This is a genomic window from Streptomyces inhibens (genome assembly GCF_003389455.1).
Classification (GTDB): Bacteria; Actinomycetota; Actinomycetes; order Streptomycetales; family Streptomycetaceae; genus Streptomyces; species Streptomyces inhibens.
Genome location: NZ_QUAC01000014.1, coordinates 57,319 through 113,998 on the forward strand (window position 1 = coordinate 57,319; position 56,680 = coordinate 113,998).

At 69.6% G+C, this 56,680-nt stretch carries 57 protein-coding genes and 1 pseudogene (2 of these 58 running past the window's edge); 33 read left to right on the forward strand and 25 right to left on the reverse strand.

What is annotated here, in order from left to right; all coding sequences use genetic code 11:
* A protein-coding gene (locus DY245_RS01980; protein ID WP_128502786.1) for a helix-turn-helix domain-containing protein crosses the window boundary here: on the reverse strand, window positions 1-338 show its beginning. Its footprint begins 517 nt before the window's first position; 338 of the gene's 855 nt are visible here — the first part of the coding sequence; it begins with the start codon at window positions 336-338; its stop codon lies off the left edge, out of view.
* Between the two features lie 146 nt (window positions 339-484).
* Here DY245_RS01980 and DY245_RS01985 point away from each other — a divergent pair, with 146 nt between their 5' ends.
* The gene (locus DY245_RS01985) at window positions 485-1,690 is read left to right on the forward strand and encodes an MFS transporter (protein ID WP_244942764.1); all 1,206 of its coding nucleotides are present in this window, start codon (window positions 485-487) and stop codon (window positions 1,688-1,690) included.
* A 274-nt stretch (window positions 1,691-1,964) separates the two neighbouring features.
* Here DY245_RS01985 and DY245_RS01990 read toward each other — a convergent pair whose 3' ends face one another.
* Window positions 1,965-2,546 carry a TetR/AcrR family transcriptional regulator gene (locus DY245_RS01990; protein WP_128502788.1) on the reverse strand — a complete coding sequence of 194 codons (582 nt, stop codon included), beginning with the start codon at window positions 2,544-2,546 and terminating at the stop codon, window positions 1,965-1,967.
* A 92-nt stretch (window positions 2,547-2,638) separates the two neighbouring features.
* Here DY245_RS01990 and DY245_RS01995 point away from each other — a divergent pair, with 92 nt between their 5' ends.
* The 7 genes from DY245_RS01995 (at window position 2,639) to DY245_RS02025 (ending at window position 10,150) form a co-directional block, all read left to right on the forward strand.
* Window positions 2,639-3,778, forward strand: a complete 1,140-nt coding sequence (locus DY245_RS01995) for an agmatine deiminase family protein (RefSeq protein WP_128502791.1) — start codon at window positions 2,639-2,641, stop codon at window positions 3,776-3,778.
* Between the two features lie 321 nt (window positions 3,779-4,099).
* On the forward strand, window positions 4,100-5,494 hold the full coding sequence (locus DY245_RS02000; protein ID WP_128502793.1) for a tetratricopeptide repeat protein: 1,395 nt from the start codon (window positions 4,100-4,102) through the stop codon (window positions 5,492-5,494).
* A gap of 256 nt (window positions 5,495-5,750) precedes the next feature.
* Window positions 5,751-6,338 carry an RNA polymerase sigma factor gene (locus tag DY245_RS02005; RefSeq protein WP_128502796.1) on the forward strand — a complete coding sequence of 196 codons (588 nt, stop codon included), beginning with the start codon at window positions 5,751-5,753 and terminating at the stop codon, window positions 6,336-6,338.
* The gene (locus DY245_RS02010; RefSeq protein WP_128502799.1) at window positions 6,335-7,363 is read left to right on the forward strand and encodes a zf-HC2 domain-containing protein; all 1,029 of its coding nucleotides are present in this window, start codon (window positions 6,335-6,337) and stop codon (window positions 7,361-7,363) included. The genes DY245_RS02005 and DY245_RS02010 overlap by 4 nt, the downstream gene beginning before the upstream one ends.
* Window positions 7,360-8,145 (forward strand): ABC transporter ATP-binding protein, encoded by a 786-nt coding sequence (locus DY245_RS02015; protein WP_244942766.1) that lies wholly within the window; start codon window positions 7,360-7,362, stop codon window positions 8,143-8,145. The genes DY245_RS02010 and DY245_RS02015 overlap by 4 nt, the downstream gene beginning before the upstream one ends.
* Complete coding sequence (locus tag DY245_RS02020; protein WP_128502803.1) at window positions 8,142-9,512, forward strand: hypothetical protein; 1,371 nt, start codon at window positions 8,142-8,144, stop codon at window positions 9,510-9,512. The genes DY245_RS02015 and DY245_RS02020 overlap by 4 nt, the downstream gene beginning before the upstream one ends.
* Entirely contained in the window at window positions 9,509-10,150 is a 642-nt protein-coding gene (locus DY245_RS02025) for a hypothetical protein (protein WP_128502805.1), read from the forward strand. The genes DY245_RS02020 and DY245_RS02025 overlap by 4 nt, the downstream gene beginning before the upstream one ends.
* A 92-nt stretch (window positions 10,151-10,242) precedes the next feature.
* Here the strand turns inward: DY245_RS02025 and DY245_RS02030 are convergent, their stop codons facing one another.
* Entirely contained in the window at window positions 10,243-10,719 is a 477-nt protein-coding gene (locus DY245_RS02030; protein ID WP_181923477.1) for a GNAT family N-acetyltransferase, read from the reverse strand.
* 220 nt (window positions 10,720-10,939) lie between these two features.
* The gene (gene gntA / locus DY245_RS02035) at window positions 10,940-11,599 is read right to left on the reverse strand and encodes a guanitoxin biosynthesis heme-dependent pre-guanitoxin N-hydroxylase GntA (RefSeq protein WP_128502809.1); all 660 of its coding nucleotides are present in this window, start codon (window positions 11,597-11,599) and stop codon (window positions 10,940-10,942) included.
* A gap of 605 nt (window positions 11,600-12,204) precedes the next feature.
* On the opposite strand from gntA, the gene DY245_RS02040 reads away from it, so the two are divergent.
* Window positions 12,205-13,089, forward strand: a complete 885-nt coding sequence (locus tag DY245_RS02040) for a patatin-like phospholipase family protein (protein WP_220377841.1) — start codon at window positions 12,205-12,207, stop codon at window positions 13,087-13,089.
* Window positions 13,090-13,209: 120 nt separating this feature from the next.
* On the opposite strand, the gene DY245_RS02045 is transcribed toward DY245_RS02040, so the two are convergent.
* Together DY245_RS02045 and DY245_RS02050 are read right to left on the reverse strand one after the other, a co-directional pair.
* The gene (locus DY245_RS02045) at window positions 13,210-13,656 is read right to left on the reverse strand and encodes a hypothetical protein (protein WP_128502812.1); all 447 of its coding nucleotides are present in this window, start codon (window positions 13,654-13,656) and stop codon (window positions 13,210-13,212) included.
* A 678-nt stretch (window positions 13,657-14,334) separates the two neighbouring features.
* Entirely contained in the window at window positions 14,335-14,961 is a 627-nt protein-coding gene (locus DY245_RS02050) for a TetR/AcrR family transcriptional regulator (RefSeq protein ID WP_128502814.1), read from the reverse strand.
* Window positions 14,962-15,053: 92 nt separating this feature from the next.
* Between DY245_RS02050 and DY245_RS02055 the strand changes: the two genes are divergently transcribed.
* The 4 genes from DY245_RS02055 to DY245_RS02070 all read left to right on the forward strand — a co-directional run bounded on the left by DY245_RS02055 (window position 15,054) and on the right by DY245_RS02070 (window position 17,711).
* On the forward strand, window positions 15,054-15,470 hold the full coding sequence (locus tag DY245_RS02055; RefSeq protein ID WP_128502817.1) for a DUF4345 domain-containing protein: 417 nt from the start codon (window positions 15,054-15,056) through the stop codon (window positions 15,468-15,470).
* A 40-nt stretch (window positions 15,471-15,510) separates the two neighbouring features.
* Complete coding sequence (locus DY245_RS02060) at window positions 15,511-16,389, forward strand: nucleotidyltransferase domain-containing protein (protein WP_128502819.1); 879 nt, start codon at window positions 15,511-15,513, stop codon at window positions 16,387-16,389.
* Window positions 16,390-16,491: 102 nt separating this feature from the next.
* Window positions 16,492-16,947 carry a DUF6153 family protein gene (locus DY245_RS02065; RefSeq protein ID WP_128502821.1) on the forward strand — a complete coding sequence of 152 codons (456 nt, stop codon included), beginning with the start codon at window positions 16,492-16,494 and terminating at the stop codon, window positions 16,945-16,947.
* Window positions 16,948-17,036: 89 nt separating this feature from the next.
* Window positions 17,037-17,711 (forward strand): DUF305 domain-containing protein, encoded by a 675-nt coding sequence (locus DY245_RS02070; protein WP_128502823.1) that lies wholly within the window; start codon window positions 17,037-17,039, stop codon window positions 17,709-17,711.
* Between the two features lie 68 nt (window positions 17,712-17,779).
* Here the strand turns inward: DY245_RS02070 and DY245_RS02075 are convergent, their stop codons facing one another.
* The 4 genes from DY245_RS02075 to DY245_RS02090 all read right to left on the reverse strand — a co-directional run bounded on the left by DY245_RS02075 (window position 17,780) and on the right by DY245_RS02090 (window position 23,171).
* A complete protein-coding gene (locus tag DY245_RS02075) occupies window positions 17,780-19,207 on the reverse strand; it encodes a SufS family cysteine desulfurase (RefSeq protein WP_128502825.1) in 1,428 nt (475 codons plus the stop codon).
* A complete protein-coding gene (locus DY245_RS02080) occupies window positions 19,194-20,576 on the reverse strand; it encodes a family 2B encapsulin nanocompartment shell protein (protein ID WP_128502828.1) in 1,383 nt (460 codons plus the stop codon). The genes DY245_RS02075 and DY245_RS02080 overlap by 14 nt, the downstream gene beginning before the upstream one ends.
* A gap of 477 nt (window positions 20,577-21,053) precedes the next feature.
* Entirely contained in the window at window positions 21,054-21,287 is a 234-nt protein-coding gene (locus DY245_RS02085; RefSeq protein WP_128502830.1) for a hypothetical protein, read from the reverse strand.
* Between the two features lie 90 nt (window positions 21,288-21,377).
* Window positions 21,378-23,171 carry an LTA synthase family protein gene (locus DY245_RS02090; RefSeq protein ID WP_128502832.1) on the reverse strand — a complete coding sequence of 598 codons (1,794 nt, stop codon included), beginning with the start codon at window positions 23,169-23,171 and terminating at the stop codon, window positions 21,378-21,380.
* A gap of 248 nt (window positions 23,172-23,419) precedes the next feature.
* Here DY245_RS02090 and DY245_RS02095 point away from each other — a divergent pair, with 248 nt between their 5' ends.
* Window positions 23,420-23,695 carry a hypothetical protein gene (locus DY245_RS02095; RefSeq protein ID WP_128502834.1) on the forward strand — a complete coding sequence of 92 codons (276 nt, stop codon included), beginning with the start codon at window positions 23,420-23,422 and terminating at the stop codon, window positions 23,693-23,695.
* Window positions 23,696-23,768: 73 nt separating this feature from the next.
* On the opposite strand, the gene DY245_RS02100 is transcribed toward DY245_RS02095, so the two are convergent.
* The 3 genes from DY245_RS02100 to DY245_RS02110 all read right to left on the reverse strand — a co-directional run bounded on the left by DY245_RS02100 (window position 23,769) and on the right by DY245_RS02110 (window position 26,438).
* Window positions 23,769-24,437, reverse strand: coding sequence for a histidine phosphatase family protein (locus DY245_RS02100; protein ID WP_128502836.1), 669 nt, complete (start codon window positions 24,435-24,437; stop codon window positions 23,769-23,771).
* A gap of 196 nt (window positions 24,438-24,633) precedes the next feature.
* Complete coding sequence (locus DY245_RS02105) at window positions 24,634-25,329, reverse strand: alpha/beta fold hydrolase (protein WP_128502838.1); 696 nt, start codon at window positions 25,327-25,329, stop codon at window positions 24,634-24,636.
* A 296-nt stretch (window positions 25,330-25,625) separates the two neighbouring features.
* Window positions 25,626-26,438, reverse strand: coding sequence for a uracil-DNA glycosylase family protein (locus tag DY245_RS02110; RefSeq protein WP_128502840.1), 813 nt, complete (start codon window positions 26,436-26,438; stop codon window positions 25,626-25,628).
* Window positions 26,439-27,038: 600 nt separating this feature from the next.
* Here DY245_RS02110 and DY245_RS48610 point away from each other — a divergent pair.
* Window positions 27,039-27,695 (forward strand): annotated as a pseudogene (locus tag DY245_RS48610) (amidohydrolase family protein); the annotation flags it as partial.
* Window positions 27,696-27,712: 17 nt separating this feature from the next.
* On the opposite strand, the gene DY245_RS48615 reads toward DY245_RS48610, so the two are convergent.
* A complete protein-coding gene (locus DY245_RS48615; protein WP_483409808.1) occupies window positions 27,713-28,162 on the reverse strand; it encodes a pentapeptide repeat-containing protein in 450 nt (149 codons plus the stop codon).
* Window positions 28,163-28,551: 389 nt separating this feature from the next.
* Here DY245_RS48615 and DY245_RS02120 point away from each other — a divergent pair, with 389 nt between their 5' ends.
* The 6 genes from DY245_RS02120 (at window position 28,552) to DY245_RS02145 (ending at window position 35,417) form a co-directional block, all read left to right on the forward strand.
* A complete protein-coding gene (locus tag DY245_RS02120) occupies window positions 28,552-29,433 on the forward strand; it encodes a hypothetical protein (protein WP_128502844.1) in 882 nt (293 codons plus the stop codon).
* A 38-nt stretch (window positions 29,434-29,471) separates the two neighbouring features.
* Window positions 29,472-29,795 carry a hypothetical protein gene (locus DY245_RS02125; protein WP_128502846.1) on the forward strand — a complete coding sequence of 108 codons (324 nt, stop codon included), beginning with the start codon at window positions 29,472-29,474 and terminating at the stop codon, window positions 29,793-29,795.
* A 69-nt stretch (window positions 29,796-29,864) separates the two neighbouring features.
* Window positions 29,865-32,951, forward strand: coding sequence for a hypothetical protein (locus tag DY245_RS02130; protein ID WP_128502848.1), 3,087 nt, complete (start codon window positions 29,865-29,867; stop codon window positions 32,949-32,951).
* A gap of 45 nt (window positions 32,952-32,996) precedes the next feature.
* Window positions 32,997-33,437 carry a GNAT family N-acetyltransferase gene (locus DY245_RS02135; RefSeq protein WP_128502850.1) on the forward strand — a complete coding sequence of 147 codons (441 nt, stop codon included), beginning with the start codon at window positions 32,997-32,999 and terminating at the stop codon, window positions 33,435-33,437.
* 90 nt (window positions 33,438-33,527) lie between these two features.
* Window positions 33,528-34,370 carry a COG4705 family protein gene (locus tag DY245_RS02140; RefSeq protein WP_128502852.1) on the forward strand — a complete coding sequence of 281 codons (843 nt, stop codon included), beginning with the start codon at window positions 33,528-33,530 and terminating at the stop codon, window positions 34,368-34,370.
* Window positions 34,371-34,526: 156 nt separating this feature from the next.
* Entirely contained in the window at window positions 34,527-35,417 is an 891-nt protein-coding gene (locus DY245_RS02145; protein ID WP_128502854.1) for a COG4705 family protein, read from the forward strand.
* A 91-nt stretch (window positions 35,418-35,508) separates the two neighbouring features.
* Here DY245_RS02145 and DY245_RS02150 read toward each other — a convergent pair whose 3' ends face one another.
* The 3 genes from DY245_RS02150 to DY245_RS02160 form a co-directional block, all read right to left on the reverse strand.
* Window positions 35,509-36,900, reverse strand: coding sequence for a sensor histidine kinase (locus tag DY245_RS02150; RefSeq protein WP_128502856.1), 1,392 nt, complete (start codon window positions 36,898-36,900; stop codon window positions 35,509-35,511).
* Complete coding sequence (locus tag DY245_RS02155; RefSeq protein ID WP_128502858.1) at window positions 36,897-37,559, reverse strand: response regulator transcription factor; 663 nt, start codon at window positions 37,557-37,559, stop codon at window positions 36,897-36,899. The genes DY245_RS02150 and DY245_RS02155 overlap by 4 nt, the downstream gene beginning before the upstream one ends.
* A 387-nt stretch (window positions 37,560-37,946) precedes the next feature.
* Window positions 37,947-38,624, reverse strand: a complete 678-nt coding sequence (locus DY245_RS02160) for a type III effector protein (protein WP_128502860.1) — start codon at window positions 38,622-38,624, stop codon at window positions 37,947-37,949.
* Window positions 38,625-38,754: 130 nt separating this feature from the next.
* Between DY245_RS02160 and DY245_RS02165 the strand changes: the two genes are divergently transcribed.
* The 8 genes from DY245_RS02165 to DY245_RS02200 all read left to right on the forward strand — a co-directional run bounded on the left by DY245_RS02165 (window position 38,755) and on the right by DY245_RS02200 (window position 45,202).
* Entirely contained in the window at window positions 38,755-39,189 is a 435-nt protein-coding gene (locus tag DY245_RS02165) for an Hsp20/alpha crystallin family protein (RefSeq protein WP_128502862.1), read from the forward strand.
* A 93-nt stretch (window positions 39,190-39,282) separates the two neighbouring features.
* Window positions 39,283-39,678, forward strand: a complete 396-nt coding sequence (locus DY245_RS02170) for a DUF2267 domain-containing protein (protein ID WP_128502865.1) — start codon at window positions 39,283-39,285, stop codon at window positions 39,676-39,678.
* A gap of 122 nt (window positions 39,679-39,800) precedes the next feature.
* Window positions 39,801-40,235, forward strand: coding sequence for a DUF2267 domain-containing protein (locus DY245_RS02175; protein ID WP_244942767.1), 435 nt, complete (start codon window positions 39,801-39,803; stop codon window positions 40,233-40,235).
* A 755-nt stretch (window positions 40,236-40,990) separates the two neighbouring features.
* Window positions 40,991-41,293, forward strand: coding sequence for a hypothetical protein (locus DY245_RS02180; RefSeq protein ID WP_244942768.1), 303 nt, complete (start codon window positions 40,991-40,993; stop codon window positions 41,291-41,293).
* 207 nt (window positions 41,294-41,500) lie between these two features.
* Window positions 41,501-42,247, forward strand: a complete 747-nt coding sequence (locus DY245_RS02185; protein ID WP_128502869.1) for an IPT/TIG domain-containing protein — start codon at window positions 41,501-41,503, stop codon at window positions 42,245-42,247.
* Window positions 42,248-42,402: 155 nt separating this feature from the next.
* A complete protein-coding gene (locus DY245_RS02190) occupies window positions 42,403-43,977 on the forward strand; it encodes an IPT/TIG domain-containing protein (RefSeq protein WP_244942769.1) in 1,575 nt (524 codons plus the stop codon).
* A 117-nt stretch (window positions 43,978-44,094) separates the two neighbouring features.
* The gene (locus DY245_RS02195) at window positions 44,095-44,382 is read left to right on the forward strand and encodes a hypothetical protein (protein WP_128502873.1); all 288 of its coding nucleotides are present in this window, start codon (window positions 44,095-44,097) and stop codon (window positions 44,380-44,382) included.
* 7 nt (window positions 44,383-44,389) lie between these two features.
* Window positions 44,390-45,202 carry an alpha/beta fold hydrolase gene (locus DY245_RS02200; protein WP_128502875.1) on the forward strand — a complete coding sequence of 271 codons (813 nt, stop codon included), beginning with the start codon at window positions 44,390-44,392 and terminating at the stop codon, window positions 45,200-45,202.
* Between the two features lie 151 nt (window positions 45,203-45,353).
* On the opposite strand, the gene DY245_RS02205 is transcribed toward DY245_RS02200, so the two are convergent.
* Both DY245_RS02205 and DY245_RS02210 read right to left on the reverse strand, forming a co-directional pair.
* Window positions 45,354-46,469: a DUF3995 domain-containing protein gene (locus tag DY245_RS02205; protein WP_181923478.1), complete on the reverse strand. Its 1,116-nt coding sequence runs from the start codon at window positions 46,467-46,469 to the stop codon at window positions 45,354-45,356.
* Window positions 46,470-46,841: 372 nt separating this feature from the next.
* Entirely contained in the window at window positions 46,842-47,420 is a 579-nt protein-coding gene (locus DY245_RS02210; RefSeq protein WP_244942770.1) for a hypothetical protein, read from the reverse strand.
* A gap of 453 nt (window positions 47,421-47,873) precedes the next feature.
* On the opposite strand from DY245_RS02210, the gene DY245_RS02215 reads away from it, so the two are divergent.
* Window positions 47,874-48,428: a hypothetical protein gene (locus tag DY245_RS02215; RefSeq protein WP_128502879.1), complete on the forward strand. Its 555-nt coding sequence runs from the start codon at window positions 47,874-47,876 to the stop codon at window positions 48,426-48,428.
* Between the two features lie 589 nt (window positions 48,429-49,017).
* On the opposite strand, the gene DY245_RS45670 is transcribed toward DY245_RS02215, so the two are convergent.
* Together DY245_RS45670 and DY245_RS47770 are read right to left on the reverse strand one after the other, a co-directional pair.
* Window positions 49,018-49,356: a transposase gene (locus DY245_RS45670; protein WP_342354164.1), complete on the reverse strand. Its 339-nt coding sequence runs from the start codon at window positions 49,354-49,356 to the stop codon at window positions 49,018-49,020.
* Window positions 49,325-49,972 (reverse strand): transposase, encoded by a 648-nt coding sequence (locus DY245_RS47770; RefSeq protein ID WP_342354161.1) that lies wholly within the window; start codon window positions 49,970-49,972, stop codon window positions 49,325-49,327. Before DY245_RS47770 ends, DY245_RS45670 begins: the two co-directional genes overlap by 32 nt.
* Here DY245_RS47770 and DY245_RS02225 point away from each other — a divergent pair.
* Window positions 49,857-50,288: a DUF5959 family protein gene (locus DY245_RS02225; protein ID WP_128502881.1), complete on the forward strand. Its 432-nt coding sequence runs from the start codon at window positions 49,857-49,859 to the stop codon at window positions 50,286-50,288. The genes DY245_RS47770 and DY245_RS02225 overlap by 116 nt on opposite strands.
* A gap of 620 nt (window positions 50,289-50,908) precedes the next feature.
* Here DY245_RS02225 and DY245_RS02230 read toward each other — a convergent pair.
* The 4 genes from DY245_RS02230 to DY245_RS02255 form a co-directional block, all read right to left on the reverse strand.
* The gene (locus DY245_RS02230) at window positions 50,909-51,547 is read right to left on the reverse strand and encodes a GNAT family N-acetyltransferase (RefSeq protein ID WP_244942771.1); all 639 of its coding nucleotides are present in this window, start codon (window positions 51,545-51,547) and stop codon (window positions 50,909-50,911) included.
* Between the two features lie 72 nt (window positions 51,548-51,619).
* The gene (locus DY245_RS02235; RefSeq protein WP_244942788.1) at window positions 51,620-52,531 is read right to left on the reverse strand and encodes a helix-turn-helix domain-containing protein; all 912 of its coding nucleotides are present in this window, start codon (window positions 52,529-52,531) and stop codon (window positions 51,620-51,622) included.
* A 733-nt stretch (window positions 52,532-53,264) separates the two neighbouring features.
* Entirely contained in the window at window positions 53,265-54,104 is an 840-nt protein-coding gene (locus tag DY245_RS02250) for an alpha/beta fold hydrolase (protein ID WP_128502885.1), read from the reverse strand.
* Complete coding sequence (locus DY245_RS02255) at window positions 54,101-54,532, reverse strand: helix-turn-helix domain-containing protein (protein ID WP_128502887.1); 432 nt, start codon at window positions 54,530-54,532, stop codon at window positions 54,101-54,103. The genes DY245_RS02250 and DY245_RS02255 overlap by 4 nt, the downstream gene beginning before the upstream one ends.
* A 561-nt stretch (window positions 54,533-55,093) precedes the next feature.
* Here DY245_RS02255 and DY245_RS44075 point away from each other — a divergent pair.
* Together DY245_RS44075 and DY245_RS02260 are read left to right on the forward strand one after the other, a co-directional pair.
* Entirely contained in the window at window positions 55,094-55,252 is a 159-nt protein-coding gene (locus DY245_RS44075; protein ID WP_181923479.1) for a hypothetical protein, read from the forward strand.
* Between the two features lie 951 nt (window positions 55,253-56,203).
* On the forward strand, window positions 56,204-56,680 hold the start of the coding sequence (locus DY245_RS02260) for a vanadium-dependent haloperoxidase (RefSeq protein ID WP_244942772.1). The gene runs 807 nt beyond the window's last position; the window shows 477 of its 1,284 coding nt (coding positions 1-477); its start codon is at window positions 56,204-56,206; the stop codon falls past the right edge of the window.

Below are 56,680 nucleotides of genomic sequence, written 5' to 3' on the forward strand. Positions count from 1 at the left end.
GGCGGCGTGCCGGCCGGTTGGACGTCCTCGACGAAGGACAGGACATGCGCGGTCTCGGCCCCGTCCAGTCGCAACGCCCGCGCCACCGCACGCAGCACCTGCTCCGACGTACGCACCCGGCCCTGCTCCAACCACGCGTACCAGGAGCTGCTGATGCCGGCCCGTTCGGCCACCTCGTCGCGGCGCAGCCCGGGGGTACGCCGGCGCGGCGCCACCGGCAGGCCCAGTTCGGCGGGGGCCAGCCGCTCCCGTCGGGACCGCAGGAAGGCGCCGAGCTCTTTGCGCAGCGTACTTGCCGTGTTCCCTGCGCCGGACGGCGTTTCCCTGACGACGCCCATTGCGTCTTCGTCTCCTCTGTCCGCGGATGTCCTGCACGACAAAGTGTGAGCGATGGTGATCGCTTGAGGCGAATATCCGGACGACGCGAGTGGTGGGCTGGGGAAGGCCCGGGGAAGCGCCGGGCGACGACAAGGAGCGACCCTTCGTGTTCACCACGTCCACCACTACCTCTACCTCTACCTCTATCCCTGTCCCGACCCCAACTACTGCCGGTTTACCGACGCGTTCGCTGCGGCTGCTGCGGCTGGCCGGGCTGATCAGCAACTTCGACCGCTTCTGTATCGCGCCGATGCTGATGCTCATCGCGGACCAACTCGGCGCCACTATTTCGACGGTGGCGCTCGCAGCCGGCGTCTACTACCTCTGCTACGGCCTGATGCAGCCGGTGTGGGGGATCGCCAGTGACCGGATGGGCCGGATCCGCGTCATGCGGTTCTCCCTTGCGGCAGGCGCCCTCGCCGCGCTGCTCTCCACGCTCGCCCCGAACGCCACCGTCCTGATCGTGGCCCGGGCGCTCTCCGGAGCCTGCTTCGCCGCCTGCATCCCCGCCTCGCTGAGCCACATCGGCGACGTCGTCCCCGCCGAGGGACGCCAGCGCCCGCTCAGTGATCTGATGACCGCGTTCTCCCTGGGTACGGCGCTGGGCACGCTCCTGGCCGGAGCGCTGGCGCACTTCATCAGCTGGCGCCTGGTCTTCTTCCTGCCGGCCCTGCTCGCGGCGTATCTCTTCCGGGCGCTGCGCCGCCTCCCCGAACCGGAACGCGTGCCCGCCGGCTCCCTGTTGGCCCCCTTCCGCATCGTACTCGGGTCGGGGTGGATGTGGTACGTCATGGCCGTCGCCCTGCTCGAAGGCGCCGTGCTGCTGGGCTTCTTGACGTATCTGGCGCCGGCGCTGGAGGCCCGGGGTGTGCCGACCGCGGTGGCCGGTGCGGTGTCGGCGCTGTACGGCGTCGGGGCCATGGTGTGCGCGCAGTGGGTCAAGAGGCTGGTGGGCCGGTGGAGCCCTGCCAGGCTGATCGTGGCCGGCGGGGCGCAAGCCGCCGTGGCCTACACAGTTGCCACCGTGAGTCAGTCGCTCCCGGCACTGGCGGTCACCGCGCTGCTGCTGGGCGCCGGCTGGTCGTTCCTGCACACCACGGTCCAGGCGTGGGCGACCGCGGTGGCCCCGACGGCCCGAGCCACCGGCGTCGCGATGTTCGGCGTCAGCCTCTACGGCGGCAGCGCGGTGGCGAGCGGCCTGACGGCGGCCGCTGCCGGCAGCCATGCGTACGGCCTCATCTTCCTGGTCGCCGCCGTACTGACGATTCCGCTGACCGTCGCGGCCGCCATCGGGCGGGCTCGATGGCGATGACGTGATCTCGTGGGATCGGATCGAGGTCTGCGTCGACGAGCACCAGGCGGGTGACCAACTGGGGCTGTGAGCCGGTCGTTTGATGCCGTGCCCGCCCGAGCAAGTCGATCAGTAGTGAACGCCGGGCGGGCCGTGGTGGGCGAGCTGCCACTCCGGCTAAGGAGGCGGCGAAGTCGAACTCAGACCGGGCACGGATATGCGAGCCGAGCGTCCAGACATCGGCGAGCGGCATCGCACTCGGCCTGCTGCCCCGTCAGCTCGGCCTGCTGCCCCGTCAGAGCTCCGCCTCGATCGCGCCACGGAGCAGCTCATGCGCGCGCTGGAGCGACGTGGTGCCGCTCAGCCAACGTTCGCTGAGGCCCTCGACCAGGGCGGTGAGCCGCTCGGCCGCATCGTACGCGTCGGTCTCGCGGCCGGGTCGGTCGACCGTATCGACCGCCTGTGCCTGCGCCTGCCGTATGAGGTGTGCGAGGTCGTCGATCCACTCACGTGTCGCAGCGGCCAGCAGTTCCCGCAGGTCCGGATCAAAGACGGCGGTGGCGCGCAACTCGCCCCAGGCGGCGCTGTTCTCCCTGACCTGGGGAGTGTCCTGCAACTCCAGCAGCAGCATCTCGGTGAGCTGCGTACGGGGATCGTCGGAGGCTTCCAGGGCGGCGTCGGTGTAGCGGACCGCGCGCCGGCTGATGAACTCCAGCGTGCGTCGCAGCAGGCCGGCGCGATCCTTGAAGTGGTAGTAGATCAGCGCGGTCGAGACACCGGCCTCCGCGGAAACCTCCTCGACCCGCAGCCCACGCACGCCACGCCGGGCGATCAGCCGGGCGGCGGCTTCGAGGATCTGGGTGGGCCTGTCCGGCATCGAATGCTCCCGCTATCCGAAGGATCAAAGTATCTGACGTCCGATCATGCCCTACCATGGGCCTGACCAAAATTTCAGTCAGGTGGTTGATCGTGCGAATATCCAGACGTCGAACACTGCACGCTGCGGTCGCCGCCGCGCTCGGCGGGGGATTGAGCGCCTGCCGTACGCCGGACGGCAGCGAGCCTGCGCCGGGCGGCGGCAGCACCGCCCCGTCAGACGCACCGCCGGCCGGCGGATGGCGGCTGCCCGACGAGGCGCACCCGCACCGGTCGACGTATATGGCATGGCCCACCCGGAAGATCTGGGGGCCGGACATCGCCGGTGTGCGGGACGACATCGCACGCATCGCGCGGACGATCGCGGAGTTCGAGCCGGTGGTCCTTCTGGCAAATGGCCCGGACGTGAAGGTGGCGCGGCAGGCCTGCGGGTCAGGGGTGGAGGTCGTCCCGACTCCGGTGGACGACCTGTGGATGCGCGACAGCGGACCGCTCTTCGTACTCGGGCCCGACGGCATCGCCGGAGTCGACCTCAACTTCAACGGCTGGGGCAACAAGCAGGACCACGGCCGCGACAGCCAGGTCGCCCGCCGGATCCTGGACGACGCGCACCTCACCAGGGTCAAGGCGCCGATCACGGGCGAGGGCGGCGCGCTGGAGGTCGACGGCAGGGGCACCCTGCTGGCGACCGAGAGTTCCCTGGTCAACGACGCCCGCAATCCCGGCAGGTCCCGCGACGACATCGAGCGGGCCCTCAAGAATCTGGTCGGCGCCACCACGGTGATCTGGGTGAAGGGCGTCAAGGGCAAAGACATCACGGACTACCACATCGACGCGCTGGCACGCTTCTCCGAACCGGGTGTCGTGGTCATCAGCGCACCGGACGAGGACGCTCCCCGGGACGTCTGGACCGAGGCCTACGACCAGGCGCGCGAGGTGCTGGACAGGGCTGTCGATGCCAGGGGGAAGCGTCTCGACGTCGTCGAGCTGCCCGAGCCGGTCCACATCGGCCGCCGCGGGGACGGATTCCTGGCCTGCTACGTCAACTATTACGTGGTCAATGGCGCGGTCGTCATGCCTCGCTTCGGCGACAAGAAGGCCGACAGCAACGCCGCGTCCATCGTGCGCGAGTTGTACCCGGGCCGGGATGTTGTGCAACTGCCCGTTGACACTCTTGGGGAGGGTGGCGGCGGGATTCACTGCTCCACGCAGCAACTGCCCAAGGTCGGTTGAACTGCCGCTGAATCGGCCGCCGTAGCGATCCGTGAACACCACGGCATTTCGGTCACTGTGTTCGAGGATGAAGCCTCAGGCATGGGGAGCAGTTTTCAGGCACGGACATACGGACACATACGAAGACATCGAGGAAGGATGGAGACGAGCCATCGGGCGGCCGGATGGCTGGACGGCCGGTTGGTTGGACGACCGGATAGTTGGACGGCCGGTTGGCTTGACGGCCGCCCGTTCGCCCGCCGCCACGATGACCTGTCTCGTCACCGCTCTCGTCACCGCAGTTCAGCCAGTTGTCCCACTCACCCCCCCCAGGAGTCACCCATGACAGCGGACCGGCACGGGCACCTGATGACCGACACCGGCGCCGAGGCCCTCACCCGTTACGAACAGGCCCTGGACGACCTGCTGTTCTTCCGCCCCCAGGTCCTGGAGGCGTCTCGGTCCGTACTCGCCGCCTCGCCGCGGTCCGTGATGGGCCAGACGCTGGCCGCATATCTGGGGGTGCTGGGCACCGAGGAGAAGGACGCGGCCGCGGCGCGCGACAGCTTCCTCCGCTTTCGCTCCGGCCTGGACGCAGACAGGCTGACGTCCCGCGAGCGTATGCATCTCGCCGCCGCAGCGGCATGGCTGGACGGCGATATGCACGGCGCGGGCCGCATCCTCGGCGACCTCACCGTCGCCTTCCCCCGCGATGCGCTGGCCCTCTTCGCAGGCCACCAGCACGATTTCCTCACCGGCGACGCCCAGCGCCTCCGCGACCGCGTCGGCGGAGCACTGGACGCCTGGGACGAGAGCGATCCACACCACGGTCCGCTGCTCGGCATGTACGCGTTCGGTCTGGAGGAGTCGGGCCATTACGAACACGCCGAGGAGGTTGGCCGGGCGGCCCTCGCGCGGCATCCGCACGATGTGTGGGGCATCCACGGCGTGGTGCACACGTATGAGATGCGCGGACGTTTCACGGACGGGATCCGCTTTCTCGACGCCCGTACCGACGACTGGGCGAACGGCACCTTGCTCACCGTCCACAACTGGTGGCACTACGCCCTCTACACGCTGGAGACCGGCGACACCGCCCGCGTACTGGAGATCTACGACTCCGTGCTCCACCACGACCGGTCGGCGGGCGTGGCGATGGAACTGCTCGATGCCGCCGCCCTGTTGTGGCGCCTGTACCTGGCGCAGGACCAGCAGAGCGCACGGTGGGACGTACTCGCTGACGCCTGGGAGAGCCGCGACGACGGCCCCCATTACGCCTTCAACGACGCGCACGCGGTCATGGCCTACGTGGGCGCGGGCCGCATCGCCCAGGCACAGCGCCTGGTCCAGGACCGGGAAAAGTGGGTGGCGGCGGAGCCCGACGTCTCCAACGGCGCCATGACGGCCGAGATCGGCCTGCCGGTCTGCCGCGCGCTGATCGCCTACGGGCGGCAGGACTACGCCCGTGCCGCCGACCTGCTGCTGCCGATCCGCCACCGCCTGAACGACTTCGGTGGCAGCCACGCCCAGCGGGACGCGATCCAGCGGACCCTCGTCGAGGCGGCGCTCCGCGCAGGCCGTACCGACCTGGCGCGGACCCTGCTCAGCGAGCGCATCCAGCTGCGCCCGATCTGCCCGTACAACTGGTCGGCCAAGGCCCGCCTGGAGGCACAGCTCGGCGACCCGCGACGGGCCGCGGCCGCCCGTGAACGCGCCGCCGTACAGGCATCGTCCTGAGCGGTCGCCACCGCCGCGCTGCGCGGCACTCCGCCACCCCCCCGAGGAGCTGATCCCCGGAGCGGACCGCCGGCAGTACGAGCTGCCGGCCGGCCCAAGGAGCACGAGGTGAGGAACCCGGAGGGGGCCAAGAACCCTGACGAGGTGACGAGGCGAGGAACCCGGACAAGGCCGGCAACCCGGATGCCGCAGCTCGTCCGCGCAGGTCGTCGGCCCGTTCGTGAACCGTTTCCGGCCGCCGAGCGATAGAAGAAGCGTGAAGCGATTCCGCCCCTTGAGGGCAGACCGGGGCTACGATGCCGCGCTGCTGCGCGGCATCGCACGTGGGGACCAGGCCGCGTTGGCCGCGTTCTACGACCGGCACGCCGGCTGGCTGCACGCGCGGCTGGCGCGTCGGTGTGCCGATGCCGAGACCGTGCGCGAGGTGCTCCAGGACACCTTCGTCACCGTGTGGCGGTCCGCCGGTTCGTACCGGTCGGGAGAGGCCGGCGGCTGGCTGTGGGTGATCGCGGCGCGGCGGCTGGTGGACGCGCAGCGGGCGCAGGCGCGGGCCGAGCGTGTCGTGCACGAGCCCCCGGCGGCCGTGCCGTCGGCGGAGGACAGTGCCCTCGGGGGACTGGAGTACGGGGATGTGGGCACCGCGCTCGACCGGCTGTCACCAGAGCTGCGTGAGGTGCTGCGGGCCACGGTCATCGACGGGCTGACGACCCGTGAGGCCGCGCAGCTGCTGGGCATACCCGAGGGCACCGTCAAGACCCGTGCCATGCGCGCCCGGCGTGAACTGCGCGCCGTACTCGGTCAGTTGGGGAATGCCGCGACGACGCCATGGGGAGGTCTCGCATGAAGAGGGAACAGGTAGGCCCGGGCGGGCCGGCGTGGCATGTGGACGAGGCGATGAGCCGGCGCTATGCGGACGGGTCCCTGCCGGAGCCGGATGCCTGGTCGCTGGAGAAGCATGTGGAGGCGTGCGGCCGGTGTGCGTCCGCCGTCTCGGCCGCAGTCCGTGCGACGGGGACGGCGGGGCCGCTGCTGGAGGACGTGCGGGGCGCGCTGCTGCGCACCGTCGCGGAGGAGGCCCCGGGGGAGGGCGCGGGCGCGACCGAACGCAAGAGGGGGGCGGGGGCGCGTCGTTCGCCACTACGCCCGAGCGCGGGCCGCCGGGGCGTCGCTGTCCGGCCCGCTTCTGCCTCCCTGCCGGGCCGGCTCGCGCGAACGGTCTGGGCCGCCGGGCCTGCCCTGCGCGGAGCATGGGGCGTGGCCCTGCTGGTGGTGTGCGCGGGAGCCGTGGCACTGGCCTACGGTGCCGGGTTCCTCGCGGCGCGGTCCGTGTTCTTCGCGCTGGCGCCGGTGCTCCCGCTCGCCGGGGTCGCGCTCTCGTACGGGCCGTACGCCGATCCGATGTACGAGATCAGCGCCGCGGCACCGTCCGGCGGGCTGCGGCTGCTGCTGATCAGGACCACCGCCGTGCTCGGCGTCAGTCTGCCGCTGCTCACCGCCGTAGGTGCCCTGCTGCCCGCGCCGCCCGGAGTGCCGGGCGCGGCGGCCTGGCTGCTGCCAGGGCTGGCGCTGACCGTGGGGACGCTCGCGCTCGGCTCGTGCACCGGATGCCGAACCGCCGGCGCGCTCGTCGCCGCCGGCTGGGCGTTCGCCGTACTGCTGCCCGCCGCGGCCCACGCCCCCAACGGGGCTCCCACACCGGCCGTGCTCGCCGAGCAGCTCGGGCGGTGCGTCTCCGGGAGCGCCGCGCAGAGCGGATGGGCCGCGGCCGCCCTGTGCTGCGCCGGGCTGCTCGCGCTGCGCCGTCGCGCCTTCGACTTCGCCCCGGACCACGGCCCGGGCTCGTACCTGAACCGTCTGGAGAATTCGTGAGCACCATCAGCGTCAACGGCCTGACCGTCCGGCACCGCAGGACCGTCGCCCTCGACGGCGTCGACCTCGACTTCGGCCCCGGCGTGCACGGACTGCTCGGCCCGAACGGCGCCGGCAAGACCTCCCTCATCCGGGTGCTGGCCACGGTCGCCCGTCCCACCGGCGGACGGGTCGAGCTGCTCGGTCATGCGCTGTCCGGCCACCGTGAGCTGTCCGCGGCCCGGCGCAGGCTCGGCTATCTGCCCCAGGACTTCGGGTACTACCCGGGCTTCACCGTGCGGGAGTTCGTCGGGTACGTGGCATGGCTCAAGGCCATGCCGGGAGATATCGCCGGCGCGGCGGTCGAGCGGGCCGTGGCGCGGGTCGGGCTCGCGGACCGTATCGACTCCAAGATGCGCACGCTCTCGGGCGGCATGGTGCGGCGGGCCGGCATCGCCCAGGCCATCGTCAACGAGCCCGACGTGCTGCTGCTCGACGAGCCGACCGCCGGCCTCGACCCGGAGCAACGGGTGGAATTCCGGTCGCTGCTCGTGGAGTTGGGACACCGGACCACGGTCATCGTCTCCACGCATCTGGTGGAGGACGTCGCCGTGGCATGCACCGAGGTGACGCTCCTGGCATCCGGTCGTGTGGCGTACCGCGGGACTCCGGCATCGCTCGCGACGCTGGGCGAGAGCGACGCCGGCGCGGACCTCGGCGGCAATCCCGTCGAGCGTGGCTACACCGCCGCCCTGCGCGGTCATCGCGCCGCCGTGGCGACCACGACGGGAGCCCGCCGATGACCACCCAGCTGATCCCGCACACCCCGTCCCGCCCCGACGCCACGGGACCGTCGCGATCCACCCGGCGCGCCCGCCATCCCGTGTTCGCCGAGATACGCGGCGGACTCGCCCCCTGGATCGCGCTCGCGATGTGCCTCACCCTCGTCGGCGCGATGACGGGAAAGGCCAGCTATTGGCAGGGGAGTTGGGGTGAGACACAGGAGCGGCTGCATTCGGTGGCTGTGTTGCTCGGCGGCCCGCTCGCCGCGGGTGCGGGGTGCTGGCAGGGCGGCCGGGAGCGTCGCAGGCGCACGGCGGAGCTGTGGGCCACCGGCGCCCGGAGCGAACTCGCGCAGTTCGCGGTGGCCGCCCTGCCGGTGGCGCTCGCCGTGATCGTCGGTCACGCGGTCGCGGCCGCCGGTTCGTTCCTCGCCACCTGGCCGTACGCCTCCGCCGGGCGGCCGCTGTTCGGCCCCCTGGCCGCCGACACGGTGTTCCTGGCCGCGATGTCCTGCGGCGGGATGGTCGTCGGCCGGCTCGTCCGCTGGCGCCTGGCCGCGCCGCTGCTCACCCTGTGCGGATACGTGGCGCTGGCGCTGCCCACATACCGGCAGTCGTCACTGCGCTTCCTCGGACCGGCCGAGGGCTACAGCCCCGATGCCTGGGTACCGGTCTGGTGGCAGCCGCTCGCGATGGCCGCGTGGACGGGCGGCCTCGCCGCTGCCGCGGTCCTCGGCCACGCCGCCCGGCGGCACCGCTACACCGCGCTGCTTCCGCTGGCCGTCGCGATCGTGGCCGCGGTGCCGATCGGGCGGACCGGAGAGCACATGTGGTACCCCAACCCGCTTGCCGAGAAGCAGATCTGTGACGACTCGTCACCACAGGTGTGCGTCAACGCCGTGCACGGGGACCTGCTCCCGGCGGTATCGAAAGCGCTGTCCGGCCTCACGGGACGGCTGGAGGGAGTGGCACACACCCCCGTCCGCTTCGAAGACCTGCCCCAGGCTCCCCACCGCGACGAGGCCCAGCTGCCCGAGCTCTACCTCGGACAGAGCGTCGTACGCGGTGAACTGGCGGATCCCCAGGCATTCGCATGGGAAGCCGCGGCCGGGATGCTGACCCGCGACTGCGTGACGCCGACCACGCATCCCGTCGACGAGGCGGTGATGGACTGGCTGGTCTCCAACGACCTCAGCACCAGCAGACGTGCGGAGGCGCGCCGGCAGGCCCGGGAACGAGGCGACACCGCGGAGATCACCGCGCTCGACGCACGCGAGCGGGCCCTGCACCACCTGGCCGCCATGCACCCCGACCAGCGACGCGCCTGGCTCGGCCGCTACTTCGCCACCCACGGCAGCTGCGACACGAAGAAGGTCCCCGCACTGTGACGACCCCGAACGCACCCGTCTCGCGCTACCCCGCGACGTACGGATTCGCCCTCTACGCCCGCTCCCGCGCCCTGCCCGCCACCGTGGCCACACTGCTCGCCACCGCGCTGCTGGCTGCCCTCGGCGCCCACGAGCTGCACGCCTATATCGACCCCGACAAACGGGTCCCCGTCGTGGCGCTCGCGCCGATGCTCGCCGCCGCGGCGATCGGCGCGAGCCTGCACCAGCACTCCACGGAACTGGACCGGGCCGCAGTACGCCCCTGGTGGCCCCGGCGTCTCGCCCATCTACTGGCCCTGACCGCCCTGGCCGCGGCGCTGCTCGCCCTCGCGGTGCCCGGACACGCACAGACCTTTGGCGCGTCGGCGATCGTCCGCAACCTTCTCGGCGCGGTGGGCATCTCGGCGCTGGCCGCCGCCCTCATCGGCGCCCGGCTGAGCTGGCTGCCGATGATCGTCTGTCTCAGTACCCAGTACCTGGCCGGCGGCGGCGTCCACGGCCGTACCGTGACGGTATGGGCCTGGGCGATGCAGCCGGGCCCCGAGCCCGCGGCCTGGGCGACAGCGGCCACCCTGTTCCTCGCGGGCACCGCGGCGTACGTCATGCACGGGCCCCGCCCTGACGGAAGCCGCGACTGAGCAACGGGCCGGTGCGGATCCCCCTTGCACCCGATGGCCGGTGCCGGCCGCCGCTCCCGCAGGGCGTCTTCCTCTGGTCCGCACGATGACCCTCAGGGGGTACCGGACCTCGCCGGCAGGTCCTTTGCGAGGACGACGCTGTCGTAGTTGGTGACGTCCCACCGCCACGTCCCGATCGGCGCGTATCCGCGTCGGCGGTACCAGGCCACGAGGTCTGTCGCCGTTGCGGAAGTGTCGATGACGGCATGTGCCGAACCGAGGGCGGCGATCCTGGACTCCGCGAGTGTCAGGAGCCGGTGTCCCCACCCGCTTCCCCGCTGCGACGGATCCACCGCCAGCTGCCAGAACGACCCCGCTCCAACGGGTGCGGGGTAGCCGGTGGGCATGGCGTGGGGAGCGGACACGGTGACGGTCCCGATCAGCCCGTCATCGTTCGTCGCGACCCAGCACTCGCCTTTGCCGAGTCGGTACCGGGTGTCCTCCGGAGACTGGTAGGAGGCGAAGAAGACGCGCCCGGCGGCGGCGTGGTCCGCGTACGCACGGTGAAGGAGGTAGGTCAGCTCCTCCACCGAATCTCCCTCGTGGAATTGCCTCACCTGGACAGATCCCTGGGTACTCGCGCCTGTCGAATCGATGTTCATGCAGGCAGTCAACCGTAGGTCACAACGGCCTCGACGAGCCCACTGTGCCGTCGGCGTTCATGAGGAACTTGATGACCGTCCCTTGGAACCTTGCCGCACCAGGGGTGAAGACGATCTCTTCGGGGTGAGCGTAACGGGCCGGTCGGGCTCAGACACGTGCGGTGAAGGGGCACGTCCAGTCGGCCGGCTTGCGCCGGCCCGAGTAGCGCCGGGCCTCGGAGAGCTGCTCGTACTCCAAGAGGTTGGGGTTGATGTCCCCCTGCAACTCGATGTCCTGCTTGCGGATCTTCTCCTGCAGCCGGTCCCACAGGCCGGCGGCCTTTATCCGGTCGAACTGGGCGTGTGAGTTGAAGGCGAGCATGGGGAAGGGCGGGCGGCGGCCGATGCGGCTGTGCGTCTCGTGCAGCCCGATCACGAAGAACGGGTGCCCGGCGACGCTGTAGGCGAAGGTACGGGACGACGGGTCGGGGGCGTAGCCGTCGGCCCAGGCGTGCGTACGGCTGTCATGATCGTGTACGGCCTGCAGCTGCTGCCACATCAAGTGCTCGAACTCGGTGTCCGACACCTGTAGGGGACCCGAGAAGGTGGCCACGAAGCTCGTGAAGGGCTTGGCGTCCCAGTCCACCGCCTCCACATAGGCCTGAAGATCAGCCGCCATGTGCCGGGCCGCCGTGTCGCCTCCGAACCACGTGTAGTGATGGTGGGTGATGCCGCCCTGCCGCCATGCCGAGCGGCCGGCAAGGCAGGGGAACGAGTCACCGAGCAGGAACTGCCCGACTTCAGTGGCGGCGGTGGCGTCAACCGTCATGTTCGAACCTTTGGTCAGGGGGCAAAGCATTACCCGTGGTGGGGGACGCTGGCAGTCAAGATCGGGCATGGCCGGTTCGTCAAGACAAGGCCGGTCACGCCTGGGAATGCGTTCACCGGCAGGGGCATGATCGCGGCGGCCTCCTCGGCGGTGGCGCCGGCCTCGATGAGTGCGGGGCCAAGGTCATCAGAATCGGCAGATGGTCCCGAATTTAATTAATCACGGAATTTTGTCTGCTATGTCGAGATTGGGATGCATCGTTTCCGGGATGCCTGAGGTGAACGGTCGCTCGCGAGGATCTTGGCATCCCGCGGTGCACGGGGACTGTCCACTCCCTGGCGGTGGACGGGTTCCATGTCGGGCCTGGCGATGGTCCCTTTGTCGATCACCACCCGTCACCCGTCACCCGTCACCCGCCACTCGTCAGTCGGCCAACTGGCCGGTGGCGGAGTGCCGTTCGCGAGGAATCGCGCGACAGCCCGGCGAGGCCGCTCCGTCGGCGCGGATAGCCTCAACGGGAACAACTGATCGGGCGAAGGGGAAGGCGTGCCGATGACGAGGCGAGCGGAGCGTGCTCAGTGACCACGAGGACGGCTGCGTCAAACGTGCCCTCCGGATCGCGCCGGCGGGCGGTCGTACTCGGCGCCGGAGGCGTTGTCGGTACCGCCTGGATGGCCGGGCTCCTCGGCGGGATGCGCGGGGCCGGTGTGGACCTCGCTGAGGCGGATCTGATCGTCGGTACTTCGGCGGGCGCGATCATCGGCGCGGTGCTGGCCACCGGCCAGGACCCCGATCGGCTCGCCACTCCTCCGCGGCCTGCCGACTCCGACATCGCCCCTCCCCGGGTGGACAGGCGTCGGCTGGGGGAGGTGTTCGCCGTGCTCGGCGCCGCCGGCTCCGATCCCACCGAGGCGCGGCGGCGGGTGGGGCAGCTCGCGCTGGCCGCCGAGACCGGCCCCGAGCAGGCGCATCTCGCCCGAATGGGTGCCCTGGTCGGCGCACACCAATGGCCGGACCGCAAGCTGCTCATCACGGCGGTGGACGCCGAGACCGGTGAGCCGGAAGTCTTCGACCGTGCAAGTGGTGTCCCACTGCCATCCGCCGTGGCGGCAAGTACCGCCTTCCCTGGCTTCTATCCACCGCTCACCATCAACGGCCGTACGTACATGGACGGCGGTCTGCGGTCGGGAACCAGCGCCGACTTGGCAACAGGCGCCCGCGTGGTGGTCGTCATCGAGCCGCTGGCGCACCTGTTCCCCCGTGAGCCGCTCGCCCAAGAACTCGCCGAAGTCGGTGCGGACGCCGTGGTGACGATCGGTCCCGACGAGGCGACGGCACGGGTGTTCGGCCAAGACCTGCACGACCGGTCGGCCTGGCAACCGTCCTACCGTGCCGGCGTCCGACAGGCCGCCGAAACCGCCCAGCGGGTCCGTGCCGCGTGGCAGGCCCCGGCGATCGAAGAGCCGCGACGGAATGAGCGCAGCGAATGAAGGACCAACAACTCAAGCCTTTGTGGGGGCTGTTGGCGCCCGGGTGACGTCAGCGGAACCAAGCGCATTCTTTGAGGACGCGGCGCCGCTACGGCTCTACGGCTATTGCTCGCGGCCCCGTCAGCTCCAGAGCTTGGAGGCGACGACCCGGGGCGTGTCGGCCGGCCTGTCCCCGGCGTAGGTGAGGGTCAGCCGGGTGTACTGCCACTGCCCAGGGTGACCGGGGCGGAGCTGTGGGTTGTCGAGCCGTACGTGGACGCGGTAGCTGTGGAAGTGGCCGTCCGCGCAGTCGGGCTGGCAGTCGTTGACCAGGTCGTTTCCCTCGGCCGCAGCGGACTGTGGTTGCCATTGCGACCACCGAAGCGACTGCAGGACGTTGTTGCCGTCGCCGCAGGCGAGCATGAAATCGCCGGGGCGGACCTGTGGCTGCCCGGTGCAGTCGATGGCCGCTACACGGGTCTGCGCTGGCTGTTCCGAAGAGGCGGAGGCGGGCGCCGGTACGGCTGCTGCCGCAAGTGCCACCCCGGCACAGACCAGGAGTGCTGCCTTTGCCTTGTGAGCTCGCATATCCGCTCCTCACCGCTTCGCATGTGTGGACACCGGCTGCGACGCAGGGTGCGGTCTTTGTACGGGCCACGTTCCCCGCGGGGCTGTCGTTGCTCCTCTGCCGACACGCTACGACCACCTGGCGGAACAGTGCCACTCCAACGGGCTGCCGGCGCGCGGCACGGGATGTGGGGGACGCCGGTCTGGGCCTTGCAGGAAACGGCGACCGTGCCGTTCCTTTACCGGCGGATTACGCTCCCCGGGGGTATGAACTCTCCTGCTACCCGTACGTACGTGTTTAGCCGGGAGCTTTGCCCAACTCCCCACTGGCAAGTAGACCGTGCCGGTGCTCCTGCAGCGCGCTGAACACCCGCTCCCGCCTCCCACCGGTTGCGCGGTTCGGCAATCGCGTGTAGGCACCCTTGCGCGAGCCGTACTGCGGCGGGCGGAGCCGGATGAGGAGTGCTGTGCGGCAGTGACGCTGCCGAGGTGGACGCATCCGCTGCCGGTAGCAGTGCTGGATGAGGGATGGGGCAACGTCTCGTCGTCTACCGCTCGTTGGGCATATGAAGGTAGGTGAGGGAGAGCGTCGCCGGGGCGAACGGAGAGGCAGAGGTGCCCACGCTGCGCGAGGTGGGATACGAGGTCGTGCCCACGGCTGAGCCACGGCCGTGTGCTCGATGCCGGCGCCCCGGGTGGTCAGCCCCCGCTGCCGGGGGCGGTGCCGGCGCCTGGGGCGAGGCGTTCGAGATCCATGATGGGCCGGAGCGCCCCCAGCAGCGCGCCGACGCACATGTCACGCAGCTCGGTGCGTGAGAACGACTGGTTCGTCAGCCAGTCCACGCACAGGGTGCGGACGAACACCAGCCAGCTCATCAGCGCGGCCGACACCAACTCCCTGGGGCCGTCGCCGAGTCCGGTGGAATCGAGCAGGCGCCGCCGCAGCTCGGCCAGTTCGTCGGTGATGACGGCCTGGATCACCGGGTCTCCGGCGAGCACCCGGTTCGCCGTGAGCACGGTGTTCCGGTTGGCGACGAAGTAGTCGATGTGTACGTCGAGTCCGGCGGACAGCTGCTCGACGACGGGGGCGGCCGGATCGAGTGCCGTATCGGCCAGCAGCTGGTCCGCGGCCTGCTGGTAGATCGCGGCGAACAGGTCGCGTTTGTTCGGGAAGTAGCGGTACAGCAGGGCGCGGGAGATGCCGGCGCGTTCGGCGATGTCCTCCATGAACACCTCGTCGTACGGCTTCGCCGCGAAGAGCTGTGCTCCGACGCCGAGCAGCTGGCTGCGGCGCTCGGCGGGGTCGAGTCTGCGGCGCGTGGTCACGCCCCACAGGTTACTTGACACCTGTCTACTACCGGTCCTGACTTCCCCGTTAGTAGACAGTCGTCTACTAACGGGGAAGGGGTGGTCGGATCATGGCCAGGCTCCTCAAGTGGCTTGTGCTGGCGATGGGGGTCGCCTGCGTGGCGATCGGTGCCTTCCATCTCGTGCTCGGCATCGGCTCGGTGCCGGGCGAGGGCTCGGCCGGCGCGACCGTCGACAGCCGGGAGCGGTACTTCGGCGCGATCTTCCTCGGGTACGGCCTCGCCTGGATCTGGGCGGCCCGGCAGTCGCCCATCTCGTCCCGGGCGGTGCGGTGGCTCGCCGGCATCTTTCTGCTCGGCGGAGCCGGCCGGATCCTGTCCATGGCCCTCTACGGCCAGCCGCAGTGGTTCCAGGTTGCCCTGGCGGTCATCGAACTCGCCATGCCACCGCTGTACTTCTGGCTGTCGACCGCCGATGAGAAAGCGGCGGCGACCCGGCTGAGTGAGGCCGGCGAGAGGGTCCCGTAATCGGGTGGGGCGTTGACCGGAGTCATGGCACGGTAGCGACGTGGACAACCCGCATGAACCACAGGCACCGAGTAGCGCGGCGTACGGCGCGGCCGGGCGCGGAGTGACGGGCTGCCCGCTTGCCGTGCAGCAGGTCTTGCCCGACCTGCTGGACGAAGTCCGATCGGCGCTCGGCGATCGCCTCGTAGGCATGTACCTGTACGGGTCGGCGGTCAGCGGCGACTACGACGAGGGCGTGAGCGACATCGACCTGATGGCCGCCGTCACCGGTGAACTGAGCCCTGACGTCCTGAGCGCACTGGATTCCGGGCACCACCGTTTCTGGTCCAGCCATCCCGAATTCACCGATCGCATCGACCTCATCTATGCGCCTGCCGCATGGCTCTCCTCGCTCTCCGGTGAGCTGAACGCTTCCGGCTCGCCGCCGATTCTGGCCACGGTGTCACCCGGCTCCCCGCTGCATGCGGAGCCCGTTTCGCAGGAGTGGATCCTCAACCGGCACCTCGCCCACGACACGGGCGTTACGGTCCATGGCCGCCCGCTGGAATGTGCGGTGGCCGCCGTGCCTGCGGAGACGGTGCGCGCAGCCGTGGCCCGCAAGGTGCTGTCACTCCGTGACGGGGCTGCGCAGGTGGTGCACCGGGGAGGTCATGCCTATGTGGTCCTGACGGCCTGCCGGGCGCTGCTGACGCTGACCACGGCACGACACGCAAGCAAGGCCGACGCCGCTCGCTGGGCGCGTGAACGGTGGCCGTGCTTCCGGCCGGTGATCGATGCCGCACTGGAGTGGCGCCTGGGTCAGGCGGTACGCGATGAGACGCCGTTGCCGCGGGAGCTGTCGGCGCAGAGGGACGGTCTTCTCGATGCCGTGTGCCGGGTGGCCGAGGACCGCACGGCCGGCGTCGTCGGTCATGGTTGACGGGAAGCCGATCGATGCGCCGTACGTGGCGACTTCACGGCTCCCGGGGTGCTGCGCCGTGCGGGCGGGCCCTTGGGTAGGGTCGATGCCGGAGGTCATGACGTGAGTGCGCGCCGCGGGATTCGGGCGGCAGGTGCCTGTGGGCAGCTGCTGCTCGTTGTCGTGCTCGCGCTCGGCGTCTTCGTGATGCATACGGTGGGCCATCCCGACAGCTCCTCCGGCTCGGCCATGGGGACCGCGGCGCACGCAGCCGCCTCCAGCACTCACATGGGCGACGGCATGGCCTCGCCGTCACAGGCGGCCGCGGCCTCGTCGCACTCCTCGGGCCATGACATGAGGACGAAGTCGTCCTCGCACGGTCCGGGCATGGCGATGGACATGACCTCCCTGTGTGTGGCCGTGCTCGGCGGCTGGATCCTTGCCGGTCTGCTGTGGGCGGCGCTCAGCCGCCGGCCCGACTGGCTCGTACGGCTGCGCGCCGGCGCCCTCACCGCCCAGCGCCCCAATCCGCCACCGCCCCGACCCGACCTCGCTCAACTGTCGGTCCTGCGGATTTAGGCCGAACGCCGCCGCGGGCGCTTTCCGCTGCCCGCGTCGCCCCGTTCGCCAACAATTCCGCAGAGCAGAACAGACAACACGAGGTTGACATGACCACCATCAAGCATGCCGTGCGCCGCACGCCGGCCCGCCGTATCGCCCTGGTCGGCGCCGTTGCCGCGGCAGGGCTGGTACTCGCCGCATGCAGCAACAGTGACGACAACACGAGCGGCATGGACCACGGGAGCAAGCCGTCGGCGACGGCCACCCAGGGCGCCGGCGCCAACCCCGCACCGGGCGCGTTCGGCGACGCGGATGTGCTGTTCGCGCAGATGATGATCCCCCACCACGAGCAGGCCGTGGCGATGGCCGAGCTCGCCGACGGCCGGGCCGGGGATGCGGAGATCAAGGCCCTCGCCGGTGATATCGAGAAGGCTCAGGGCCCCGAGATCCGGGAGATGAAGTCCTGGCTCAAGGCCTGGGGCAAGCCTGTGTCGGGCGGGTCCATGCCCGGCATGCACCACGGCTCCCACTCCATGGACAGCTCCGGTATGTCGGGGATGATGTCCGACAAGGACATGAAGGAGCTCAAGGCCGTCAAGGGCAAGGACTTCGACCGGAAGTTCGCGCAGATGATGATCGCCCATCACAATGGCGCGATCGACATGGCCCGGAACGAGCAGAAGAACGGCAAGAACGCCACGGCGAAGAAGCTCGCCGAGGATGTGGTCAAGAACCAGTCGACCGAGGTCAAGAAGATGAACAAGATCCTCGACCGGATCTGACCCGGCCGTTCACCGACGCCGACGTCGCCGACCGGACTCCGGTCGGCGACGTCGGACGGTCGGGGGCGTCAGGTGGCTTGCAGCAGTCCGTGCAGGGACGCCACCAGCTTGTCCACCTCCTCGGGTGTGTTGTAGAGGGCGAGCGAGGCACGGGCCGCGCTCTGCAGGCCGTAGTGGGCCAGGGCCGGTTGGGCGCAGTGGTGGCCGGCACGGATGGCGATGCCGTCGCGGTCCAGCCAGGCGGCGATCTCCGTCGGGTCGTGGCCCGCGAGGGTGAAGGTCAGTACGGCGATTCTGTCGGGCGCGGAGCCCAGCAGCTCAAGTCCCGGAACCGTGGACAGGGCTTGCTGTGCGTGTGCCATCAGCGAGGTCTCGTAGGCGGCGATGGCGTCCCGGTCGAAGGAGGTCAGCCAGTTCAGCGCGGACAGCAGACCGACCACGCCGGAGATGTGCCCGGTACCGGCCTCCAGGAGGTGGGGTACGGGGGCATAGGTGGTACGGGTGAAGTCGACCGACTCGATCATGTTGCCGCCGCCCTGCCACGGCGCCATGTTCCGCAGGATCTCCGGCTTCGCGTACAGCGCGCCGATGCCCGTGGGGGCGAACAGCTTATGGCCGGAGAACACATAGAAGTCGGCGTCCAGGTCCTGCACATCGACGGGGAAGTGCGCCACCGCCTGCGCCCCGTCCACCAGCACCTTGGCCCCGTAGCGGTGCGCGAGTGCGGTCATCTCGCGCACCGGCGGGACGGTGCCGAGCACATTCGACGCATGGCTGATCGCGACGAGTTGGGTGCGCATGGAGAGCAGATCGGCGTACGCGTTGAGATCGATCTGGCCGTCCGGTTGCAGAGGTACGGGCACCACCCGGGCCCGGGTCTCCTTGGCGATCAACTGCCAGGGGACGATGTTCGAGTGGTGCTCCAGCACCGGTACCAGGATGTCGTCCCCGGGGCCGAGGTTGGCCCGTCCCCAGCTCTGGGCGACGAGGTTGATCGCCTCGGTGGTGCCGCGGACGAAGACGATGTCGTCCGGTGAGGGGGCGCCCAGGAACCGGGCGACCGCCGCCCGGCCCGCCTCGTATGCCTCGGTGGCCTCCCGGGCCATGGTGTGCGCACCACGGTGGATGTTGGAGTTGGCGGATCCGTAGAAGGCGGCCAGTGTCTCGATCACCTGGCGTGGCTTCTGTGTCGTTGCCCCGTTGTCCAGCCAGACCAGGGGGTGTCCGTTCACGGTCCGGTGCAGGATCGGGAAGTCCCGGCGCGCCAACTCGGGGGAGAAGGCGGCGGGTTGGCCGGGGAGGCCGGCGGGTTGGGCGGGCTGGGTGGCTTGGGTGGCCTGGGCGTCGGAGGCAGTGACCGGTGCCGAGACCGGGTCGGTGACCGGTGTGGTGACCGCCGCCGTGGCCGGATCGGTGGACGGCAGACCGCCGTTAAGCGGGTTCGGAGTCACAGCCGCACTCGGCCACAGACTCCGGGTGACGTCAGGAGTAGTCATGGTAGTTGGCGACCTCGACGTTCTGGAGCACGGCGAGCGCGTCCTCGACCAGCACCGCGGTGTTGAAGTACGCCGTCATCAGGTACGACGTGATGCCCTTCTGGTCGACGCCCATGTTCCGCATCGACAGACCGGGCTCCACCTCGTCCTCGACCTTCGCGGGACGCAGACCCACCACGCCCTGCTCGGCCTCGCCCACGCGCATCAGCAGGATCTCGGTGGTGCCGATGCCCGCACTGCCGGAGAACCGCACCTTGTCGGAGGGGAGCAGCGGAACTCCACGCCAGGTCAGCAGCGGGCTGCCGAACCGGTTGTCGATGATCGGGGGCACACCCCGACGCGTACACTCCCGGCCGAACGCGGCGATGGCCTTGGGGTGCGCGAGGAAGTAGCCGGGCTGCTTCCAGACCCGGGCCAGCAGCTCGTCCAGGTCGTCGGGGGTCGGGGAACCGGTGCGCGCCTGCACCCGCTGCCCAGGGGCCACGTTGTTGAAGAGGCCGAATTCCGGGTGGTTGAGCAGCGCGGACTCCTGCCGCTCGCGCAGTGCGTGCACGGTGAGGTTGGACTGGGCCCGGATCTGGTCGATGGGCCCGTTGTAGAGATCGGAGACCCTGGTGTGCACGCGCAGCACGGTCTGGGCGAGGGTCATGTGGTACTCGCGGGGCGTGTCCTCGTAGTCGACGAACGTCGTGGGAAGGTCGGGTTCGCCGACGTGCCCGGCGCTGAGATCGACCGGCACCTCGGTGCCCTGCATGATGCCGTCCGCCGCGAGGTAGGCGTCCATGGCTCCCCGCACCGTCGCGTCGCGGTCGCACAGCCCGGCGAGCACGCTGCGTTCGACGCACAGCGCCACGCCGGGCGTGAGCGCCCTGACGCGGTACGGCATGGGCTCGGAGCGGGTCCAGGCGTCCAGGTCGAAGAACTGGCCGTCGCCGATCACTTCGAGCACGGCGTCCTCGCCGTAGCGCCCGCTCACCCGCTTCTCGGCGCGGCCCTGGGCGATCACCCACAGCTGGTCGTGCGCGTCACCGTCCTGGGCCAGCATCTGGCCGGCCTCGAAGGTGACTTCCGTGAAGGCGCCGGCGAGTTCGGAGAGCAGCGCGTCGTCGGCCTCCCTGAGGTACGGCAGTTCCCGGAGGTCTCCCGGAATGACGCGCGGTGAACCGCCGTCGGTGTGGGTGCTGATGCGGTCGTCGCCGAGGACGTACGTACGGCGGCGGTTGACGCGGAAGACGCCCGATTCGACGTCGACCCAGGGCAGGGCACGCAGCAGATAGCGCGGGGTGATGCCGCGCATCTGCGGGCTGGTCTTGGTGGTGGTCGCGAGCTGCCGTGCCGCATCCGGGCTGAGACTCGTCTGGTCGTTCACAGGACCTCCTCGCAGACAGACATGCCGATCGGCCGGCGCACGGGCCGATCGACACGCGGGAACAATCGGATCGTCTTGTCGTAATCCGCCGCCCGCAACCAGACGTTTGCCGGTGTCCGGCCGGAAATGCTCGCCGCGCTGAATTCGCGATTCCGTATGAACGTGCGACTACTTGGCGTCGCGTCGCCGCTACCACACGTGGAAGTAGCGGAAGTATTCATTCCAGGGGTGTCCGGGCACGTCGCCGCACATTGCACGCCTCCGTGTATGCGACCTGATTTGCCCTCATAATGCTACTTTGCATTTCTTAAAGGATGGCTTATGGTGCTGGCTTCTTGCGCTCCGAAACCACCCTCCGAGCTGCTCAAGTGCCGCCAGGGGCCACGGAGTTACGAGGGATGCGCGGTCGGCAATACCTCGGGCGGGACCCCCGCGGCGGCGTGTGGTGGCGACCGGGAGCGCCGCCACCCGGACGTGTCAGTGAGGTAGCACGCTCGTGACGGGGGCGAGCAGGCCGAGGACGGGATCGAGTGAGGTCGCTGCCCGTGCCACCTTGCCGTTGGGGCCGAGGTCGTTGAGCTTGGCCAGCTCGTTGTCCACGCTGAACAAGAGCGGACGGTCGTTCTGGGAGGCGTTCGCCGCGGGGGCGGTCACGGCTGTGGCGCCGGCAGCGAGGATCACGGCGGCGACGAGGCGGTGCGTCTTGGTCATGACGTATTCAACGATGGGTCAGGCAGATGGCAACGTGTCTGCGAAGTTCGAACTCCTGCCGAAGCGGGTGGTGATCGGTGCCCCCTGTGACTACCGGCCCGGCGATGGCGGAGTGGCGCCGGGCTGCGGGCCGTAGGCGGTCAGGAAGCGGTCGCGGAAGGTGTCCATCCGCCAGACCGGGGCCTTCGGGCCCGGTTTGAGCCCGTCCTGCCAGCCCCAGCCGGATATTCGCTTCATCACGGCCGGGTCGTGGGCGACGATCGCGATCGGAACGTCCCGGCCGGCCTTGTCGCCGGTGACGGTCGGTACGGGCTGGTGGTCGCCGAGGAAGACCAGCACGGTGTTCTTGTTGCCGTACTTCTCCACGTACGAGATGAGGCTGTTCAGCGAGTACTCGATGGCACGCCGGTACTCGGTGCGCACCTGCGCGGGGTCCTTCCACACCTCCTTGGGGTCCTTGCCCGCCTTCTTGATGGCGCCGTAGACCGAGCCGTCGCCGAGCTCGTCCCAGCCGATCATCTTGGGGATGGGTGCCCAGGGGTTGTGGCTGGAGACGAGGATGATCTCCGACATCAACGGCTTGCGGTCCGGCTTGCCGTGCTCCAGCCGCTCGAAGGCCGACAGGCTGTACTGGTCGGGTATCCGCGACCAGCTGAACTGCGGCCCCTGGTAGCCGAGGTGATGGGTGTCGTAGACGTTGTCGAGTCCGTAGAACTTCCCCTCCGGCCAGGACCGGGTGACGCCCGGCATGATGCCGGCCGTCCGCCAGGCGCCCGCGCGCCGGAAGGCACCGGTGAGGGTCAGTCGGTCGCTCGACGTGATGGTGCGGTAGCGCTGCTGGTTCGGGATCCACAGGCCCGACATGAAGGTGGAGTGGGCCAGCCAGCTGCCGCCGCCCGCCGTCGGCGAGGTGAGGAAGGCGCTCCGGGAGGAGAACCCGGCCTTGCGCAGCCGACTGGTCCCGTGCGCCAGCACCGCGTCGACCTGCGCCGCCATCCTGGGGTCCTGGACCGCGCTGCGGCCGTAGCTCTCGATGAAGGTGAAGAGGACGTCCTTGCCGCGCAGCCCGGTCAGCAGCTGGTCGGCAGGCGTGTCGCGGAAGGCGTCGTGGGCAGCCTCCTTGGCGAACACCTGCTCGTCCTTGATGCTCGCACGCACCCGGTCCGCGCGATCCTCGACGCGCTCGGCCGCACTCCTGGAAGCGACCGGCACGCCGGCGACCTGCACACCGAGCGCCGCGCACGCGATCCACGCGGTCCCGAGTACGAAGGTGGTACGGGTCGCCACGGCGCTGTGCCGGACCATCACGCGGCTCAGCCGCACGACCGCCAGCGTCATGAGGACGAACAGGCTGAGGACGAGGACCACGACCCCGATCACGACCCCGATCGCGTCCACCCGGCCCACCGAGTCCCTGAGGAACGACTCGGCGTCGTCGAACAGGACCCAGTCGAGAACCGGGTCGAACGGCCGGACGAGAACCGCGTAGAAGCCCATGTCGAGAACGTTCAGGAGGGTCAGCACGCCGAGCCCCACCCCGGCGAGCACCGCCACCACCTGCCTCGCCTTCGGCGGCAGGACGAGCAGCACGGCGGCGCCGAAGATCCCCTCCACCGGAAGGCGCACGAACTCGCCCGGCGTGAGGCGGGTGAGCTCGTCGGGCAGGAGGAGGGCGAAGAGCACCAGCGCGGCGGCCAGGCCAGTGCCCGTCCACGCAACGGCCCGCGCCGCGGCCGGATGCCGATCCCGCCAGCCGACGGATATGACGGCCTCGTCCGGGTCGTCACCGGCGGCGCCGTCTGCGACGTGGTCGCCCCGCGCACCGTCCTCCGGCGTTGCCTTGTCCCTGTCCGGCAGCTGACGAGAGCGGGTGAAGTGCGACAACCCAAGGTCCTTCCGTGCGAAACCCGGTGGTGGGACGGCGGACCAGGCTCGGAAGGCCGGGGCCGCCGCCATCTGATACGGCGTGCCGGCGTCTTCTGTTCAATCACCAGGGCGGCCCGCGCGGGACCGGTGGGCCCGACCCGCGGTCGGCCTGTGAGGCGGCAGTTGCCCCGTGGCCGGGCAGTCGTTGCCGGACGTTCCAACGTGGCCGATTGCCAGCGCGACACGGTACAAGGCACCCTTGCGCCATGTCATATGTGAGGCTCGAAGCCTGGATCGGCGGAGAGTGGCTGGAGCTGGACGCGGTGAGCGTCGCCGTGGGCGAGTCCGCGCTGACCCTCTCCTTCGAACGTCAACGGACCGAGTCGGGGTATCGGGGTCTCATCTGGGAGCCGCTGGAGAACTTTCTCCGGGAGTACCGCGACGAGCCACTCGTCGTGGTTCCGCTGGGACACCACTTGCCGGTGATGTTCGGCCCCGGTGCCGCGGGGCCCTTCCGTTTGGCGGAGATGCCGGACGACTGACCGCCGCTCTCGCCCGGCTCCGTACGGAGGGAGCGCTCCGCGCCGTACGGGCCTGCTCGGAAACGTCCAGGCCCTACTGCGCGGGCTGCTCCAGCGGACGTCCGGTCGGTCCGCCGTCCGCTCCGGACGCCACGGTCGCGACGGCGGCGCCGGCCCAGGACAGCGCCGTCCACCCCGCCGACGGCGAACCCTCCAAGACCACCACGCCCGTGTTGTCCAGCAGGTGCGCGGCGGCGAACGGCACCTCCACGTTCCGTGCACGGGCCGCCGTCCACATCCGGATCGCCGCGCCATGGCTCACCATGGCGACCGTCCCGGCGCCACTGTCGGCGGCCTCCGCCACCACCGCGTCGAACCGCGCCAGCGCCTCCGCACCGCTCTCCCCGCCCGGCATCCGCAGCCCGGTCTCTCCTGCCGCCCAGGCGAACGCCGTGGCCATGTACGCCTTGGCCGCCTCGGAGTCGCCGCGCACCATTTCCAGATCCCCGGCGGACAGTTCCCGGATGCCGTCCCGCACCCGTACGTCCAGCCCGCGTGCGGCGGCCAGCGGGGCGGCGGTCAGCTGGGTACGGACCAGCGTGGAGGCGTACAGCGCCTCGATGTCCTCACCCGCGAGCGCCCCGGGCAACGCGGCGGCCTGCCGCTCGCCCAACGCGGTCAGGCCCGCCCCCGGGACAGTGGTGTCCAGGAGAAACTCCAGATTGGACGGGGTCTGGCCATGGCGGATCAGGAGCAGGCGCATAGGGGGATCCTCTCGACTGCGACAAGCGGCGAGCGTCTACGTGCATCTACCACTTTCTCAGAGGGCGTGCTCCGCCCTTGCCGGAGCACGCCCGGGGCGGCGACCGCACCCACCCCGGCCCCCGAAGCCTGGGCCCGGCAGACCGGCCGCCGGGGCAGGTGGACAGGGCGCACAGCAGGTCCCAGCCGGACGTCCGCTACCCGGCCGCGTCCAGGAGGATCCGAGCCAGCTCCCGCGGCTGGGAGAACATGGGCCAGTGGCCGGTGTCCATCGTGACCAGCCGCCAGCGCTCGCCGGTCAGCAGTGCGGCCACGTCGTCGCTCGGCTCGGCGCCGTCGAGCAGGCATTTGATGTACGTCGCCGGAAGCTCACCGAGCGGGTGCGCCAGCACGGCCGGCTCGGTCAGCGTGGCTCCCGGGTGCGGCGTGGAGCCGCCCACGATCCGTGCGATCTGTTCGCCGGTCAGGCCCTGGCCGTCACAATCGGCCGTGGTCAGCGGCGCCCAAAAGCCCCCGTTCTTGGCTATCGATGCCTCCACCATGGCCCGGCCGTCGGGCCAGCCGGACACGAACGACTCGCCGTCGGCCGGAACGTTGGAGTCGACGAAGACCACGCGGGCCAGCCGGTCGCCGATCCGCTCGGCGGCCTGACCGGTCGGGATGCCCGAGTAGCTGTGCCCGACCAGGACGACATCGCGCAGATCGTGGCCTACGACCTCGTCGACGATGTCCTGGACGTGGGTCTGCTGACCGGCCGGCACACCCTGCCTGTCGGCGAGGCCGGACAGCGTCAAGGGATGGGTGCCGTGGCCGGCCGCACGCAGCTCCGGCACCACCTCGTCCCACGCCCACGATCCGAGCCACGCCCCTGCAACCAGTACGAATTCCGTCATGGGGGCAACGTAGCCGAGGGGTCTGACAGTCCGGCGTCGCACCGCCCGCGCCGGTGCGGTTGGTGAGGGGCAGCGAACTCACCCTGCGCGGTGCGGACTTTGCTCCGCCTCCCCGGCCGCCGCAACGTCACGCGGTGAGTTCACCGGCGGCGATGTGCGCCGCCCCGAGGACGCCGCACTGGTAGCGCTGGCCCTAGGGGCGCGCAGCCAGCAGGAGCGGGCCGGGACGTGACGGACGCTCCTGTGGTGGACGGGGCGGGCGAGGCGGATCCCCCTTGCTTGCCCTCTCCCGGATCTCAGAACGTCCTTGCACCCGCGGGGACTTGAACGGTGATGGTGGCCCTCTTGTCCGCCGGCGTGCTGCCCTGACGGGAGGCCCACGGCTCGTCGGAGCGCATCCAGGCGGGCAGGCCCGGCGGCAGGTCGGCCTCGGGGACGGTGCCGAGGTCGTCGGGGGTCAGGGTCGTGCCGTAGGGGACGAGGGGGCGGGGCGTCTCGGGGGTGACGGTCGGGTGCAGGGCTTGGAGCGCGGCGTTCCAGTTGGTCAGCAGCTTGGCCAGCGCCTTGGCGGGGTCGGTGCCCGAGGACGCGGCGCTGTCGGGGTAGGTGGGGTGCAGGATGTGCTGGTAGGCACCGGTGTAGGCGGCGCCGGTCGGGGTCGCACGCCAGGTGTGGAAGGCCGTGTCGGCCAGGCTGCCCAGCGCGATCACGGCCTCGATGGGGTTGTCGGCGATGAGGGCGTCGAGCCAGTCGTGGCGGTAGCCGGCGATGTCGGGGTCGGTGGCGTGGGCGTTGCCGGAATGTTGGCCGTAGACGCTGTACAGATACGTATTGATCATGACGTAGCTGGTGTCGATACCAAGCTTGGCGAGGAAGCCCTGGAAGCGGCGGCCGGCGGTGCCGACCAGGATGCGGCGGGTGATCGCTTCGTGGGCGGCCGGGTCCTGGCCGATGACGAGGACCCGGGCGGTTCCGTCGAGACGGCCGCGGTGGAAGATCGGACCCCATTCGACGCGGAAGTGCTCGGGCGGATACGTCTCCGGGCCGGGGTGGTCGCGTACGAGGCCGGCGTACGGATCGTTGCCGTATCCGGGGTCAAAGGTGTGCACGTCCAGGTCTCCTACTCCATACGGGCGGATCGACGATCACCATCAGTGATGGCTAAGTGACAATACGTTATTTCATTTGTTGACTGGGGTGTGCGCTCAACGCGCTCCTCGGGGGATAGGTGAAGGGATGCCTGCATGCCCCCTCCAGCAGATGACTCGACCTCCCGGTTCGCGCTGCGGGGCCGGCTGGTCACGCTCGATCCGGACGACACCGTCATCGAGGACGGCATCCTCTACGTCAGTGGGCGGCTGATCGAGGCGGTGCGCCCGGCCACAGCGGAGGCCCCGCCCGGCTTCGAGCAGATCGTCCCGGTCGAGACCGGCGGTACCGTCTATCCCGGCCTGATCGAGCTGCACAACCATCTGCCGTACGACGTACTGCCGTTGTGGCAGGTGCCGAAGAAATACGGCAACCGCTCGCAGTGGGGCGGCAGTCGCAATCCCGCCTACCACGGCCTCGTGACCGGACCGATGACCGTCCTGGGGCAGGATCCGCAGCTGATGCCCGCGGTGGTGCGGTACGTCGAGGCCAAGGCGCTGGTCAACGGGACGACGACAAGTCAGGGCATCGCGCTGTTCAGCAACACCGGAGCCCGCCGGATGTACCGCGGCGTCATCCGCAACATCGAGCAGACCGATGACGCGGATCTGCCCGAGGCGTCGTCACGGATCGCCGATGTCGAAGCGACCGACGCCGAGCAGTTCGTCGGCCGGCTCAACAAGTCCCGCCGACTGCTGCTGCACCTCGCCGAGGGCACCGACGACGACGCCCGGGCGCACTTCCAGGCCCTGGAGTTCCAGCCGGGCAAGTGGGCCATCACCGAGAACCTGGTGGGCATCCACTGCACCGCACTGACCGCCTCCGACTTCAAGATCCTCGCCCGGCACGGTGGATCGATGGTGTGGTCCCCGCTGTCGAACCTGCTGCTGTACGGCAGGACCGCCGATATCGCCGCCGCCAAGAAGGCCCACGTACTGATGGGGCTGGGCTCGGACTGGTCGGTGTCCGGGAGCAAGGGGCTGCTCGGGGAGCTCAAGGCGGCCCGTCTGGTTTCCGCCGCCGCCGGCGATGTCTTCACCGACCAGGAGCTGGTGGCCATGGCCACCCGGGACGCGGCCCGGATCCTGCGCTGGGACCAAGCCCTGGGCTCCCTGCGGCCCGGCCTGCGCGCCGATGTCCTCGTCGTCGACGGCATCGCCGGCGATCCGTACGCGACGCTGATCGACACCCGCGACACCGGCGTCCAACTGGTCATGATCGACGGCGTTGCCCGCTACGGCACCCGGAAGCTGCTCCAGCTTCTCGTCCCAGGAGCCCCGCTCGAAGAGCCGGTGTCCGGCGCGCCGGCCGACCGGGCGCTCAACCTGCGAGACCCCTCCGCGGACCCGGTCGTGGCCGGGCTGACGCTGGCCGAAGCCACCCGCCGACTCTCCACCGCCCTGGCCGACCTGCCGCTTCTGGCCTCCCGCGCCGACCGGGCGCCGCTCACTGAGGCGCCGCTCACTGAGGCGCCGCTCACTGAGGCGCCGCTCATGAAGGCGCCGCTCATGAAGGCGCCGCTCATGAAGGTCCCGGACACAGGGGTCCCGGACGCAGAGGCCCCGGACACAGAGGTGCGCTGGCAGCTGGCGCTCGACGAGGTCTTGCCCACCGGCGCGGAACTGCGCCCGCGCCTGCCCTTGTTGACCGCCGCCGGGACCCCGCAGCCGACCGGACCGGACATCGGCCCCGCGCCGACACCGCTGGCCGAGGCCGTCCAGGCACCCGTGACGCTCGACGGCCTGACGGCCTCGGCCGATATCGCGTTCCTGACGGCCTTGGCCCATGAGACCAATCTGCCCGCGGACTACGGCGCCGAGCTCTCGCGGCTGCTGAGTTGACTCGACCGACTCGACCGACTCGACCGACTCGACCGACTCGACCGACTCGACCGGCCCCACCGGCCTGACCGACCCGCACCGACCCGCACCGACCCGCACCGACCCGCACCGACCCGCACCGACCGTTCCTCCGCCCGGTGAGTGATCGCCCCGCCCCGCACCGCCCCGCCCGTCCGCCCGCCTTGACAGACCGCCCGTCCGCCCGCCAGCCTCGACAGAACCGGAGCCCGGCATGCTCGTCACCCAGCTCGCCCTCGTGTCCGAAACCGCCGAGATCACCGCGTCTCAGCTCAACCGCGTCGCCGCCGCCCTGCAGAAACAGGCCACCCGCGACTTCGCCCCGCTGTGGCAGGTCCCCGCCACCGTGGACGCCTTCGACAGGCTCAAGGACGTACCGGTCGGCTACTGGCCGATGATCGTCCGGGACGACATCGGCCAGCCCGGCGCGGCCGGCGTCCACCTGGACAAGAACGGCCAGCCGTTCTCCTTGATCCAGTACAGCGAAAGCTGGTCGCTGACCGCGAGCCACGAAATGCTGGAGATGCTCGCCGACCCCTGGGGAAACCGCCTGATCGCCGGACAGTCGCCGAAATCGGACCAGGGCGTGGTCGAGTTCCTGGTCGAGGTCTCCGACCCGTCGGAAGCGCCGGAGAACGGCTACACCATCAACGGACTGCTGGTCTCGGACTTCTTCACCCCGCGCTTCTACGACCCGGTCGCCGCACCCGGCGTGCGCTACAGCTTCACCGGCAAGCTGACAGAGCCTCGCAAGATCGTGCGCGGTGGCTACATCAGCTGGCGCAACCCGGTCACCGATCACTGGTGGCAGCAGATCTGGTTCGGCACCGAGGAGGCCCAGTTCCGCGACCTCGGCAAGCTGACCGAACGCACCGGCAGCCTCCGCTCGGCCATCGACGCGCGCACCAAGACCGCCGAACGCATCGCCACCAGCGGCCCGCAGTCCGACCGTTTCGCCAAGGCACGGACCCTGACCGCGGCGGTCAAGGAGTCCACCGCCTCCCGCGCCGACGTATGGAGCAGCCAGATCGAGGAGCTGAGGTCAGGATCGGCCACCGAGGGCACCTGGGAGGGTGGTGAGCAGGACAATGAGTAGGAGCGACGGTCTCAGCCGCCCGGCAAGGAGGGTTCGCCATGGCGGAGAAGAAGGATGACGACAGCAACGCGCGTGCCGAACGGCTGCACGAGCTGATCGACCAGCTGACCGCTGATCGCACGGCCGGGGAGAAGCCCGGCACCGCGCCGGCCGCGCCCGGTGGCACAAGCCTGCGGGACGCCGTCCACCGCCGGATGCGCGAGCTGGACGAATCGGCGTCCGGGTGCGGTGAGTCGGTGCCGGAACGGGACGAATCCGCGGCCGAACGGGACGAGTCGGCGGCCGGACAGGATGAATCGGCGGCCGAACGGGACGAATCGGTGGCCGAACGGGACGAGCCCGCATCCGATCACGATGCGTGAGAATCCCGGTGCCCCGAAGTGCGGGGCACCGGGAGAGCGATCGACCACGACGATCTTCAGAGGTGGCGCATGCCGCAATCCGGTCCCGCTCCCGGCCCCGATTCCGGGCGTAGTCCTGATTCCGCTTCCGGTTCCACAGCGGATTCCGTTCCCCGCGCTCCCGCCGGTGCCCGCCCGCTCCCCGCCTGGCAGGGGTTTCTCCTGGCGCTGGGAACCCTCGTCCCGGTCGCCCTCGGCCTGTGGGCGGTGTGCGTCGCGCCGCACGTCAACCACGTCGGCTTACAGTTCGCGGGCTCCGCGGCAGCGGCCGACAAGGTGGTCGACGACCACACCTCCGACTTTCGTACGGCGCTGAGCGCGGACTACGCGTTCATCGCCGGCTACACGGCGACCCTGCTGCTCGTGTTCCGGCTCGGTCGCCACGTTTTCGCCGGCCGGCGAGGCCGCCGGGCCGCCCGGTGGGCAATGATCGCCACCCTGCTCGCTGCCGGGTGCGATGTGGCAGAGAACGTGCTGCTCACCTACGGTCTGCACGGCGGAGCCGACGGCAGTGACGGGCCCTTCGCGCTGGCGACCGGATGCGCGACCGTCAAGTGGCTGCTGCTCGCGGTCATCGCGGTCGTCGCCCTGATCGTATGGGGCACCACTACGGCCCGAGCCGCCCGAGCCATCCTGCGGAAACTGTGCCACAAGCTGTGGCACACAGTGTCGCCACATGTGATGCCCCTGCAACGGCTGATCGCCCGCCTCACACCCGCCGCGAACAAGCCCGCTCCGCCGTGCCCGCGCCATCCGGATGCGCCGGGTGTCGTCCCGCCGTGGCCGGTGGCGCACCCCGACGGCACACGCTGGCCGGCCGCCGCCCCACAGCGCGCCCAGGAACCGGCAGACCCGCCCGGAGACGGAACAACGGACGGACCGGCACCCGGTACGACGGCCCCTCCCGCCCACTGGCGCTACGAAGGCGAGCCGGCCCCCGGCCGGACGAACGCCCCGCTCGGCTTCTGTGTCTCCGGCGGCGGCATCCGGTCGGCCTGCGTCACCCTGGGCGCCCTGCAAGCCCTGCGCAGTTCGCTGCTCAAGGCCCGCTACCTGGTCGCGGTGTCCGGCGGTGGCTACACCGTAGGCGCGATGCAACTCGCCCTGGTCGGCCCGGACAACACGCCGGCCCCCATCTCGTCGGCCGATGCCTTCGCCCCCGGCTCGCCGGAAGAGGACCACCTTCGGCGGCACTCCAAGTACGTCGCCGACGGCGCCGGCCAGTGGCTGGTCGCGCTCGGGGTACTGCTGCGCGGCCTGCTCGCCTCGCTGTTTCTGCTCACCGCCACCACGGTCACCCTCGGACTGGCCCTGAGCTGGGCCTACCACCTCGTGCCGGTGACCGAGCTGGCCTACCTCGCCGAGCCCGGCACCCGACTCTGCGTCAAGTGCGCCCCACCGGACGCGCCGGCCTTCCGAGGAGCGTCGATCCGGGCCGTCCTGATCGTGCTCGGTACGTCCATGGCCGTCTGGCTGCTGTGGCTGCTGGCCTACGCCTGGTGCCGCTTCGATGCCGTGGTCCAGGGGCTGGCCAGAGCGTTCCAAGCCCTGGTACTGCTGACCGTCGCCCTGGCCGCCGGTGTGCTGGTGCTGCCCGTCCTGGCATGGGGAGCGGTCTTTCTGCAGACCCAGCTCGACGTCAGCCGCCCGGACGCCACCGCCGCGGCCGGCGCCACCGTACTGCTCACCTATATCGCCGCCCTGGTCAGCACACTGTGGCGGCGGCGCCAGACCATCCGGCGGGGCCTGGGCAAGGTCCTCGACCTGGTCAGAGGAAGACCCGGGCTCAGCCGGGCGGTCCCCAACGGACTCACCCAGTACATCGTGGTCTGGGCGGTACTCCTGCTGCTGGGCGCCGCGTTCCTGTTCCTCCTGGGCTGGGCCACGGCCACCGGCTGGTCCTGGCCGGCCTGGGCGCAGATCGGCATCCCCGCCACGCTGCTGTTCATCGGTGCCAGCCTCGATCAGACCTGGATGAGCCTGCACCCCTTCTACCGCCGCCGGCTCGCCTCCGCCTTCGCCGTCCGCCGTGTCATCGACAACGGCGCCGGCCACGCCGAGATGGCCGTGCCGTACGACTTCACCACGGAGACCACCACCCTCAGTACCTACGGCGACCGCAAGCCGGACTTCCCGCAGGTCATCTTCGCCGCCGCGGCGAACCTCTCCGGCAGCGAACGCACGCCCCCCGGCCGCCGCGCGGTCTCCTTCACGCTCTCCCACGACTACGTGGGCGGCCCCGACGTCGGGTACGCCTGCACCGCCTGCCTGGAACAGCGCACCAAGCGGCACATCGTCCACGACCTCACCGTCCAATCGGCCGTCGCCATCTCCGGCGCCGCCTTCTCCTCCGCGATGGGCGCCCAGGCCCGCGCCTTCCAGACCCTGTTCGCGCTGTCCAACGCCCGGCTCGGCACGTGGCTGCCGAACCCCGGCGCAATGGCCGAACTCTGGAAGAACCACGACGTCTGGGAGCTGCCCCCGCCACCGGCCATCCGCCGGCTGCCGTACCTGCTCCGTGAGGTCTTCGGCCGCTTCCCCATGGACGACCGGCTGCTGCTCGTCACCGACGGCGGCCACTACGAAAACCTCGGCCTGGTCGAACTGCTCCGTCAGGGCGTCCACACCGCGGTCTGCATCGACGCCAGCGGAGACAGCCCGCCCTTCGCCACCACCCTGGCCCAAGCCATCGCCCTGGCCCACGAAGAGCTCGGCATCACCATCAAACTGCACCGGCCCACAACCCTCGCCCCGGGCAGCGGCAAACCGCTCCAACCCGCAAGCACCCTGTCCGCGCTCAACAGCCGGCTGTCCCAAACGGCGGTCATCACCGGGGACATCATCTACCCCAAAAACCTGACCATCCCAGGCCGCCCGCCCAGCGCCCGGGGCACGCTGATCGTCGCCCGCGCCACCCTCACCGACGACCTGCCCTACCAACTGCTCTCCTACGCCTCGGCCCACCCGGTCTTCCCCCACGACAGCACCAGCGACCAGTGGTTCGACCACCAGCAATTCGACGCCTACCAAACCCTCGGCCAAGCCCTCGGCACCCACGTCCAAGCCCTCCTCGCCCCCACCAAGCCGAAGAACAAGCCTGAGCACGAACGGAGTTGAGCACTTGCAGTTGACGCCCCACGATGCGCGCGGTTTCCTACTGCGATGAACGATCTTCGTATCGAACCGGTGGACGGCGAAGCCATGGTCAAGGACTGGCAGTACGCCCATAACGCGATCATCCCCACCGACCCCTTGTCCCTCGACGACGTGCGTGAGCGTGTCCAGCGCAACCATTTGGAGGTCGCGTATCTCGGCGACGTTCTCGTGGGTTGCTCGACGGTGCGTCCGCCCACGAGCGATGCGTCGGTGGCCACAGTGATCGCCCGGGTGCTCCCCGCTCACCGGCGGCAAGGGCTTGGTGGCGAGATCTATGCGCGAGGGCTGGCACGGGCGCGGGAGCTGGGTGCCGGCGTGATCGAGACGGTGGTCCTGGAATCCAACCCGGACGGGCTTCGGTTCGCGCAACGGCACGGATTTGTGGAAATCGACAGGTACTTGCTGCCGGGTGACAGCGTGCCCTTCATCGATTTGAGGCTTGCCTGACACGGCTTTCACCAGCCTGGGTGTGCTGGGTAGCGCGACGGAATGCGTGCTCAGGATGCGTTCAGGTTGCGCGTGACACGGTCGGGCACCATGACAACCGATATCCCTGGGGCCACTGAGGCCCACGAGACGTACAGCCCCGCCCCTGCTCCCACCGGCCATCGCCTCCGCTGGAACAAGGTCCCCGAAGTCACCGTGTACTTCTGGGTGATCAAAATCCTGTGCACCACGGTCGGCGAGACCGCGGCCGACCTGCTGAACGAGAAGCTGGGCCTGGGCCTGACCGGCGTGTCGCTGCTGATGAGCGCGCTGCTCGTCGCTGTGCTCGTGGCACAGTTCCGTACCGCCGCCTACCGCCCCGGCATCTACTGGCTCGCCGTCGCGCTGATCAGCATCGTGGGCACGCTGATCAGCGACAACCTCACCGACAACCTGGGCGTGCCGCTGGAAACGAGCACCGCCGTCTTCGCGGTCGCCCTCGCGGTCGTGTTCGTGGCGTGGTACCGCAGCGAGCGGACACTGTCCATCCACCACGTCGACACGATGCGCCGCGAGTCCTTCTACTGGCTCGCCGTGCTGTTCACCTTCGCCCTGGGCACCGCCGCCGGTGACCTGGTCGCCGAGCGCATGGACCTCGGGTACTGGATCTCCGCCGGCCTGTTCGCCCTGGCGATCGCCGCCGTCGCGGTGGCGCACTTCGCCCTCGGTCTGAACGCCGTGTGGAGCTTCTGGATCGCCTACATCCTGACCAGGCCGCTGGGCGCGTCGATCGGCGACTACCTTTCCCAGCCGACCGCCGACGGCGGGCTCGGCCTGGGCACCGTGATCACCAGCGTGCTCTTCCTGGCGGTCATTCTCGGCCTGGTGGTGTTCCTGGCGGTGACCCGGCGGGATGTGGCCGAGCGGGAACGGCTCACCCCACAGGCCGGCTGACCACGTACGTCGCCCCGGGCGGGTGCCGATTCCGGCGCACGGGGGGCGTCATGGGCGGGCCCGGGCAGCCTCTTGGGCGCGGCCCGGGCCCGTACCCCCGACGTCGCTCGTTCCAGGGGGGAAGCGGCGTCACTTGGCAACCAGGAGGCAGAGAAATTGGAAAAGTCGGAAGTCCTGACGGAGCTGGATGCCGCCGACACCGGCAGGACCGGCAGATCTGTCATGAAGAAACTGCCGGAGGTCACCCTGGCCTTCTGGATCATGAAGATCGCCGCGACGACCCTGGGCGAGACGGCCGGTGACCTCTTCGCCCAGACCCTCAAGCTCGGCTACTTCCTCACCACGATCGCGCTGTTCCTGATCTTTGTCGTCACGCTGGTCGTACAGCTCAGGTCCTCGCGCTACAACCCGTTCTTCTACTGGACCGTCATCCTGTCCACCAGCATGGCCGGCACCACGATGTCCGACTTCATGAACCGTGACGCCAGCGCCAGGTTCCTCTCCGACGGGGCGACGTCGCTGGGCTGGGGGCCGCAGGGCCTGGGACTGGGGTACCCCACCGGTGCCGCGATCCTGATCTCGCTGCTGATCGTCATCTTCATCGTCTGGAAGTGCACCGGGCTCACGTTCGCCATCCGCGACATCGTCACCTTCCGCGGCGAGGCCCTCTTCTGGTCGGCGATCCTGGTGTCGAACACCCTCGGCACGTCCATGGGTGACTTCCTGTCCGACAGCTCCGGACTCGGTTACGCGGGCGGCGCACTTCTCGTCACAGGGGTGCTCGCCGTACTCGTCGCCCTCATGCGGGTGCCGGTCGTGCCGAACGTTCTGCTGTTCTGGATCGCCTTCGTGCTCACCCGGCCTCTCGGGGCCACCGCCGGCGACTTCCTCACCAAGCCCCTCGCCAAGGGCGGCCTCGACCTCGGTACGGCGGGTTCGTCGGCCGTGCTCCTCGCGCTCCTCATCGGCCTCATGGGCTACGCCCACGTACAGGAGCGAAGGAACACCGCCGTACCGCGGGACGAGGCCCTGACCCGGAACCCCTGACCCGGAACCCCTGACCTGGAACTCCTGGACGCTATCGGTGACGCCGGCGGGCTGATGCTCCGTCCGGCGGTGTCACCGAGCGGGGGCCGGGTCACCCGGCAGGCAGGCTGACCACGAACCCCGCCCCAGGGGCGTACTCGGCGCTGTAGGTCACCTCACCGCCGGCGGAGCGGGCCAGGCGTCGCGCGAGCGGCAGCCCGAGGCCCGCTCCGCCGTGTCCGTCCGCCGGGTCGGCGCGCCTGCCCGGCTGGAACAGATGCGTGGTGAAGCAGGGCGGGACGCCGGGGCCGTCGTCGACGACCTCCACGTGTATCCAGCCGAGCTCGTGGGAGGCCCGGATGCCGACGCATGTGCGTGCGTAGCGCAGCGCGTTGTCGGTGAGGGGACCGACGATGCGTTCCAACAGCGCGGCGGGCACTCCGGCCGTCAGTGTGTCCGGGCCGGTGACCGTGAGGGAGACCTTCCCGGGGCTGCCGGGCCGGTCCGCGAGCCGTCGCAGCACGGACATGACGTCCGTTGTGCCGGGCGCGGTGTGCCCGGTGGCGCGTGCGTCGTCGAGGAGGGTGTCGCAGATGGTTCGCATGGAGTCGGCGGCGTCGGCGATGACCGAGTGCGTCGCGCGGGTGTCGGCGGTGGAGCGGGGACGCGCCTGCCACCAGTCGAGTTCGGCGGTGATCCGCGCCAGGGGAGTGCGCAGCTCGTGGGACAGCTCTCCGGTGAGCTGCTGCTCATGGCGCAGCACGGCACGGATACGGTCCAGGAGCTCGTCCAGCGAGGTGCCCAGCCCCGCGAGTTCGGTGGGGCGGTCCGCGCCGCCGAAGCGCTGTTCGGAGGTGACCGCGCTCCACTGGGTCGCCTGGTCGGTCATCGCCGTCACGGGGCGCAGGGCGCGCCCCACCGCCAGCCGGGTCAGGACATAGGTGCAGGCCAGGACGGTGCCGTCCAGGGCGAGGGAGGCGATCAGCAGGGTGTCGGCCGAGGCGCGGTAGGGACCGAGGTCCATGGCGGTGACGACGACGGCGGCGGGCCGGGCGCCCGGCCGGGTGGCACCCACGGGCTCGGCACACAGACGTATGGGGGCGTCGGCTTCGAGGGCGGCGCACTGCTTGCCGCCGTGTGCGGCGAGGCGTGCGGCGGTGCGGGTGACCGCGCCTCCGGAGGGCGCGGAGGCCGGGTGTTCGAGCAGCCGTGTGCCCGCGTAGATCCATACGTTCGTGTCGAGAAGCGCGTCATCCGGTGTCTCCAGGACACGTACCGGATCATGGCGGGTGTCGACGGTCGCGGCGACAGCGGCGGCCCGGGTGCGCGGTTCGTCGTCCGCCTGCTGCTGAAGGTGCTGGCGGACGATCGCGTTGAACACGACGGTGAGGATCACCATGACCAGCGCGGCGGTGGTGAGCGCCACCAGGGACAGCCGTCCCCGCAGGGTGCGGGGCCAGCAGCGGGAAATCATCGTGGTGCGGGGGGACCGGCCACGGTTCATGACAGTCGGTGTCCGATCCCGCGGGTGGTGCTGATCGTCAGGCCGCTGCCCGCGTCACGGATCTTGCGCCGCAGACGGCTCAGATACTGGTCCAGTGTGTTGTCGCTGACCTGGGCACCTTCCGGCCAACCGGCCCTGACCAGATTCCGCCTGCGCACCACCGCCCCCGGGTCGGCCATCAGCGCGGCCAGCAGACGGAACTCGGTGGGTGTCAGAGCGACCTCGACGCCTTGCACCGTGAGGCTGTGCCGCACCGGGTCCAGGACCAGATCCCCGGTGGCGGTGGGAGCGGCGGGCCCGGAACGCTTGAGGACGGCCTGCAAACGGGCGGTGAGCTCGGCCAGATGGAACGGCTTGGGGACGTAGTCGTCGCCTCCGGCGGAGAACCCGCTGAGGCGGTCGCCGAGCCGGTGATGCGCGGTAAGGAAGACAACCGGGCGCAGAAACCCGTTCGCCCGCATGGCCTGACACACGTCCCGCCCGTCCGCGTCGGGCAGTCCGACGTCCAGCACCACCGCGTCGACGGCGTCGCCGACGAGACGCAGGGCGGTGGCGCCGTCCTGGGCGGTCACCGTCTCGAAGCCCTCGTCCCGCAGACCGCGCCGCAGCACGTCCCGTAGGGCGTGGTCGTCTTCGACGACCAGGATGGTGGGACTCAAGGAGGTCACCTCACAGGCTCTGGAACGCGCCCCCCCGAGCGACTACAAGCGGGTAGACGGTCTACTGCACTGTAGACGACGAAGGGGGAGGGGGCGTTTCCTGGGCCGGGGGCGGGCATGCGCCAGGCCCGCGGCGGGCGCGGGCATGTGCCACCGAGCCTCATCGGAAGCGCGACCGCGCCCCGCCTCTCGCCCCCGCGGCGCCCGCCCACTACAGCAGCGGCCGGACGCCGTACGGGATCGCAAGCGGCGTGACCGCATACACCACCCTGGTCACGTGGCCGCATACACCCCGGTCATACGGCACGCCTTCGAGCCGATCCCCTCACCGCGATCGACAGCACCACCCGCGCAGGCTGATGAGCGAGGCCCTCGCATCAGCGGGGGTCAGGCATCGCGGCGCTGGTCGTTGCTGTCCCGGCGGAGCTGGTCGGTCTGGCGGGTGAGGGTTTCGATGCGGGCGGCGAGGTCGGGGTGGGTGTGTTGCAGGTGTGAGTGGGCGGCGGCGAGGGGGTCGATGAGACGGGCCGCGTCGTTGTCGGCGAGGGCCTGGTTGAGGTCGCGGACCGGGGTGCCGGCCGTGGTGGGGAGGTCGCTGAGGGCGGTGATCTGGCCGGCAAGGCGGCGCAGGTCGGCGGCGTGGTGGCGGGCCCAGGCGGTGACGGAGCGGTCGGCGGCGCGGCGGTCGCGGGTGGCTTTGATGCGCTGTTCGCCGGTGGTGTTGGCGGCGCCGGGGCGCAGGCGCAGGTAGCGGCGTTCGGCGGCCTGGCGGCTGGCGACGCCGAGTGGATGGGCGAGGTCGGCCCAGCTGGCGCCCGCCTTCCGGGCCTCTTCGATCAGGCTCGTCTCCCATCCGGCGAGCTGCTCACGCACTTCGCGCAGGAGCAGGAGCGAATCCAGGGCCTGCTCGGGCCCCGCGCCGGGCACGGCCGGATCGGCTGCCTCTGCGGTGTGGGCGCTGCGTACGGCCTCGTCTATCGCGGCCAGTGCGGAGGCGGCGGCAAGAAAGGAGGCCGGGCTGGGGTGCGGGCTGCGGGGTGAAGTGGACTGGTCGGGTGTGGGCACCGCGGTCTCCTCTCATCTCGTCACCCTGAGGACGACACTCTGATTGTCATCGATTGGATGACATGCTACAACGGGAGAGAGGTGAAGCGCATTGGCAGGCACTGCCTGAACCAAGTGGAGGTGTTCCGCGATGTTGATGCGCACCGACCCGTTCCGCGAGCTCGACCGGCTCACCCAGCAACTCCTGGGCACGTCCGGCACGTGGTCAAGGCCGTCGCCAATGCCGATGGACGCCTACCGCGAGGGCGACGACCATGTCATCGCGCTCGATCTGCCCGGGGTCTCCCCGGACGCGATCGACATCGACATCGAGCGGAACATGCTGACCGTCAAGGCCGAGCGCCGGCCGGTCGCGCAGGCGGACGATGTGCAGAGGGAGCTCTCCGAGTGCCCGTTGGGCGTCTTCTCCCGCCAGGTCGTGCTCGCCGATACCCTCGACACGGACAACAGTAAGGCCGACTACGACGCAGGTGTCCTCACCCTGCGCGTCCCGATCAGCGAGTGCTCCGAGCCCCGCAAGATAGCGATCGGCGGGGGCGCGGCGCACAAGCAGATCAGCGGCTGAACAAGACCTCGCCCGCAGCAACGGCGGAGGACGGGGCAGATCGTGCCTCCCTCCTGATCCCGTCCTCCGCCTCATTCGAAGGGGGCAGCCACGGTGACTCTGCGGTGGGAGGCGTTCCTGGCCCGCGTCCAGGAACGCGGCGAGTACGAAACGCAACAGGAAGCAGAACGGGCGGCCCGCGTCGTCCTCGCGCTGCTGGGTGCGCACCTGGTGGGCGAGGAGCGAGCCGAACTGGCCGCCCGGCTGCCGGAAACCTTTGCCCTGATCCTGCTCAACCCCTTGCAGGCCGCTGAACCGCTCACGCCCGAGCGGTTCGTCAAGGCGACCGCGGCATGGATCGAGGGAGCCACCGAGGAGACCGCCAAGTGGGACGTCGGGGCCGTGCTCAGCGTGGCCGAGGACGCCGCGGGCGAGGGGCTCATGCAACGCATCCTGCTCCAGCTCCCTCCGGGCTACGACCTTCTCTTCGGCCATCCGCCGCCGACGTAACCCCCAGGAGGCAGCAAGTCCAACCCAACTGCCCATCCCGAGATCAACAGTGGCGGGCCTTCGCGCCCGGCCATGTCACCGACCAAGAAGGCTCTTTGACGAGAAAGGCGTCCGCTCCACCGATGTCCCCCCAGCCTGAACCGGGTCGGCCCGCACCGGGCATGCTGTTCGAGCACATGCTGGAACGCGTGCGGTACGAAGGCGCGTACCCCACCCGTGAACGAGCCGAAGAAGTCGTACGCGCCGTGCTGGCCGCACTCGGCCGGCAGCTCACCGGCGACGAACGCGTCGAACTCGCGGCCCGTCTGCCCGTCGAGGCCGCCCTGGCCTTCACCGCCCAGATCCCCGACACCGAGAAGCTCACCGGCCGGGGCTTCGTCAAGGACCTCGCCACCCGCACCGGCGGCACGCCGGCCACCGCGCGCTGGGACACCGGCGCCGTCCTCGCCACGGTCGCCCAGCTCGCCGGCCCCGAGCTCCTCACCCGCATCCTCACCCAGCTCCCGGCCGGCTACGCGCTCCTCTTCGGCCGCACCGAACGCACACACGCCGCCTGAGCACGGCAGACCGCACCGCAGCCCTGTACAGCGCACTGTTCAACGGCGCGTGCTGGGTTGAGGCAACCTCGGCCACGTGACCTGTTCTGCGAGCGCTCCGGACCCGACGTGCTGCTGCGAGCACACCGAAAGCCCGGCGCACGCCGATTTCCGGCCACCAGCGACGACTTCTGTGCGGCGCGATGTATGCGCGCCCCCACCGAATCCACCCCTGCGGCTGCACTCGCTGCCGTACACACGGTGCGACGGCGCTTCTACGGGACGATGCCGCAGGGACGACAGCACGTCAGAGCCTTCACCCCGAAGCGCCGCTGGCTGGAACGGCAGTGCGTACGGTGGCACTTGATGCGCCTGGGACGTCGCATGCTGCGCCATTTGGGTGACGTAGCGTCAAGGTTATTGCTGCCATGGTCACACCGATGGATTACTGCTCATGTCCAATCCGGTGGGCCGCCCATCCTCTCCGGGGGAGTGGCAGTCGGCCTACCCGATCACCAGCCCGAGTGCCTGGGCGGCCGTGTCGCCGCGGTGCCGCATGGGCTCCCTCGGTAGAGGACGTGGATCGACCAGCCGGTGCTGTTCGTTGGCGCCGGCTGATGCGGTGGCTCGCGCAACCTCATGTTGGGGGCGTCATGCCGACTGCTGTCCGCGCTCTTCGGTCCGTGCTCGTTATTTGTGCCATGGCCATGGGACTGGCCGCTGTCCCGACCACTGCGCATGCCCAGAACTCCGTGTGGTGCGGGGAGAGTTCTGTGGTGTCCGCGTCCACCACCACGAACGCGCAGGGTGACGACGACATCCTGACCAGCGATCCGTCCACCCCGGCTGCCCGGATTCTTGAAATCGATGGATATGCCAATGTGCCGGCCACTCTTGGCCGGCTCAACCTGAACAGCATCACCATCCGTGGCGGCAGCGCCGTCGCTCCTTACCCGGGCGACGGCGACTACAACAACTCCGGCACGGTCAACCTCCTGGCCGGCAATGTCAGCGGCAACACCCCGAACAACACCGCCCCACCCCGCAGCGTGCCCGGCTGCACCGGCGACACCGGCTGACCGCTCCGACCGACGCACAGAACCGGCGTCCGACCGACGCACAGAACCGGCGTCCGACCGACGCACAGAACCGGCGTCGGCCCGGACAACGAGCCTTCCTGCACCGACGGCGAACAGCACCCGCCCGGTATCGCCCCGTCGTTCCCCCCGCACTGCCTCAACAACGCAGTCGTTCCGCCCTCACCCGCCTCAATGAAGGAGACAGCCATGCCCATTTCCCCCAACCAGGGCTCCACCGGCGGCGGCACCTCGGTCGTCATCACCGGTGTCGGCCTCGCCGGCACCTCCGCCGTTCACTTCGGCACCAAGCCGGCCACCATCGTCGGCACCCCGACCCCCACCCAGGTCAACGTCGTCTCCCCATCCGGCACCGGCATGGTCGACGTGACCGTGACCACCCCCGGCGGCACCAGCAACCCGCTTTCGTTCTACTACGTCGGCGCGCCGTTCGCGTGCAGCCTGAGCCCCGACTCCGGCGGCACCGGGGGCGGCAACACCGTCACCATCAACGGCACCGGCCTGGCCACCGCCACCGCCGTGCAATTCGGCACCACCTCCGCGACACCGACCGTGGTCAACGACGGTCAGCTGACCGTCGTCGTACCGACGGGCGTGGCGGCCGGGTCGGTGGGCGTCACCGTCACCACCGTGGGCGGCACCGCCGATGACCTGTCCTACACCTACGTCGACCAGCCCACCATCCTCGCCCTGAGCCCCCTCTCCGGCCCGACCTCCGGCGGCACCGAGGTGACCATCACCGGCACCAACTTCGCCACCACCCAGTCGGTCACCTTCGGTGGCACGCCGGCGTCGTTCGTCGTCATCTCCGGCACCAGCATCTCAGCGGTCACCCCGCCGGGCGCCGACGGCGCCGTGGACGTCACCGTCACCACCACCGGCGGCAGCGCCACCAGCGCCGGCGCCTTCACCTACACCGCCGGGCCCGGCATCTGACCCGCCGTTCGGGCCGCTGACGGCCCGGGTCCTGTCACCGGGCACGCGGACCGCCTGCCCGGGCAGGCCCTACCGCACCCGTTTTGACGAGCCCCGGCCCGGCTCTGCTCCCATTCCGGCCGGCCGGGGCTCACCCTCCTCGAAGGAATATGAGCGTGGATCGCTTCGCAAACCCGCCGACCGCTCCCACCACACGGACGCTGACCCTGGCCGCGCCCACGGTCAGTTCCGTCTCCCCAGCCTCGGGTCCCGCCACGGGCGGTACCCCTGTCGCGGTGACCGGCACCGGCTTCACCGGCGCCACCGCGGTGCGCTTCGGCACCACCATGACGACTTCGTTCATCCTCGACTCCGACACACACATCACGACCACCGCCCCAGCCGGAACGGGCACCGTCCAAGTCACCGTCACCACGCCCCGTGGCACCAGTGCCCAGTTCGTCACCTATTCCTACGGCCCCGTCACGACGCCCACCCTGACCTCGGTCATCCCCGCGTCCGGACCGGTCACCGGCGGTACCACGGTCACGCTTACAGGTACGGGCCTGACGGGCGCGACGGCGGTGCGCTTCGGCGCAACAGCGGCGACCTCGTTCACGGTTGTCTCCAATACGGAGGTCACCGCGGTGGCTCCCGCCGGATCAGGGACGGTCCAGGTCACGGTGGTCACGCCCGGCGGCACGAGCAACGCGGTCGCCTACACCTACAGCGTCACGCCCGCACCGACGCTCAGCTCCGTCAACCCCGTATCGGGGCCGACCACCGGCGGTACCAATGTCACCCTCACCGGCTCGGGTCTGACCACGGCCACCGCTGTGCGGTTCGGTACCACGGCGACCTCCTTCACGGTCCTCTCCGACACCCACATCTCGGCCGTCGCGCCCGCCGGCACGGGAACGGTCCAGGTCACCGTCACCACGCCCGGCGGCACCACCAACGGGATCCCGTACAGCTACGCCACGACCCCGGTCGTGAGCGGCGTGAGCCCGAGCCAGGGGTCGCGATCCGGCGGAAACACCGTCACCCTGACCGGCACCGGCCTCGCCGGAGCCACCGCGGTCACCTTCGGCGCCACCCCGGCGACCTCCTTCACCGTCGTCTCCCCGACCCAACTCACCGCTGTCGCACCACCGGGGGCCGCCGGCCTGGTCGACGTCACGGTCACCACCCCCGGCGGCACCAGCGCCCACGGGACCGGCACCGCCTACTTCTACGTCGATACGCCGGCCCTGACCAGCGCCGAACCGAGCTCGGGCCCCATCGCGGGCGGCACCGCCGTCACCCTGACCGGAGCCCACCTCATCGAGGCCACCGCCGTGCACTTCGGCACCACGGCCGCCAGTTCCTTCACCTCCGTCTCGGACACCCAGCTCACCGCGGTGGCGCCACCCGGAAACGCCGGAAGCGTCCAGGTCACCGTCACCACCGCGGGCGGGACGAGCAACGGGGTCTCCTACACCTATAGCGCGGCACCCGTTCTCACTGCCCTCAGCCCCGCGCAGGGACCGCTGTCCGGCGGGAACACCGTCACCCTGACCGGCACCGGCCTCGCCAGAACGACCGCGGTGATGTTCGGCACGGTGCCCGCCGCGTTCACCGTCATCTCCGACAGCCACCTCACCGCCACACCCCCACCCGGACCCGCCGGGCCGGTCGATGTCACCGTCACCACCCCCGGCGGCACCAGCCCGGCCGTGACCTACACCCGAACCCCTCCACCCACCATCTGACCCCAAGGGATACGCCATGCCTCACCCTCGACGCCGGTAACGCACCGGTCGGCGTGACGGTCACCCCGCACGGCACCCGCGCCTACGCGGCCAGCCGGCGGTGACGGCACGGTCCGCGTGACCGCCACCGCCGGCAACGCCGTCGCCGCCAGCACCCTCGTCGGGGCCGACCCGACCGGCGTCGCCGTCTCCCCGGACGCCACCCCCCTGTACGTGACGAACACCGCCGCCGCCGGCACCGTCAACCGGAGCAACCGGAGCAACCGGAGCAACCGGAGCAAGCTGACGCCTGGGGAGAGCCGGCCCGGCGACGCGGACCAGAGCCTGTCCGACGGGTCAGGAACGGAGCCCGAGCCGACCACTGCCTGCGTCATTGCTCCGTGCCCCGTCACCGGTGCACTCTGAAGGTCCTATGAAGACAGACAAGTTGACCGTGTCCGGTGCCGAGATCTACTACGAAGTGCGCGGATCGGGCCCGCCTCTTCTGCTCATCAATGGTGGTGACGGTGACGCGGCCATGTTCGGGCCGCTGGCCGGCCTGCTGGCAGAGGGCTACACCGTCATCACCTACGACCTGCGCGGTAACTCCCGCAGCCGCCTCACAGGCCCGCCCGGGGCACAGTGGATCGAGGAGCACGGCCACGACGCCCATCTGCTGCTGCACGCGGTCGCCGCCGATGAACCGGCATACGTCTTCGGCACCAGCTACGGCGGCATGATCGGCATGGACCTCCTGGCCCGGCACCACGGCCAGGTGAGGGCGCTGTTGGCGCACGAGCCGTTCGTGATCGATCTGCTGCCCGATGCGAACCGCTGGCATGCGCTGTTCCAGGAGGTGTACGAGCTGTACGAACGCGAGGGCGCCGACCCCGCGTTGCGGAAGTTCAGCGACGCGATCGGCGTGGACGGGCCGCCGCAACCGGCCGAGAACCTGCCTGTGCCGGTGCGGGAGATGCTGGCACGCATCCGCGCCAACATAGATACGTGCCTGGCGTACGAGCTGCGCACGTTCGTCCGCTTCAGGCCGGACGTCGACGCGCTGCGCGCGGCGCGTTTCGCCCTGGCGGTCGGAGGTGAGGGGCCGAACACGCTCCTGCACCGTACGACGGAGGCCCTGGCGGAGCGTGTCGGCACCGAGATCGTGGAGTTCCCCGGCGGACACGTGGGTTTCCTCTCGCACGCGGCGGGCTTCGCCGTGGCGCTGCGCGGGGCTTTCGAGGGCTGAGCCGGGGCGGGCGCGGCAGGTGCGCCTCCAACCGAGCCGCGTCCGACAGACCGCCCCTTCCACACAAGCCGGAACGACACAGATGCAGCTCAGTCACACGACCCGTCGGACACGCCTCAGGGGATGACCTATCTATGGCATGTCTTATGGATCAGCCGGGCCCGGGTTGATCCATAAGATGCGCTCCGGCCGGCTGGGAGCCGTGGGACCGGTGGGAGCTGTCGGCATGTCCCTGGCGCCGGTAGTGCCAGGCCGCCACACCCCAGCACACACCGAAGAGCAGCCAGTACGGCGACCACAGCAGGAGGTCCCAACGGGCGTGGAAACGCGCGAGATCCATGGCAGCGGGAGGGACGGAAACCAGACCGGACAACAGCCGCACATCGTTGACGAACCCGTAGCCCAGGACCCCGACCGCGCGCGCCACCATGAACGCGCACCCCGCCCAGGAGCCGACGAGCAGTACCCACCGGCGGACCTTCGCATGCGGCCGGAAGCATCCGGACAGATGAAGCGCGGCCACCATGCCCACCAGAGCCAGCGCCACGGACACCCAGTGCTGCATGACCGCGTCCGTGGCGCGCTCCAGCAAGTCGTCCCGAGCGGCGCGGGGGAGCGGAGTCTGCCTGATCAGGAATTCGCCGCCCAATGCCCAGTCCAGCTTCATCGCACCGTAGGCGAGTGCGCAGACGAAGGCCACGTACGCTGCTACGGCCTGAACGCGACGGGTGGGCACCAATGCACTCGCGTCTGTGAAGTGCACGCGAGGCCTGCCCGTGCGCACGTAGTAGGACATCGCCACCACCAGCCACGCCGCGATCTGGACGCCTCCCGACAGAGTCTCGAACACGGCGCTCCCTCCAAGGTGCGCCAGGTCGAAGTCCGTACGCCGGAGAGTGATCGCTGCCCCCAGCGACTGCATCACCAGGGTGAGCGTCAGGGCAGAGAGCAACGTCCATCGCGGGATACGGGATCCCCAGCGCGTGACGGTCGCCAACGCCACCAACGCCGCGACCACACCGAGCGAAGCGTTGGCCGCCTGGGCGAACGCGGCGTGCTCGAACTGGGCTTGCACGGAGTCAGGAGCGGGGTGCCCCGGCATCCCGACCTCACCTCGCGCCGCCATGTACACCTTCTGCACCGCGTACACCAGCATCTCGGCGATCGCCAGGCCCACAGCCAGCTGGACGAAGAGCCCCGCGGGTTCCGGCCGGGCGGGTCGGAGCAGTTGGCGGCGGATCCGTGCGACGTACACATCAACGGTCATGGATTCCATGCTGTCCAGCACCGATGCCGCCCGCTTCCCGCCGGAGAACCATCGCACTCCGCCGAGCGGACGAGGAACGACTACGCCTGGAGGCCGACGGGCGCCGCACTGCGGTCGCCTGCAAGGCTGGCGACGCCTCGCCTTCGAGCAGAGCAGATCATCGCCACCGTCCGAGTCTCGCCGGCCACTGGCCGCACGCCGGCATGCGCTGAATGACGAAATACCTGGCCTTGCGGTGGCCGAGGTCGAGTCGACCCGAGCGTGTCATTGACTGCACCCGCCTTCGAGAACTCTGCGCCGCATTCCTAACTGACCGTAGGCGCGGCGGAGCCTCACCGCATTTCCCTCACGGTGAGGCTCGGCTACGGGAGGTCAGTAGTTGCCGTTGGAGAGGATCTCTCCCCCCTCGTCGTACACGGTGACCAGACCGTTCTTCGAGTGCTGCCATTCGGCGAAGACGGTGGCGAGCAACTTGCCATTGCCCCCGTTAGGGCCGAGGAGTCCTCCGGTGTAATCGGTGTGGATCTCCGCAGAGTCCAAGATCCCGTTCTTCTCGTCGGCTCCTTGCACAGAGGTGATGTGCTTGGCGGCAGCCTTCTGCTTGCTGGTGCCGGACTCGTTGATGAAGTCCTTGAACCGCTGGGCCTGCGACTTGGGCGCCGCCTTGGACTCCGTCTTCGGCTTCTCCTGCGCCGGCTTGGCGTCGTCCTTCGCCTGGTCCTGCTTGGGGGCTGAGGCGACCTTGTCGGGCTTGGAGGCCTTGGGTTTGGCATCGTTGCCACCAACTACCGCGCCGATGATGACGAGGACGATGATCGCGCCGAATACGGAGCCGCATCCGATGCCTACCTTCGCGCCGGTGCTCATCTTCTTCGGCGGTGGCGGCGGGTACATACCTTGCGGCGATGGCGGCTGTTGTCCAGACTGGGTTGGATATTGCTGATAGTCCATGATCCCCCCAAGGTTGCGTGGAAGCCGGATACTATCCACTGGTTGAACGTTGGATGAGCGCTTTCCGGAATCTCGTGGTGCAGCCCTTAGGTCTCTCTCGTAACTCGTGGTCCCATGCCGGGCTCAGCTGATGGTGCAGGGGGTACCCGCTCAGCGTCATCAGTCTGCTGAGGCGTTCGACGGCCTGTGCCGGCGCCGGCGCCGGATCCAACGTCTCGTACGGCCTGCTGCCCGCCGCGAGGACGGCCGCGGCCCCGGATCGCGGCCTGCCCTGAGCCGCCCGTGGGCGCTGACTCCGCAAGACCGGGCCCGGCTCTCTCCGCCCCTCTTCTGGAAACCCGCTTGGTGCAGGCGCAAGGCGCATGTAGCGTGCACTGTCGCGGCTGATCGGAAGACGGATATATCCATAGCCGGTGAAGGTATTTCCCCTTTCCCTCGTTCCAGGAATGGCAGTTGACCCCCTATTCTCTTGCGTTCTACATGAACGTCATCACCTCCGGAACGGTGCTCGGCGCGAAGCCGACAGATACTCCGGACCAGGTCACCAAGGCTCTTTGGCCGGACTTCGCCGAGAACTCCCTTGACGATTGCAGCATGTGGCGCGATTACGGCATGGCGGAGTTCTCCTGGTCCCGCGAATCCGTTGACCACCCGTGGACGGGTCACCACTTCACCCTCCAAGTGCACCGCCTTGCGCATGGCGGAGGAAAGGTCGTCAATGAAACGCTCCGGGCCCAGTACGGGCGGTTCGACCGAAGGCTGCGATTCGAGAAACTGCAGAGACTGCTGGAGAAGCGCGGCACATCTTTGCTGGAAATTCCCGAACATCCGGTGCAGTCGCCGTACTACCGCACCTACTGGCAACCAGATTCGCTGGTATCCGTCACCGTCATCGGCGCACACGGAAAGTACATCACGCCGGACAGCCTGCGGGTCGGAGATGTGTACAACATCAGCGCCCCGCTGACCCCCGAAGAAGTGGAGTGGCGCAAGTCCCGCCACCGGTAACACCGGTCTGCCCAAGGCAGGGTTCAGATGCGCGGTGAAGCAGGAGCAAGAACGCGGCGGAAGGTGTTCTTGCAAGGCTGTGATCAGGTTTGGCTAAGGGCACGGTTGTGCAGGTGGGTGATGCCGCCGACGGCCCTGAAGACGCCGCCACCCTCGCCTGAAGTCCCGCAGGATCTTCCAGTTGTTTATCGGGTACTGGGACTACAGCGACAGGAAGTGGTCGCGAGAGCTCCGCACGTTCTTGTACGGGCGGGCGTGGGCACACGCCGAGGGCCCGGCGGCGCCGTTCAATTACCCGATGACGTGGCTGCGTCGGCACCAGGCGCTGTTGCCGGTGGTGAGCGTGCCGGCCCGACAGGTACCGGAGGCCCGGACGGTGGTCGAGCGGCGTCTGCCCGAGGCGGTGGCGAAGGCCGCGCAGAGGGCGGATGCGGCGCTGACGACGGATGCGCGCGTACGTGCTGGCGGCGGGGCTGAGCCTTGGGGCGCCGGTCTCCGACACCTGGCCCAGCTGACGCGGGCACTGGACACGGCCTGGGGCAGATGGCCGACCGGCTTGCCGGGGCCGGTGATGTCACCACGGTGGAGATCATTGCCCCAGAGGGCGGCGGCCGGGCCCGGCTGTCGGTGGACAAACTCGGGCCGGTGGGCGAGCCGGAGTCGAGGCACGGTTCTTGCGGGAGTCGTACGCCTTGTCGGCCCGAACCCGCTCCGGACGCGTGCGCGGTCGCCCGAGGCCGAGCCGGGGCACCCGGAGTGCTTCCAGGACCGGCTCGAACTGCGGAGAGTCGTATCGTTGTCCGGCCGTGATCACGATGGCCAGGGGCTTCTGTCCCCGCTCGACGACAAGATGGATCTTGTTGGTCAGTCCGGCGCGGGAACGTCCGAGTCCGTGGTCAGCCGGCTCGATGCCGATCCCGCCGGGCAGTTCCTTCTGGAGATCCCCTTTTTGCCGCCCCTGCGGCCTGCTGGTGGGCCCGGCAGACCGTGGAGTCTACGTTCACATCCGAGGTGATCAGGCCTTTTGCGTCCGCCTCGGCCTGGAGCTGAGTGACGATCCACGCCCAGGTGCCGTCCCGCTGCCAGTGCTGGAACACGTCGTGGACACGGTCCCACGGCCCATACCGTTCCGGCACATCACACCACGGTGCACCAGTACGGGTCCGCCACCGTATGCCGTCTATCGACGGCCGCCGAGTCCACACCGGTGGACGGCCCGGCTTGTTGTCCATTGGCAGCAACGGCTCGAGCCGCGCCCACTGGCCGTTCGTCAGATCTCCACGCTCCACGGCATCTGATCGTTCACGGCCAAGATCCCTTTTCGCAACAGACCTGGGCTCTCTCTGACAAGCCGCCGGACTGTGCTGAGGCGGTCCCTCGACGGTGGGATAAATTGCCGACTCACACTTCTGAGGGGCGGGAGCTGACGTGGAAGAGGGCCCGATCGACCTGGTTCGTCTGGTCGGCAGCGGCAACAGCGTGACTGTCCGGGTGACGGGCCGCGATGCCGTGGGAGACCCGCAGGTGCTGGTGGGCGAGTTCATCGTGGACACCAAGTTCCTCAAGGGGACCCAGCGGACCTGGATCTTCCCCCAAGATCTCGCGGCGTGGCAGGCGGTCCTGGACTCGCTCGCCCGAGGCGAGAACGCCTCTTGGAGGAAGGACAAGAGGGCAACCGAGTTGCACATTGAACTTGCTGCGCCGGACTTGCACCCAGGACAGGTCCGAGTCTCTGTTGCGGACCGTGAGGGGTCCAGGACGACTGCGCGGGTCCTGCTTGAGCCGGCCGACGGTTGGATCGAGGACCATCGTGCCCGACTGGACAGGGTTCGGCAGGCGTGGCCGCAGCCGCTTGTCTGAGGAGGAACTCCCGACTCCCTACCGGTGATCACACGGAGGTATCGCGCAGCCACAGGGCGAGGGTGGCGAGCTGTACGTCCGCCCGGTAGCGAGCAGCGGTCTTGTCGAACCGGGTGGCGACAGCGCGTAAGCAGATGGGCCAGGGACCCGAGCGGGTTGAACCACGTGCGGGAGTAGACGTCGCAGTCCTCGGACACCTGGTCCAACAGCACCATCCCCGCCACCAGTTCCGGGCGGCGGTAGACGAGCGAACGGACGAGGGGGCCGCCCAGGCTGTGACCGACCAGGACGCACGGATCCCCGGCATCGGCACGGCGGGCGCGCGTCGACGAGATCCTCCAAGTCGTCCTCCAGCCGCTCCGGGGCTCCCGGGGCTGTGTCCGGCTTGCCGCCGCCCGTAGCCCCCGCGGCCGTACGCGACGGTTGCCGAGAATTCCGCGACGCGCTGCTGCTGCATCCGGCTCTACGACGATCGCGAGCCGTTTCCGCCGGCCACGAACACCACGAGCGGGCCGCCGCCGCCCGCCGTCACACGATGGAGCCGCCTGCCGTCCCGGGTCACCACGTATCCCGACTCACCGAAGGCACTTGTCCTTGCTCCCCCCATGGTTTGTCCACCTTCAACTTGTAGATTCTCGGCTCTGTGCGGCAGCGTGCTCACCCGAGCCGGCGTTGCCCGGTCCTCCCTGGAGGCTTCCAGCATCTGCGCGCCGAATGTGCAGATGGCCATCAAGGGGGTAGGCGGGCGGTGCGGCAGGCAAGATCCTGTCGAACTCGTAGCGGCTCTTTTGAGCAACGCGGCACGAGGCGCGGTTGTCCGCCTGGTGCAGGAGTTCGATGCCTTCCAGTCCGCCGGCGTGGAAGTGGCCGAAGGCCCAGGCGGTGAGAGTCTCCAGCGCGCGGGAGGCGACACCCCGTCCGCGTGCGTGCACCACTGTCCAGTAGCCGACTTCGGCGAACGGTTTGCCGAATGCGACGTCCTTGAGAACCACGTTGCCCACCAACCGTTGGGATGCTGGATCGGGACGCTCAAGGACGGCAAAGCCGAACCGGTCTCCTGCTTGCCAGCCCTGCTGCTGGGTCCGTATCCACTCCACTCCATCGGCGTTGCTGTCCAGCGGCGAGCTGGTCCAGCGACGCAGATCGGGATCGCGATACGCCTCAACCAGTGCGGCAACGTCCTCCACGTGCCATGGGCGAAGAACAAGCGCGGGCGCGGTCGGCGTTGCGGCCGCCTCGAGTATCACGGGAGTGTTCACCGGTTGACCATATGTGGCAGCGTGCTTGCCTGAGCCGGCTCTGCCCGTCTCCGCCATCTCGCAACCGCCCCGTCACCGTTGTACGCGTATGCGCAGAGCCTGGACGGACCAGTCGATCACCGGCGTCAGACTCTCTGGAGCATGCCAGCCGTTGATCACTGCGAGCAGTTGGAAGTACCGCTCTCTGCGAGGGTCGTTCATGCTCTCCAGCCGGCTCAACAGTCGAGAACGGAGCTCCGCGTCGTCCGGTCGGTCGAGAAGACGCGCGTAGTGGACCGTCAGCGTCGAGACGATCGCGTCGGCCTGGGACGAGGCCGGCTGGATGCCTGCCGCCAGGGCTGGTGTGATCTGTTCACAGACGGTCGCCGCGAGGTCGCGGTGAAGTCCGGTGGCGTTGCGGGTGCGTTCGGCCGCCTGGTCCTCCGCCATACCCCGAACGAGGCGACGAAAATCCGGATCCTGAGTCAGTTCGGCAAGTTCGACCCATGCTTGGACCTGCTCGGTCCCGGGGTTGTACGGCAGCTCCGGAGTCATCGTGCGCGCGATGCCGGCGACGGCCGGGTCGGTGCCCAGTCGGCCGAAGGCAGCATCGAGGAAGTCACCGACCAGACGCTGGCGCTCGGTTTCGGAGAGCCGGGCAAGCTTGTGCATGAGACTCATCTCCTCGGGTGTGCACCCTCGCTTCGCCACAGCTGTCAGTACTGCGCGTCGCAAGCGGAGAATGCGGATCTGCACGTCCAGAGCCTCGGCATGAGCCTCGGCCACATCGCGCAGCGGAAGCTCCCGGTCGATGACCTTTCGGATGGTGGGAAGATCCAGACCCAGGTCGCGCAGGGTTCGAACGAAGTCCAGGCGTGCGACGGCGTCCTTTCCGTAGAGGCGGTAGCCGGCCGGACTGCGGTCGGTGGGCGCCACGATTCCGCAATCGGAGTAGAAACGGATCGTCTTGACCGTGACGCCGGTACGCCGAGCCAGGTCGCCGATCGACTAGAGGGTGTCGCCGTCCATGCGCCTACCCTGATGCCTCCCCCTACTGGAGACTCAAGCCTTCCGCCGCCGGGTTTCTCACAAGCGGTCCATTCCCGGAGCAACGTCAATTGGCGGCCGCAGTAGTCGACCGGAGTCCGGATTCGTACACGGGGTCGTTCACGAAGGTGCCCCGTCTCGCAGAAGTGGTGAGGGGGGCGCCGCCGGCCGACCGCAGACCCGGCCAGCGCCGGCGGCCGGGCACGCACACCCATCCGGCTCGCCCTCGCCCCGGACACCCCGACTGCGGATATCCACATCGGCTACGTCCGTTGCTCGGCCCTCACCCGCTGGCTGCTGCTTCGGGAGTCGCCACCCAGCCGTGACCGCGCGATGTGTGCCCTCACGCCGGGGACGCCTGCCTGTCCTACGGTCAGGCCCGCGCCCTCCTCGACGCCCATACCGCCACCCACCGGACCCGGCACCGGGTGGGACCTGCACGAGTTCCGCCAGAGCGCGCTGTCCCACCTCGGCGAGGCTATCCTGCTGCTGATGGCGAAGGCGCCGGCACTCCAAGCCCGACACCTTCCGTCTACCACCCCACCCACCGGGGCCGCCGTCGCCGAACTCACCCCCCCTGCGCGCACCCGGCGACACCCAACGCGGAGCGTCAGAGCACCGCCCTGACCAGCCCATTGCACCTTTGCGGCCTATCTTGTCCGCCGCACGACGGACGGACTGCAACGACGGGTCAGCCGCGCAGGAACGCCAGGACGGAATCGGTCTGGCCGAGGATTGCGTGGCCAACCTCCGGCAGGAGGTTCACGGTCGCCTGCGGGACGCACTGGCGCACGCGCCGGGCGGTTTCCTGGGAGTCGAACATGGCATCGCGGCCACCGACTGTCACCAGCACAGGCACGGTCAGGCGGCCCAGCGCGTCGTCGGAGAAGACGGGCAGCCGCTCCGTACGCGGCTTGAACTGCGTGAAGGTCAGCACCAGATGGTCGAGGACGCGCCGGGCCTGCGGCGTGTCCAGGCCCGCAACCTTTCGTGCCGACCGCCGCATCCCCCAACGTCCGAACGGGCGCAGAAGCAGGGCCTTGACCAGCCAGCCCACCTTCTGCCTCCCCAGGCCTCCGGGGCACAGCAGAGCCAGCCGGGTCACCCGCTCCGGCCGGCGGGTGGCGTAGTCCAGCGCCAGCCAGCCGCCGAGGGAGACCCCGACGATCGAGGCGCTCGTGATCCCAAGACCCTCCAGTACATCGTCCAGCCACAGCGCATAGGCGTCGGAGGCCAAGGGCGGGCGGGACGGTGCACTCAAGCCCGGCTCGCCGATGAGGTCGACCGCGTAGGTGCGGAAATGGCGCGCCCAGGAGGTGATGTCGTCCCGCCACATCGTGGTGTTCGCCCCCGAGCCGTGCAGCAGCAGCACGGGCGGCGCGTCCTCCGGGCCGGAGACGACGACGAAGGTCTCGCCCTCGCGGGTCGGCACCCGCATATGCTCGGCGGGGACCGGCCAGGTGTGCAGCTCCTCCCGGTAACGCCGCTGGATCTCGCTTGCACCGGCCTCGGACTTGTAGATCGTGCTCATGACGCGAGTACCCCCTCCATGTAGTCGAACAGCCGGGCAGTGTCGCCCAGGCCGCCCAGGACAATGATCTTCATCCGGGCCCTCTCCTTGTCGTAGGCCGTCTCGATCCGCAGTGGCCCGCCGCCCCGGCGATGGTTGGCTGCCGAGCTCATCAGGAGGGTGGTCAGGCGGTGGGCCGTCTCGGCGCTGACCGCCTCGATCTCCACGATGCTCGACACCTCGGTATGCCGCTGCCGCCCGGTCGTGTCGCTCAGGGCCGCGGGCATCGGACGACCGGTGAACACTTCCAGATCCTCGTGCGCGATCCGGTACTGCTTGCCGATGCGGACCGCGGTGAGCCGCCCGTCCCGCACGTAGTTGCGGATGGTGCGTACGTGCAAGCCCAGACGTTCGGCGACTTGTTCCACCGAGTAGAGGCGATCATTCATGAAAGTACTCTAAATTCCTCTACTGAAGGACACAATAAGGAAGTTGAAGGAAAGTGGGGAGTCCGGGTGGCGCCGGCCGATACGTGACGGAGTGACAGGTGTCGGCTTCCTCGGCACGGGTGACGATGTGTCCTGCCTCGATCCGATCCGTACGGCGGTCTTCGTGATGTGGCGCGGCTGGTGGATGGCGAGATGAGGCGCCGCAGTTGTCCCGCACCCCTGGAAAGGCGCGCGACCAGGCACGATTCCGGTCTCAGCTGTATTTGCTCAGGGGAGGGCCGGGGCGACTGGATTTCACCGCTACTGCTGCTCAGCGGCTCCCTGTAGGAGTGCGCGCCGAGTTCGCGTTACGCATGGCCGTCTTCTCATCGAGTCCGAACACCTCGGCCAGGGGGAGTGGGGCAAGGCCTCGAACACTGCCTCTTCGCGTCGGTGGTTGACTCGGAGCCGTTCCAGTCGTCGCTTCCTGTGCGCGAAGAGCCGTGCTGATCCGGTGGTTGCCGGCCCGTCCGTTCTTCATCGCGGTCTGATTGTTGATCGGCAGATGGAGGTTCGCTGAGGTTGGACGCGTACGCCGATGGTCAGTTGGCGGTTGCCGAGATCAACGGCGTCGAGGATGAGGGTGCCGATCTGGGCGACCCGGGGGGCGTGCGCTGCGGCAAGCGCAAGGATGGGCCGGGCGGCTGGCGTGGTGACGGCGGCAACGGCGCGGTCGATTGATGCGGGCACCAGTGATTGCGGAACGCCGTACTCGTAACGTCCGCGCCTGATACGGCCGGTCGGGCTGCGGAAGACCAGCCCGTTGCACTTGGCCCAGGTGAACAGCCGCCGCAGAGGAACGAGTTGGTCTCGGCGGTGATGGCCGTCGAGTGTCTTGAGGTAAGTGAGAGCGTCTTCTCGGGTTGCTTCCCGAAGCTGGGAGTAGTGGTTCGACCAGCCGATAAGCGCTGGATGGACTCCGTTGAGGTAGAGCCGGCGGTGTTCTGTCTGCGGGGCAGGTGCCGGGGACCGTCATGGTGCAGAACGCGGGTCCACCACTCGGCTTCTGCGCGAATCCCGGTGGAAAGGTCCTCCAGGCACTCGCCACGGCTGAGGAGAACTCGCGGGATGTCGCACAGTCCACGCCGTGGTGGTGTGGGTGCACGATGGCGAGCAGTGCCGGATCCGTGTCCTGGACGAGCAGCAGCCGATTTCGCCCGTCGGCGGCGCATATCCATCGCCAACAGCCCTGCGTCAAAACGTCATCACCGCACGGCACCGGACCACACTGCACGGCACCGTTCCGCAGCCGACAGCAGCAACTCTTCAACATTCGGGCCGGCAGTGAAGTCACCTGCTCACGCGATGGCACCGAACCTCTGATCCACCCCGTTGCCCGGCACGCCGAGGCCACCGGTCGGCGCCCCCAACACCAGCTGGCGCAGCGCCGCCCCCAGCTCCTAAGTCAGCAGCCCCACCCGCGCCCGGCCCAGACGCCTTTCTGTTCGCATCGGTGCCATCACCGAAGGGCGGCCACGAAAGGCGCGCGCGCCGGCGCACGCACCGCCCGCCGGCGAATCGGCGTGACCGTTCACTCGTTTGGCCGTTAAGTCAGTTATGGCTACTTCTCGTTCGAGCAGACGGACAGCCATCGGCGCTGTCGCCTCACTCTTACTCCTCGCCATCACGGCCGTGGCCGGCCCCGCAGCCACCGCCGACAGCCACCCGCCGCCTTCAGCGGACCCCGCGGCGATCCGCGACTGGAACGTCATCGCCACCGACACCATCAGCGCCAACCTCAGCCCCACCCGCCCCTCCGGACAGGTGGTCATCTGGCACGGGTTCGTCTCGGCCGCCGTCTACAACGCCGTGGTCGGCATCAAGGGCCACTACGCCCCGTACAAGTGGCGGGCGCGCGGGCCCTCCACCGCATCGCCCGAGGCGGCGGCCGTGACCGCCGCACACCGCGTACTGCTCACCTACTTCCCTGCCTCCCAGGCCCCGCTCGACGCCGCGTACGCCGATTCCCTCGCCAAGATCCCCGACGGCAACGCGAAGAGGCAGGGCGTGGCCTTTGGCGAACGCGCCGCCGACCACCTCATCGAGCTGCGCGAAGGCGACGGCCGGTTCGCACCGGTGGAGTTCACCGCTGCACCCGCACCCGGCGTC

Bases quoted from the DNA above. Each gene is read 5' to 3' on its own strand.
- DY245_RS02000 (WP_128502793.1), top strand. From the start codon at position 4,100: ATGACAGCGGACCGGCACGGGCACCTGATGACCGACACCGGCGCCGAG.
- DY245_RS02085 (WP_128502830.1), bottom strand. From the start codon at position 21,287: ATGACCAAGACGCACCGCCTCGTCGCCGCCGTGATCCTCGCTGCCGGC.
- DY245_RS48615 (WP_483409808.1), bottom strand. From the start codon at position 28,162: ATGTCCGGTCCGGTCGGCTGCGGGGTCCCGGCGGCGGTCAACAAGGGC.
- DY245_RS02150 (WP_128502856.1), bottom strand. From the start codon at position 36,900: ATGAACCGTGGCCGGTCCCCCCGCACCACGATGATTTCCCGCTGCTGG.
- DY245_RS02095 (WP_128502834.1), top strand. From the start codon at position 23,420: ATGTCATATGTGAGGCTCGAAGCCTGGATCGGCGGAGAGTGGCTGGAG.
- DY245_RS02250 (WP_128502885.1), bottom strand. From the start codon at position 54,104: ATGAGCACGATCTACAAGTCCGAGGCCGGTGCAAGCGAGATCCAGCGG.
- DY245_RS02055 (WP_128502817.1), top strand. From the start codon at position 15,054: ATGGCCAGGCTCCTCAAGTGGCTTGTGCTGGCGATGGGGGTCGCCTGC.
- DY245_RS02140 (WP_128502852.1), top strand. From the start codon at position 33,528: ATGACAACCGATATCCCTGGGGCCACTGAGGCCCACGAGACGTACAGC.
- DY245_RS02125 (WP_128502846.1), top strand. From the start codon at position 29,472: ATGGCGGAGAAGAAGGATGACGACAGCAACGCGCGTGCCGAACGGCTG.
- DY245_RS01990 (WP_128502788.1), bottom strand. From the start codon at position 2,546: ATGCCGGACAGGCCCACCCAGATCCTCGAAGCCGCCGCCCGGCTGATC.
- DY245_RS02185 (WP_128502869.1), top strand. From the start codon at position 41,501: ATGCCCATTTCCCCCAACCAGGGCTCCACCGGCGGCGGCACCTCGGTC.
- DY245_RS02020 (WP_128502803.1), top strand. From the start codon at position 8,142: ATGACCACCCAGCTGATCCCGCACACCCCGTCCCGCCCCGACGCCACG.
- DY245_RS02210 (WP_244942770.1), bottom strand. From the start codon at position 47,420: ATGGACTATCAGCAATATCCAACCCAGTCTGGACAACAGCCGCCATCG.
- DY245_RS02175 (WP_244942767.1), top strand. From the start codon at position 39,801: ATGTCCCCCCAGCCTGAACCGGGTCGGCCCGCACCGGGCATGCTGTTC.
- DY245_RS02070 (WP_128502823.1), top strand. From the start codon at position 17,037: ATGACCACCATCAAGCATGCCGTGCGCCGCACGCCGGCCCGCCGTATC.
- DY245_RS47770 (WP_342354161.1), bottom strand. From the start codon at position 49,972: ATGAACTCGCCCACCAGCACCTGCGGGTCTCCCACGGCATCGCGGCCC.
- DY245_RS02105 (WP_128502838.1), bottom strand. From the start codon at position 25,329: ATGACGGAATTCGTACTGGTTGCAGGGGCGTGGCTCGGATCGTGGGCG.
- DY245_RS02165 (WP_128502862.1), top strand. From the start codon at position 38,755: ATGTTGATGCGCACCGACCCGTTCCGCGAGCTCGACCGGCTCACCCAG.
- DY245_RS02045 (WP_128502812.1), bottom strand. From the start codon at position 13,656: ATGCGAGCTCACAAGGCAAAGGCAGCACTCCTGGTCTGTGCCGGGGTG.
- DY245_RS02205 (WP_181923478.1), bottom strand. From the start codon at position 46,469: ATGACCGTTGATGTGTACGTCGCACGGATCCGCCGCCAACTGCTCCGA.
- DY245_RS02010 (WP_128502799.1), top strand. From the start codon at position 6,335: ATGAAGAGGGAACAGGTAGGCCCGGGCGGGCCGGCGTGGCATGTGGAC.
- DY245_RS02135 (WP_128502850.1), top strand. From the start codon at position 32,997: ATGAACGATCTTCGTATCGAACCGGTGGACGGCGAAGCCATGGTCAAG.
- DY245_RS02130 (WP_128502848.1), top strand. From the start codon at position 29,865: ATGCCGCAATCCGGTCCCGCTCCCGGCCCCGATTCCGGGCGTAGTCCT.
- DY245_RS02200 (WP_128502875.1), top strand. From the start codon at position 44,390: ATGAAGACAGACAAGTTGACCGTGTCCGGTGCCGAGATCTACTACGAA.
- DY245_RS02100 (WP_128502836.1), bottom strand. From the start codon at position 24,437: ATGCGCCTGCTCCTGATCCGCCATGGCCAGACCCCGTCCAATCTGGAG.
- DY245_RS02255 (WP_128502887.1), bottom strand. From the start codon at position 54,532: ATGAATGATCGCCTCTACTCGGTGGAACAAGTCGCCGAACGTCTGGGC.
- DY245_RS02075 (WP_128502825.1), bottom strand. From the start codon at position 19,207: ATGACTACTCCTGACGTCACCCGGAGTCTGTGGCCGAGTGCGGCTGTG.
- gntA (WP_128502809.1), bottom strand. From the start codon at position 11,599: ATGACGGTTGACGCCACCGCCGCCACTGAAGTCGGGCAGTTCCTGCTC.
- DY245_RS02120 (WP_128502844.1), top strand. From the start codon at position 28,552: ATGCTCGTCACCCAGCTCGCCCTCGTGTCCGAAACCGCCGAGATCACC.